Consider the following 55,437-nt stretch of genomic DNA (forward strand, 5'->3'; position numbering starts at 1 on the left):
CCCCCACCCCCCCGGCGCGGGGGGCGCCCGCGCGCGCGGCGCCCCGGGCGACAACACCCCGGCCCCCCCGCGCGTTTTGCGTATACACCCGCCACAGCGCACCCCGGTTTTGATCTTGCTTCTCACGCAACAGACGGCACAGGTTCACGAACATCCAACTGATGCCCGGATCATTGAACTGGCTGGCAATGGTCGGGTATACCGGCACGTCCTCGTCCTTCATGGCGAAGGCGACGCGGTTGCGCTTCCATTGCTTGCGTACATCGCGCAGCGCGTCTTCGGCGCCGCGCTTGTCGAACTTGTTCAGCACCACCAGCTCGGCGTAATCGAGCATGTCGATCTTTTCCAGCTGGCTGGGTGCGCCGAAGTCACTGGTCATCACGTACATCGGGAAGTCGACCAGATCGACGATCTCCGAATCACTCTGGCCGATGCCGGCGGTCTCGACGATCACCAGATCGAAGTGCAGCGACTTCAGGAAGCCAATGCAATCGCGCAGCACGGTATTGATTGCCGCATGCTGGCGACGGGTTGCCATCGAACGCATGTAGACGCGCTTGGAGCGCAGCGAGTTCATGCGGATGCGATCGCCCAGCAGCGCGCCACCGGTGCGGCGACGGGTCGGGTCGACCGAGATCACCGCGATGCGCATCTGCGGGAAACTGGCGAGGAAGCGGTTGAGCAGTTCGTCAGTGACCGAGGACTTGCCGGCGCCACCGGTGCCGGTGATGCCGATGACCGGTGTCTTGCCGGCAGCCAGCTGCCACTGCTTGCGCAGCGATCCCAATTCGGCCTCACCGTGATTGCCGTCCTCAAGCTGCGAGAGCACCCGGCCAATGCCGATCTCATCCTCGATCGAAGGCGCCTGTGCGTGCACTTCGCGGGCGGCAGCTTCGCGGGCCTTGCCAGCGCGCGCCACCACGTCCTCGATCATCTCCACCAGCCCCATCTTCATGCCGTCGTTGGGGTGGTAGATGCGCTCCACGCCATAGGCCTGCAGCTCGCGGATTTCCTCCGGGGTGATGGTGCCGCCACCACCGCCGAAGACCTTGATGTGGCCGGCGCCGCGTTCGCGCAGCATGTCGACCATGTACTTGAAGTACTCCACGTGTCCGCCCTGGTAGGACGACAGCGCGATGGCGTCGGCGTCTTCCTGCAATGCCGCGCGTACCACGTCTTCCACACTGCGGTTGTGGCCGAGGTGGATCACCTCCGCACCCTGCGCCTGGATCAGGCGGCGCATGATGTTGATGGCCGCATCGTGGCCATCGAACAGGCTGGCGGCGGTGACGAAGCGCAGCGGGGTGGTTTCAGGCTGCGCCTGCGGGAGCTGGGAGGCGGGGGTACTCATGGGCCGTGCAACATCCGGTTTCTATTGCAACCGATCATAGAACCGCCGCCCTCGCAGGTCAGGTTGCAGCGCAGCGTGACCTTTTGCGGGTTTACTCTATCGATAGGCACGCTGACCGCCGTTTCCGGCAAAGCGAGGTGCCAGCGCGGGTAGCCCTGCCTGAACATTCCCCTAGCAGGAATGGATTAGAATGGCGCATCCGCGACCCGTCATTGCCCCGACGAAGTCGCATTTTTTGTTTTCCGGCCAACCATTTGGCTACACGATCACTGACGTTGTGGCAAACACACCATCGGAGCCTGCATGTTGTTCGACACCCTCGAAACCTCCGGCCATGAGCAGGTCCTGTTCTGCCAGAACCGCGATGCCGGCCTGAAGGCCATCATTGCCATCCACAACACGACACTGGGCCCGGCTCTGGGCGGCGTGCGCATGCGCCCCTACGCCAACACCGATGACGCGCTGCGCGACGTCCTGCGCCTGAGCCGCACCATGACCTACAAGAACGCCCTGGCCGGACTGAATGTCGGTGGCGGCAAGGCGGTGATCATCGGCGACCCCAGGACCGCCAAGAGCGAGGTGCTGTTCCGTGCCTTCGGCCGTCAGGTCGAGGCCTTGGCCGGGCGCTACATCACCGCCGAGGATGTCGGCACCGACGTCAACGACATGGAAAACATCTACCTGGAGACCGGCTTCGTCACCGGTGTGCACCAGGTCCATGGCGGCTCTGGCGATCCGGCCCCGTTTACCGCCTACGGTGCGCTGCAGGCGCTGATGGCCTCGGTCAAGCGCAAGTTCGGCCATGAGGAAATCGGCAAGCTCAGCATTGCAGTGCAGGGCCTGGGCCATATCGGCATGGAGCTGGTGAAGCTGTTGCGCGAGCGCGGCGCCAAGCTTTACGTCACCGACCTGGACCCGGTGCTGGTGCAGAAGGCCGTTGCTGAATACGGCTGCGAAGCGGTCAAGCCCGACGCCATCTACGACGTTGCCGCCGATGTATTCGCGCCCTGCGCGATGGAAGGCGCCATCGACATGAGCACGCTGGAGCGGCTCAAGGCCAAGGTCATCTGCGGCACCGCCAACAACCAGCTGGCCAGCCATGCCGTGGGCGATGAGCTGTACAAGCGTGGCGTGTTGTGGGCACCGGACTATGCAGTCAATGCCGGCGGCGTGATGAATGTGTCGCTGGAGATCGACGGCTACAACCGCGAGCGCGCGATGCGCCTGATCCGCAGCATCTACCACAACCTCGGCAAGATCTTCGACCAATCCGAGCGTGACGAGGTCTCGCCGCAGCGCGCGGCCGACCGCATCGCAGAAAGCCGACTGGAAGCGATCGGCAAACTGAAGATGCCGATGGGCCGTTCGGTGCCGCGCATGAACCGCCTGCGCGGCGAGTAAGCACTGCCGCTGAAACACCGAAGGCGGGCGATCATCTCGCCCGCCTTCTGCTTTTCAGCAACCCGACACCGCTGCCAGGTCAGAACGCCTGCTGCAGGCGCAACGACACCTGTCGGTTGTCACCTCGCGGGCCGAAGCGCTGGTCATAGCCCAGCGACAGGCGCGTATTGCGGGCCAGCCATGAATCCACCGACAACCCAAACAAACCGCCCGAACGCGACGGCTGCAGGCCGGTAATCGGCGCCCAGGCGTCCACCCCGATGAAGCTGGCATCCAGGCTCAGGCCATTACCGCCCAGCGCCTGTTGCCATTCCGCATAGCCATTGAACGCCACCCGCTTCCACAGGTAGTGCCCGCGCAAGCCCGCCAAGGCCTGCACCCTGCTGCTGCTCCAATCGTCAGCACGCAGGCCGAAGCCATAGCCGCCCTGCTCGTTGAACGCACCACCGTCGATACGCGTGTAGTCCGCGCCCAGGTACGGCGTCAGCTGCGCTGCACCGTGACCCAGCCGATAACCGGCCTCGATGCTGCTGGACAGGAAGTTGCCGCTGTAACGCGCCTGCACCCCGGCGCGCTCGGAACCCAACAACAGCCCGCGATCCAACTCGCGCTGGTACTGGCCAAATCCGGCCTGGCCCAGCACATAGGCATCACCGCGCTGCCAACCGGCGTAGAGCTGCGACTGGGTCTGACGGTCACGGCTCCGGTCCTGCGCCACACCGCCGCTGGCATTGGCGCGGGTTTCGCCGAACGCGAAACCCAGCACGGCATTGCTGGACAACGCAGTTTCGCCGCCCATCATCCAGCCGCCGACGCTGTAGTCACTGCCCAGGTAACCGCCCTGCCCGCCACCACCAAGGCTGCGCATCCAGACACCGTTGACTGCCGACTGCGCACCGCCCTCGGCGAACTGGCTGGACAGCGCACGCCGGTTCATATCGATGCTGTCAAAGGTCATCGCGGTGGCAGTGGCATGGGCTTGGCCGGAGAGACTCTCCAGACTCTGGGCCAGCCCGGCAAAACCGCCGCCGACGCCCTGCACCGATGCCGCCGCTGAGCCGAACGCCGTGGCCTGCAGGACATCATCGGAATCCAGCAGTTCGAACGCCTGCTCCACCCGCTGCGCCGCCGACATCGCGCGCAAGCCAACGCTGGCGGCGCTTGCCGCCGCCGTGACGCTCACCCGGTCCAACTGCAGCCAGGCGTTGTTGGCGTCATAGCCATATTGGGTCTGCAGCAAGGTAACCCCGGTGCTGCCAGTCGCCGGGGTTGCGAACTGCCCGCTGATACCGCCACCGGCATGCAGCAGGTCCTGGCGGCGACCATCCTGTGGCACGTAGCCGGCGACCGCGCCATTTACCATCACCCCACCATCCAGGCTCGCCGTTCCTGTGACCTGCAAGGCATTGGAACCGAGCGCAACCATCAAGCGTGCGCCCGAGCGCTGCACGTAGTTGCCCTCGATCGTTGCCGAGCCTTCATTACTCAGCACGATCACGCTGGCGCCGTTGTCCACGTTGCCCACCACACGCGTGGTGCCTCCCATGAACTGAAGTGCCGCAGCCGAAGGATTGGACTGCGCATCGATGCTGACATTCGAACGGATCGAACCGCCGTCACGCAGCGCAAGCGTGCCCTGCTGGATACGGGTGGCACCGGCGTAGGTGTTGGCGGCGGACAAGCCCAATGATCCGCTGCCGGATTTCACCAGACCGCCGGCACCGCTGATCGGATTGCTCCACATCGAATTGAGCCCGAGCTGACTCACGTTGACCTTGATATCCCCCCAGTCCGCCTTGCCCGGCCCCTGCACCGCCTTGCCGACATTGAGCAGGCCATAGCCGAACACCGCATCCGGCCCAGCTTCCCCCAGATCGGTCGCAGTCCCCAGCAGCGTCTGCCGGACCAGGTCATTGTTGAAGTAAGGGAATGCCTGCCACACCAATGCTGCTGCGCCCGACACCAAGGGCGCCGCATAGGAGGTGCCGCTGCCGTAGTAATACGACAGATTGTTGGCCGTACTGTCCTGTCCAAGGAACATCGATGTCCCCGGCGCCACCAGACAGTAATTCCTGGCGACGCCGCAGGCATTGGAGTAGGAGGCCAGCGCCGTCGGTTTGGCCGTATCCAAGGCTGCCACCGCCAGCCAGCCACGTTCCAGGTCGGCCGCCGGATAACTGCCGGGATTGCCAACTTTGCTCGGCAACGCCGCCATGTCGGAAGGATTGGGCTTTGACTCGTTGCCGGTGGCGAACACCACCAGCCCATCATTGTTGTTGATGAAAGGACGGTACTCGTTGGCAATCTCGGCCGTCACGTTCGGCCGGGTCCAGTACAGGCCGCCCCAGGAGTTGTTCATGATGCGCATGCCATCGCGGATCAGGTCGGCATGTACCGAGGCCATACCCAGCGCACCGGTCACTTCGTTGCCATTGCCGGAACCATCATCGGTAGGCGATTTGTCGGCGATGATGCGCGCGGAAAGGATCTGCGCACCCGGCGCGACACCACCCGGCCATCGCCCGGTCGGCGCGCCGGCGGCCAGCTGCGCAACCGTGGTGCCATGTCCAACCACATCGTCCACCGACAGGTTGTTCTGCGCCGGGTTCAGATAGTTGTAGTTGGCCAACACGCGCCCTGCCAGCGCTGGATGGTTGCGCATCACCCCTGAGTCGATCACACCGATGCGGTAGCCAGTTCCGTCCAGGCCCATGGCGTGCGCGGCCTGCGTGTTCGTCAGTGCCAGATGCGCATCAAACGCAGGCTGGGGGGTCACAGGTGGCGTTGTAGTAGGTGGTGGCGTTACCGGAGGTGTGACCGGCGGCGGATCGGATTTCGGGCCGCTACCACTCCCACACGCTGCCAGCGCCAATGCCAATGAACTGGCCAACACGCCGCGCGGCAAATTGCTGCTCACCATTGCACTGCTCATTCCCCTGCTCCCCTTCCGATGGATGATTCGCCAATTCAGGTATTACCTGATCCCGGTAGCACTCCGGCTACCTTCTATACTGCAACGACAATCCACTGTCTGTGGGGATGTGCCGTTGGTCCAATGTGCCCGGTCCCGCATACGTTCGATAATTGCCGCAAGGTATAACCGAGATTGCTCATGTCTGACATCGTCATCGCCGCCGCCAAGCGTACCGCCATTGGCTCCTTCCTTGGCCAGTTCAACGGCGTCCCCACCCCGACCCTGGGCGCCACTGCCATCAGCGCCGCCATCGCGCAGTCCGGCATTCCCGCCGCGGATGTGTCCGAGGTCATCATGGGCTGCGTGCTGCCGGCCAACCTGGGCCAGGCACCGGCTCGCCAGGCCGCACTTGCCGCTGGCCTGCCGACCAGCGCCGGCGCCACCACGCTCAACAAGGTCTGCGGCTCCGGCATGAAAGCCATCATGCTCGGCTACGACCTGATCAAGGCCGGTTCGGCCAGCATCGTGGTTGCCGGCGGCATGGAGTCCATGTCCAACGCCCCGCACATGCTGCCCAACTCGCGTACCGGTAACCGCTACGGCAATTTCCAGGCAGTGGACCACATGGCATGGGATGGCCTGACCAACCCCTACGACGGCCAGTCCATGGGCGTGTTCGCCGAGGCCACCGTTGCCAAGTTCGGTTTCACCCGCGAAGAGCAGGACGCCTACGCCATTGAATCGGTGACCCGCGCACAGGCTGCACAGGCCAACGGCGCATTCAACGATGAAATCGTTGCGGTCACGGTTGCCACCCGCAAGGGCGACGTCGAGTTCAGCCAGGACGAGCAGCCGGGCAAGTCCGACATCAGCAAGATCCCGACCCTGCGCCCGGCCTTCAAGAAGGACGGCAGCGTCACCGCCGCCAGCTCCTCGAGCATTTCCGACGGTGCCGCCGCGCTGGTGCTGCTGTCCGCCGACGATGCCGCCGAGCGCGGCGTGCAGCCACTGGCCCGCATTGCCGCGCATGCCACCTTCTCGCAGGAACCGGAGTGGTTCACCACGGCGCCAATTGGCGCGATCAGCAAGGCCCTGGAGAAAGCCGGCTGGAACATCGCCGACGTCGACCTGTTCGAAATCAATGAAGCCTTTGCCGTGGTGGCGATGGCGCCGATCCGTGAGCTGGGCATTCCGCATGCCAAGATCAACGTCAACGGAGGTGCCTGCGCACTGGGTCATCCTATCGGTGCATCGGGTGCCCGCTTGGTGGTTACGCTGGTAAATGCATTGCGCACGCGCGGCCTCAAGCGTGGCATTGCGTCGCTTTGCATCGGCGGCGGCGAAGCAACTGCCATCGCCATTGAATTGATTTGATTGAAAAATTTCAGATAATTCAAAACCTGAATGCGGGACCGCTTGACAGTCGAAATGGGCTTGTCATCATGTTCCCGGCGCGCAATGGCGCGTTGCCTAATTTCACGACGAGGATTCACAAATGAGCATCAACAAGCTGCTGATCGCAATGACCCTGGGTCTGGCCCTGACCGCCTGCTCGAAGCAGGAGCAGGCTGCTGACGCCGCCGCTGCCGCTGACACCGCTGCAACCGAAGCCCAGGGCGCTGCTGACGCTGCTGCCACCGCTGGCGCTGCTACCGCTGACGCTGCCCAGGCTGCTGCTGACACCGCCGCCACCGCTGCTGACGCTGCTGGTCAGGCTGCTGGCGAAGCCGCTGCTGCCACCACCGACGCTGCTGCTGGCGCCGCTGCTGACGCTGCCAAGGCTGCTGAAGACGTTGCTGCACAGGCCAAGGACGCTGCTGAAGAAGCCAAGAAGTAATAACTTCTGCTTCCAAGCTAGTATCGAAAAGCCGCTGGTTCGCCAGCGGCTTTTTTTATGCCTGGGCGTACTCCGGCAATACCACGGATCACTTCGAACAAGCCCAAACGGGCCAGCGCCGCCGTGCACGCTGGGAACAACAGCCCGCCCGCAACCTGCAAGCCGTGATCAGCGCATGCGCACCTGCGCACCATTCGATCGTCGCACTGTGCCTGCGCCAATCCAGCGTTCCCTAACGGCGCGGCCGAGCCTTGACGTGATCTGAATACGCCAACCCCTAGGGTGAGCCCATTGGCCCATCCCAGGAGAGTGCAATGAAACTGTTTGTCCCCGTAATGACCGCAGGCCTGGTGCTGGCCCTGGCTGGCTGCAATGACCGTAACGCCGAGCAGGCCAAGCAGGACGCGGCAGCGGCCGCAGACCATGCCGCCGAGGCGGCCAGGAACGCAGCCGAATCCGCGGCCGGCGCAACCCGCGATGCCGCTGACCAGGCCGCAGCGGCCACCCGCAACGCCGCTGCCGAATCGCAGCAGGCATTGGACAATGCCGCCGACGCCACCGCCAAGGCGGCCGACGAAGCCTCCATCGCAGCCAAGGACGCCGCTGCCGATGCCAGCGCAGCTACCGCCGACGCGGCGCAGAAGGTTGCCGACCACGCCCACGACGCCGCCAAGCAGGCGCGCGAGAAAGCGGACGCCGCCAAGCATTGATAGACTCGCCACGCAGCTGTCATGTCGATGATGGCTGCGTGGCGCTCGCGCAGGATGCGTGATGCCACAGGGGCCGGATGCACACCATCCGGGTTGGCATGTGATCACGCGCGCGTAGGCAGCACGTGCGTATCACCTTGATCATGCAGTCAAGGACCGGATGCGGAAACACACGGGCAGTAAATTCGCGCTGATATTCTCGGCGCTGGTGTTCGTTGCCATTGGCGTCGGTGTATTCGTCGGTGCGCGCAGGTTCATCGCCGATGCACGACTCGTCGCCCACACCCACGAAGTCATCAGCAGGATTGATGAGATCCAGTCCATGGTGCTGGATGCAGAGTCGGCCGAGCGCGGCTACCTGCTGACCGGCAGCCAGGCCTACCTGCTTGACTACCAGGTAAGCGTGGAACGACTTCCACTGCTACTGAGCAGCTTGTCCAGGTCGATCCCCGACAACCCCGATCAGGCGCGCAATGCGCTCAAGCTCAACGAGCTGGTGAACCAGCGCCTGCAGCAGATCCAGCACGTCGTCGATATCTATGACGGCCAAGGCCTGGACGCCGCACGCGCGGCGATCAACCAGAATGCATTCCGCACCACCAGCGCCATCCGCCAGCAGGTGCGGACCATGGTCGAGGAGGAACACGAGCGATTGGTGGACCGTGCCGCCAGCTCGCGCCGTAGTGCTGATCTGCTGCTCGGGCTCGCCTTGGCCGGCATCCCCTTCGGCCTGGCCGTGGTCGCATCGGTATACGGCATCCTGCTGTCCGAACTGCGCCGCCGCAGCCGCGCCGAGAAGCGCGCAGCCAGCGCCAGCCAGCAGCTGGCGGGCAACCTGGAACAGATCGAACGTTCCAGCGCCGACCTGCAGACCCTGGGCCGCTATACCGGCCTGCTGCAGAGCTGCGCCAACCCGGAAGAAGCCCTGGAAATCAGCGCGCGCACGCTGGAAGCGCTGATGCCCAATGTCGCCGGTTCGGTCTATCTGCTGCGCGCTTCCAATGACCGTGTCGAGAACATCGTCAGCTGGGGCACACCCCTGGTGGAAACCAGCGCCTTCCTGCCGCCCAGTGATTGCTGGGCGATCCGGCGTGGGCAACCGCATGTCATCGATGACCTGCTGCGCGATGCCAGCTGCCCGCATATCAGCCGCCCCGAGCCCGGCCAAAGTGTTGCCACCGCCTGCATCCCGATGTCGGCACAAGGCGTACAGATTGGTTTCCTGTTCCTCTCCGGTGCTGGCCCCGGCCCGCTGCCGCGCCTGAACATCGCCGAGTCGGCGGTGGAGCAGCTGTCGCTTGCGCTGAGCAACCTGCGCCTGCGCGAGTCGCTGCGCCTGCAGTCGATCCGCGATCCACTCACCGGGCTGTACAACCGGCGCTACCTGGAAGAGTCACTGACCCGCGAGATCGCACGCTGCGGCCGGCGCGACTTCCCGCTGTCGGTGATCATGCTGGATGTGGATCATTTCAAGCAGTTCAACGATACCCACGGCCACGGCGGCGGCGATGCCTTGCTGGCGGCCATCGGCCAACTGCTGGGCTCGCGTCTGCGCGGCGAAGACATCGCCTGCCGCTATGGCGGCGAGGAGTTCACCGTGATCCTGCCTGAGTCGGACAGCAACAATGCGCTGCGCCAGGCCGAGGAACTGCGTCTTGCGCTGTCACAGATGAGCGTGCCGTTCTCCGGCAAGACGCTGCCACCGATCACCATCTCGCTGGGCGTGGCCACGTATCCGGTTGATGGTGTGGCTGGCCTCACCCTCCTGCGCAAGGCCGATGCCGCGCTCTACCGGGCCAAGCGCAGCGGCCGCAACCAGGTGCTGCGCTTCGACCCGGCACTGGATGGCGCTGGCTGATCAGACCTGCGGCAAGGCGCGCGCCAGAATGTCTGCAAACGGCGTTGCTGCCTGCAGCACGCCGTAGACACCGGCCGCACGCGGCAAGCGTGATTGCACATACAAAGCTGCCAGCGGGCTGTCCGCGCGCAGCAACGCGGCTGCCTGCAACAACACCGCGACATCGCTGACCAGCGCGCGCGCATCTGCCTGAGTTAGTTCGGCGTCCTGCAGTTGGCGCAGCGCGGCCTCAAGCGCGCGGTCATAGTCGTCGTTGCGACCGGCAACCTGCTGCAACTCGGTCAGCAAGGCCACACGCGTTTCTGGTTCGCGCTGCAAGGCACGCAGCACATCCAGGCACTGCACGTTGCCGCTGCCTTCCCAGATAGAGTTCAGCGGCGCCTGCCGGTACAGCCGCGGCAGCATCGACTCTTCCACATAGCCGGCACCGCCCAGGCATTCCTGCGCCTCGTTGACGAAGCCTGGGGCGCGCTTGCATATCCAGAATTTGCCGATCGCCGTGCCGATCCGTGCGAAGGCGGCTTCATGTGCGTCCTGCGGCGCGCCATCGACGGCGCGCGCCACGCGCATCGCCAAGGTGGTCGCAGCCTCCGATTCGATTGCAAGATCGCTCAGCACATTCGCCATCAACGGATGCTCGACCAAAAGCTTGCCGAAGCTGCGCCGGTGCCGTGCATGATGCAGCGCCTGCGCCAGGGCCATGCGCATCTGCGCGGCCGAGCCCAGCATGCAATCCAGCCGAGTCAGCATCACCATCTCGATGATGGTAGCCACGCCGCGTCCTTCTTCGCCAACGCGCCGCGCCCAGGCGCCGCAGAACTCCACCTCGCTGGAGGCGTTGGCCCAGTCGCCGAGCTTGTCCTTCAGGCGCATCAGATGGAAGTTGTTGCGCCGCCCGCAGGCCAGCCGGCGCGGCATCAGGAAACAGCTCAGCCCGCCCGGTGCCTGTGCCAGCACCATCCAGCCATCGGACATCGGCGCGGAGAAGAACCACTTGTGCCCGACCAGGCTGTATTCGCCCTCGCCCGCCAACGGCGTTGCCAGGGTGGTATTGCTGCGTACATCGGAGCCGCCCTGCTTCTCGGTCATGCCCATGCCGACGGTGATACCCGGCTTGTCGCCGATGGGCAGATCACGTGCGTCGTAGAACGGAGCGGCGGCCTTGTCGGCCCATTCCGCCAACGCAGGCTCCTGCCGCAACACCGGCACGGCGGCGTGGGTCATGGTCAACGGGCAACTGCTGCCCGCTTCGGCCTGATGGTGCAGATAGCTCAAGGCCGCACGCGCGACATGCGCGCCGGGCTGCGCCGAGCGCCAGGACAGCCCGGCAACACCACGGGTCTTCGCCGTGGCCATCAAGCGGTGATACGCCGGATGGAAATCGACGGTATCGATCCGGTTCCCTTGCGCGTCATGTGTGCGCAGCAGCGGCCGCTGACGGTTGGCATCGAAGCCGATCCGGTACAGCTCGCCACCGGCCAGCACGCCGTAGTGCTGCAATGCCCCGGCAAAGGCTTGCGCACCCTCGCGCTGCACGCTCTGCTGCAAGGCCAGATCGTCGTGCCAGAGGTCACGCTCGGCAAACGGCGGCGGCTGGTTGTCGACGACGTGGGTTTCAAACGGAGGCGGCTGCGGCAGCATGGCGGCGACTCGTGGAGGACCGCCCTTGATTCTGCCGCAAGCGCCCGTCGTCCGCGCGTTGCTCAGCGTTTCTGCGCGACCTCGGCCAGCGCAGCGATGAATTCATCCTGCAGCGCGAGCTTGCCGAACAGGCCATGCTGGGTGCCACTCAGCACACGCAGCATATGGCCACGACCGCCAGGCATGCGCCCCATCGGCTTGAACAGCAGGTCGCGGCCATTGGCGATCCAATCGTGATCGGATTGGAAGATCGGCGTCAGCCAGCGGCTCCAGAACTGGTACAGCCACACATGCGCCTTGCGCTGGTGCTGGTAACGCGCCAATGCGGCATCAATGTCCTGCTCCGCACGCAAGGCATCGCGCAGCGCCATCGCATCCATCAACGCCATGTTGACGCCCTGCCCCAGCTGCGGGCTCATCGAGTGCGCCGCGTCACCGGCCAATACCAGGCGGCCGCGGTACCAGCGCTGCATCACCGCATCGCGGTAGCTGGCACGGGCCAGCTGCGCCTGCACGCTGACTCCGGCCAGGCGCTCGCGCGCTTCCGGCCACAGCGTGGCGATCTCATCCAGCCACGGTTCCAGCCCGTCGCGCTCCCAGGCCTGGAAACCGTCGCGCGGCAGGCTCCAGAAGAAGCTCAGGCGCTGTTCGTTGTCGCCCGGTCGTGTGCCCACCGGCAGCAGGCCGATCATCTTGCGCGCGGCCACATAGCGCTGGCGCAGCTCATCGCCATGCTGCCAATCGCCGCGCGGCAACAGGCACCAGAGCGCGCCCCAGGGGTAAACGCGATCCAGCTTGGTGCCCTGCACCTGCGCACGCAGGCCGGACCCCGAACCGTCGGTGGCGATCACCAGGTCGAATGGGCCGTGCCAACGCCCGTGCTGGTCCTGTACGCGCTGCAGGGATTCATCGATGGCGCTTATATGGCTGTCCACATGCAGCGACGGGCCGGCATCCCAGGCCGCATCCAGCAGCGAGAACAGCGCCCCGCGCTGCATGCCCACGCCGCACAGCCGCGCGTCCAGCCCGGCGTAAGTCATGTCCATCACCGCGCGTCCACATGGGGTCTCGCCGTACAGGCGGCGCACCACCGCGCCGTGCTCCAGCACCTGCGGCATCAACTGCATCTGCCACAGCGCCTGCAGGCCACTGGGCTGTAGCAGGAAGCCCGCGCCTACCGGCCCAGGGGTCGCCGCCTGCTCGAAAACCTGCACCCGGTGCCCGTCGCGCGACAGCAGCACCGCCAGTGCCTGACCGGCCGTGCCATAGCCGACGATGGCGATATCCAGTGTCTTGCTCATTGCAGTCCCTCCCTGGGCCGACTGCCATTGCTAAAAAAAAACCCCGCCGAAGCGGGGTTCTTCCGCACAACCGGGTGGATCACTCGGCCGGCGTGATGTTCGAAGCCTGGGCACCCTTCGGGCCCTGGGTCACGTCATAGCTGACGCGCTGGCCTTCCTGCAGGCTGCGGAAGCCCTTGGAATTGATCGCGGAGAAGTGCGCGAAGACATCGGCGCTGCCGTCCTCCGGTGAGATGAAGCCAAATCCCTTGGCGTCGTTGAACCACTTGACGGTACCGTTCGGCATGGTGATGCGAGACCTTGTTCGATGAATGGATTGATGCACGCTGAATGAGGCGTACTGGCGGAGTATGCAAACCTTAAGCCGGGATGACAATCACCCCCGGGCCAATTCACCCACCAAAGTCGGCAAACCGGACGAAGCTGCCTCCACATTGGCCAAAACCTCGGCCATGGTGATCTCCTCGGCATCGCCGCAGCCAGCGGCCCAGTTGGCGACGATCGCCAGACAGGCGTACTCCAGCCCCAATTCGCGCGCCAGCCCGGCTTCGGGCATGCCGGTCATGCCGACCAGATCGCAGCCATCACGGCGCATCCGCGCGATCTCGGCATTGGTTTCCAGGCGCGGGCCCTGGGTGGCGCCGTAACAGCCGCCGTCCTGGATGGCCACGCCCTTGGCCTTGGCAGCCGCCAGCACCTTGGCACGGAACGACGGCGTGTAGGGGTGGCCAAAGTCCACATGCAGGACCTCGCTGCCTTCCTCTTCGCTGAGGGTGGAAATCCGACCCCAGGTGTAGTCGATCAGCTGGTCCGGGCAGGCCAGTACGCGCGGACCGAAGTCGTCGCCAATGCCGCCCACCGTGTTCAAGGCCAGCACCCGGCTTGCGCCCAGCTGCTTGAGCGCGGCCAGGTTGGCGCGGTAGTTGATCTTGTGCGGCGGAATCGAATGGCCTTCGCCATGCCGGGCCAGGAACGCCACGCGCTGGCCGTTCAACAGGCCAACCCTGACCGGGCCCGAGGGGGCGCCATAGACGGTTTCCACTTCATGGGTCTGGACATCGTCCAGCGCGGCCAGCTTGTACACGCCGGTGCCGCCAATAACGGCCAGGGCGATAGGTTCCATGCTCATTCCTGATGTTCTCGTTGGGCACGCGCAAGCCACGCCCTTGGCGTGGCCCAGCCGCGATCAGACCGAAAGCCGATGGCAAGCATCGGCCACCGGTATTACTGCTTCATTGCGTAGATGGCCGGCAGCGAACGCAGCGATTCGTTGACGTCCATGCCGAAGCCGAACACGAAGCGGTCCGGCAGGTCGATGCCGGCGTAGTCGGCCTTGACGCCCGGCAGGCAACGGTCGTGCTTCTTCACGGTCAGCACGGCAATGCGCACGTCGGTCGCGCCCTGCTCCAGGCACCATTCGCGCACACCCTGCAGGGTGAAGCCTTCGTCCAGGATGTCGTCGACCAGGATCACCCGGCGGCCGAACAGGGCCGACACCGGGCGGTGCTTCCAGACCAGCTCGCCGCCGGTCTCGCCGTGGTAGCGCGAGGCCTGCATGTAGTCGAACTGCGCGTCCTGGCCGCGCGCACCCAGCTCCAATGCCAACTGGCCGGCGAACGGCAGCGCACCGTTCATGATCGAGATGAACACCGGCACTTCGCCCTTGTAGTCACGCGCGATGGCGTCGGCGATGCCGGCGATGGCGGTGTCGATGGTGGGACGGTCGACCAGCAGGTCGGCCTGGGCCACGGCTTGTTCAAGAGTGAGTTTGGACATCAGGCGGTTCTTCCAAGGTTTTCAAACAGATGATTACGAGTATCGGCGTGGCGGGCGTCGGCCAGCAGGCCGCCCCAGCCCATCGCACCGCGGCCGATCAGGCTCAACAGGGCGGCGGTATTCAAGCTGCGGCCGGTCACGGCCTGCAGTGATTCTTCGACCAGCTCCGGGTGGCAGACCAGCACCACGTCGCAGCCGGCATCCAGGTGCGCATCAACGCGGGCCTTGACCCCACCGGCGGCGAACGAGGCCGCCATGCCGATGTCGTCAGAGAACACCACGCCACGGAAGCCCATCTGCTCACGCAGGATCTGGTTGATCCAGCGCGGCGAGTAGCCTGCCGGCTCCGGCGCCACCTGCGGGTAGATGACGTGCGCCATCATCACCGCGTCGGCGCCAGCGGCGATGCCTGCCCGGAACGGTATCAGGTCGTGGGCTTCAATCTCGACCAGGGGCCGCGGGTCCACCGCGGTGTCCACATGGGTGTCCTCACGGACCGTGCCATGGCCGGGGAAATGCTTGAGCGTGGCGGCCATGCCGACCGAGTGCATGCCGCGCACATAGGCAGCGGTCAGGGCGGCCACGACCTGCGGGTCCTCGCCAAAGGCACGGTTGCCGATGGCCAGGTTGCCATGGCCAACGTCCACCACTGGCGCGAAGCTCAGGTCCAGGCCGCTGGCGCGGATTTCACTGGCCATCAGCCAGGCGTGCTGCTCGGCCAGGGCCAGGGCGCCGTCGGGGTCGCTCGCATAGAGCTTGCCGAAGCCTTCCAGCGGCGGCAGATCGGCATAACCCTCGCGGAAGCGCTGCACGCGCCCGCCTTCCTGGTCCACGCTGATCAGCAGCGGACGTGCGGTGGCAGCGCGGATTGCCGCGGTCAGCTCCACCACCTGCGCCCGCGAGGCGAAGTTGCGCTTGAACAGCACCACCCCGGCCACGGCGTCGTGCTGCAGCCAGTCTCGCTCCTGGGCAGTCAGTTCGGTGCCGGCAACGCCGATCAAAAGCATGCTTGGACTCCAATCCACCGCAGACTGCGGCGTAGCGGAATATTGTCGCAGATGGCGCCCGCCGCGTCAGAGCCTGCGTTCAGACGCTGCAACCGTCCGGGCCGCAGGCCTGTTCATCCTGGCTGGCGGCAGCCGACGGCGCCTGTTCGGCGGCGATCTTGCGCAGCACGTCGGCAAACACTTCTGCCGGCTGTCCGCCCTGCACCGCGTACTGGCCATTGATGACGAAGGTCGGCACCGACTGGATATCCAGCGCCTGCGCCTGGCCAATACCAGCCTGGACCTGGGCCAGGCCTTCGTCAGACGCCAGCATCGCCTGCACGCGCTCGGCCGGGATGTCGCCCGCCGCGGCGGCAGCAATCAGCACCTGCGGATCGGCCAGGTTGCTGCCTTCGGCGAAGTGCGCACGGAACAGCGCCTCACCGACCTGCTCCTGCACCCCGTACTGACCGGCCAGCCACATCAGCCGGTGCGCCAGCACGGTGCTGACCTTGACCTGGCCCTTGCCGAAGTCCATCGGCAGGCCTTCGGCCTGGGCAGTGCCCTGGGTCTGCGCCAGCATCTGCCGGGTACGTTCGGCACCGCCGAATTTGGCCGCGTAGGCCTCCAGCAGCGGCACCGGGGTGGTGTCGGCATCAGGATCGAGCAGGAACGGATGCCAACGCACCTCGATATCGGGTACATCGGCCCCCAACAGCTCAAGGCCGCGCTGGAAGCGGTGCTTGCCAATCCAGCACCAGGGACAGACCACGTCAGACCAGATATCGATGCGCATGCGGGTTCCTGATAAAAGTAGTGCCGAGCCATGTTCGGCTGAAGCTTTACCGGTAATGCCTCTGCCGAGCATGGCTCGGCACTACAGGGTTTGCTTGTGAAGCCCTTGCCGAGCATGGCTCGGCACTACAGGGTTTGCTTGTGAAGCCTCTGCCGAGCATGGCTCGGCACTACAGGGTTTGCTTGTGAAGCCTCTGCCGAGCATGGTTCGGCACTACAGGGTTTGCTTGTGAAGCCCCTGCCGAGCATGGCTCGGCACTACAGGCACTTCACCACTGGGTGTACGGCTTGGATGCCAAGGCCAGATTGTAATAACGCAATTCGTCGGTGACTTCGGCACCGGCCCAGTCGGGCTTGGCGAACACCTGGTCGGCGCTCTCCAGCTCCACTTCAGCCACCACCAGTCCGGCGTTGTCGCCGAGGAACTCATCAACTTCCCACAGCAACCCGCCGTGCTGGACCAGATGCCGGCGCTTGTCGATCAGGCCGCCGACGCACAGCGCAAGCAGCTCACGCGCCTCGTTCACCGGCACCGGGTACTCGAACTCCTGGCGGGTGTGGCCGAGCTCGCGCGACTTGATGTTCAGGTAGGCCTCGTCGCCCTGGATGCGGACCCGCACCGAAGCCTTCTGCGCACCGCTGTCCATCGCCGCCGTATCGTTGATATAGCCCTGCGCCATCGGGATGACGGCGTGCGCGGCGGCCCGCCAGTCATCGCTGGTGACGAGGAACTTGCGCTCGATCTCGATACCCACCGTTTACCTCTTCTCGAAGACGGCAATGCTTTCCACGTGCGCGGTGTGCGGGAACATGTCCATCGCACCGGCGGACACCAGGGTGAAGCCCTGCTCATTGACCAGATAGCCGGCGTCGCGCGCCAGCGAGCCCGGATGGCAGCTGACGTAGACGATGCGTTTGAACTGATCCAGCGGCAACTGCTTGAGCACATCGATCGCACCCGAACGCGGCGGGTCGAGCAGCAGCTTGTCGAAGCCCTGCTTCATCCACGGCGCTTCGCTCTGATCCAGGGTCAGATCGGCGGCATGGAACTCGGCGTTGGCCAGACCGTTGCGCTCGGCGTTTTCCTTGGCGCGCGCGACCAGCCCGGCCTCGCCTTCCACGCCGACCACTTCGCGCACGCTGCGCGCCAGCGGCAGGGTGAAGTTGCCCAGGCCACAGAACAGGTCAAGCACGCGCTCGTCCGGTTGTGCATCCAACAAGGTCAGCGCATGCGCGATCATCTGCTGGTTGAGCTTGGCGTTGACCTGGATGAAATCCAGCGGGCGGAACGCGAGGTCCACATCCCACTGCGGCAGCGCGAAGGACAGCGCCACGCCCTCGGCCGGCCACAACGGGGCCACGGTGTGCAGGCCACCGGACTGCAGGTAGATCGCAAAGCCATGTTCCTGGCCGAATGCGATCCACGCCTGCTTGTCGGCATCGCTGAGCGGAGCCAAGTGGCGCACGGTGAGGGCGATGGCGGCATCACCGGCGATGAATTCGATCTGCGGGATATCGCGCTTGCCATCCAGCGTTTCGATGAAAGCGGACAGCGCGCCGACCTTGCTGCCGATCTCCGGGATCACCGTCAGGCACTGCGACAGATCGGCGACAAAGCGCGGATCCAGTTCGCGGAAGCCGACCAGCGTCTTGTCCTTCTTCTCGACGCGGCGCACCGAGAAGCGCCCCTTGCGGCGGTAGCCCCAGCTGTCACCCACCAGCGGCGGCAACACCTCGCCCGGGCTGACGTGGCCGATGCGGGTCAGGTTGTCGGTCAGCACCTGCTGCTTGGCGACAATCTGCCGCGACTCGTCCAGGTGCTGCAGTACGCAACCTGCGCACACCCCGAAATGCGGACAGCGCGGCTCGACGCGATGCGGCGAGGCCTTCAGCACTTCGACCGTCTTGGCCTCATCGAAATGACGGCTCTTGCCGGTCTGCTCGGCCATCACCGTTTCCTGCGGCAGCGCGCCGCTGATGAAGGTGACCTTGCCACCCTCGCCTTCACGGCGGGCAACGCCACGGCCGTCGTGGCTCAGGTCGAGGATGTCGGTCTGGAACGGGGTCTTGTCTATGCGGGGGGATCTGGATCGGGCCACGTGGCAACAGGCTGCGGGCAAAAGGGCGGCCATTGTCGCAGATGCTCAACGTGAACACCCCGATGACTTGCAGATCACGGTGCCATCGCTAATATGCGGGCAGTAGCTGACATGGAGGCAGCAGATGAATACGCATCACCAAGGAAACCTGCCGCGCCTGTTGTTGGTCGAGGACGACATGACCAGCCAGGGCTTCTTCCAGTTTGTGCTGGAATCGCTACCGGCCAAGGTTGATATCGCTGATTCGTGCGCCAGCGCGTTGCGTTGGGCACAGAGCGGCAGCTACGACCTGTGGCTGCTCGATGTGAACCTGCCTGACGGCAATGGCGCTGGTCTTCTGCGCAGTCTGCGTGAACGCCACCCGCACACCGCTGCACTGGCGCATACCGCAGATACCAGTCAGGAAATGCAGATGACGCTGCAACAGGCCGGCTTTCAGGAAACCCTGGTCAAGCCGATCAGTCGCGATGCGCTGCTCAAGAGCGTGCGCCGTGCGCTGACCAGGTCCACTGCAAAGGCTGACGGCGCCGTTGCCGAAGCTGCGCTGGATTGGGACGAGTCAGCCGCGATGAACGCCCTGAACGGGCAACAGGCGCACGTGCGTGCACTGCGCGAACTGTTCCTGTCCGAGTTGCCAGGCACCCGCGATGCGGTCAGTCATGCACTTGAAAAGCATGACGACAAAGCCCTGCATGCACAGCTGCACAAGCTGCAGGCCAGCTGTGGTTTTGTTGGCGCCTCGCGCCTGGCATTTGCAGTGCGCCAGCTGAATCACGACCCCGCATCGATGCAGGCACGGCAACAATTCGGCAGTGCTGTCAGCGCCTTGCTGCGCTGATCGGATGGTGTGCCGAGCCATGCTCGGCAACAGGTTTCCCCGGTAGAGCCCCTGCCGAGCATGGCTCGGCACTACAGAGGCTGGATCTTGCGTAACGCCCCTGCCGAGCATGGCTCGGCACTACAGGCTGGATTCTGCGGGCGGCCCCTGTCGAGCGTGGCCCGGCACTACGGTTGTGGACGGGCCAGTTCGCCCAGCATTTCCCAGGACTTGAGTCCGCGACCACCAAGGTGGTGCAGCAGCACTGCACGCATCTGCAGGCGCAGGCTGGCAACATCGCTGCTGTCGGGCTGGTGATCCTCGGCCAATGCCAGCAACGCACTACCGGTCGCCAGCGCGCGGCGTTCGTTGTTGCGCTCACTGAGCAGCCGCAGCGGGCCCTGCAACGGATCCAGCCGATAGCGCGCCGCCGGGTCGATGGGCTCACCGTCGGCACCACAACTCCAGTCGAAGCCAAAGCCCAATGCGTCAAGCAGATCACGTTCGAAGCGACGCAGTGACCACGCCAGCGTGTCCGGCTGATCCAGCTGCCCGCGCAGCTCACCGTAAGCCACATACAGCTCGGGCAAGGGATCCTGCCGCGGTGTCAACCGCATCACCAGTTCGTTGATATAGAACCCCGCAAGCATGGCGTGGCCGTGCAGGCGCGGCGCCACATCCTGGCTTTCGGCCCGGCGCAGCTGCGCCAGCTCGCCAGTCTGCTGTGCGTCAAAACGGATTGCCTGCAAGGGCTGCAGGGCCGCGCGTAGTGCCTGCTTCTTCGCTCCCTGCACCCCCCGCGCAAGCAGACCCAGGCGCCCATGCTCCAAGCTCAGCACCTCGACCAGCAGGCTGGTCTCGCGCCAAGGCCGGGCATGCAGCACGTAAGCGGGCTGGTCGTCGATGCGCATCTCAAGGCTGGGAGTCGGGAATGGAGAATCGGGAGTCGGAACAGCCCGCGACCGTGATCCAACCGGCCTTCGTCAGGCTCCCTGGCAGCCGGCTATCGCTACGACCTGTCGTCGCAGCATCGGTCTTCATTACACAACCTGACCTGCCTCGCGGCCAGAAAAAAGCCGGAAACCGCAAATCGCGGAAGAACCAGGCAGTTTCCATTCCCGACTCCCCCCTCCCGATTCCCGGAACAAGCCTTACTGTTCGCCGTAACCAAAGGCCTTCAGCGCGGCCTCGTCATCGGACCAGCCTTCACGCACGCGCACCCAGGTTTCCAGGAACACCTTGGCACCAAACAGACGCTCCATCTGCAGACGCGCCTTGGCGCCGATTTCCTTCAGGCGGGTGCCGCCCTTGCCGATGACAATCGCCTTCTGGCCTTCGCGCTCGACCCAGATCACCGCGCCGATGCGCAGCAGCGCACCGTCTTCAGCGAAACGCTCGATTTCGACGGTGGTGGCGTAAGGCAGTTCTTCGCCGAGCTGCCGCATCAGCTGCTCGCGGACCAGTTCGCCCGCGAGGAAACGCTGGCTGCGGTCGGTGATTTCATCTTCGCCGAACATCGGCGGGCCTTCCGGCACCAACCCGATCAGGTCACGCACCAGCGCGTCCAGACCATTGCGCTTCAGCGCCGAGATCGGATGCACGGCGGCGAATTCGCGGCCGACGGTGATCTCCTGCAGGAACGGCAGCAGCGCGCCCTTGTCCTTCAGCCGATCAACCTTGTTGACGATCAGCACCACCGGCACGCCTGCATCGCTCAGTACGTTGAACGCAAGGGTGTCTTCTTCGTCCCAGCGACCGGCTTCGATCACCAGCAGGCCAACGTCCACGCCTTCCAGCGAGGCACGCGCGGCACGGTTCATCACCCGGTTCATCGCGCGCTTCTGCTGGCGGTGCAGTCCTGGGGTGTCGACCAGCACCAGCTGCCCTTCCGGGTAGGTGGCGATGCCGAGCAGACGGTGGCGGGTGGTCTGCGGACGGTTGGAGACGATGCTGACCTTGGCGCCGACCAGGGCGTTGGTCAGGGTCGACTTGCCAACGTTGGGGCGGCCAATGACCGCGACGCTGCCACAGCGATGAGAGGAGGTGTCGTTCACTTGGAATCCAATTGCTCTATTGCGGCGGCTGCCGCCTGTTGTTCGGCCAGCCGTCGCGAAGTGCCTTCGCCTTCGGTACTTACGGCGGGGTCAGCCACGCAACAGCGCACATGGAAGTGCTTGGCGTGGTCGTCGCCGGTCTCCGATACCAGCTCGTATACCGGCAGGGTCTTCTGCCGGGCCTGCAACCATTCCTGCAGGCGTGTCTTGGGATCTTTCTCGGGCTTGCCCGCCGGCACCGCCGACAGCGAGGCCTCGAACCACGGCATTATCCGCTCGCGGCAGGCTTCAAAACCGGCGTCCAGATAAATGGCGCCAACCACGGCCTCGAAAGTGTCGGCGAGGATGGAGTCGCGGCGATGGCCACCTGACTTCATCTCACCCGGGCCCAGCGTCAGCCGGTCACCCAGCTGCAGCGTACGCGCGATCACCGCCAGCGCGCTTTCACAGACCAACGCCGAGCGGGCGCGGGTCAACGCGCCCTCGTCCGCCTTCGGCCAACGGGTGAACAATGCCTCGGCAATCAGCATGTTGACGATGCTGTCGCCGAGGAACTCCAGGCGCTCGTTATGCGGCGCACCGGCACTACGATGGGTCAGGGCCTGCTTCAGCAAACCCTGGTCCTTGAATGGATGACCGATCAGGTCACCCCGTTGGAACGTTTTATTGAGCACTGCCTGAGGTGAAATCCTGGGAATTTGTGAAATTGCCTACGATGTCCAGATTGCCGATCAGCGGCTTGCGCACCTCATAGGTCACGTTCATCCGCCAGCCACCATCGGTACGCTCGAACTTGATGTTGTCGCGCTTGACCGAGTCGGAGTAATTCATGTCCATGCGCTTGAAAAAGGCCTGGGTCGCGGTCGACGGATTGAATTCACCGGTTGACTCGTTGGCCATCGACTTCATCGCCACCTTGACCGAATAGAACTCCTGGTACATCGGGAACAGCTTCATGCCGATGTAAAGCCCGAAGCCCACTACCGCCAACACCATCAGGAACGAGGTCAGCGTCATACCTGCTTGCTTGTGCTTCATTGCGATCTCCCCAGACACGCGTTGTCCACTCACTGAATGCCCGCCCCGATGCGGGACGGCTCGAAACTACCCTTGCAGAACCAGCCTTCACAGTTCAGCCAGATCAGGAACGCCTTGCCCCGCAGATTCTCTTCCGGCAGGAAGTGGGTCTGGGTCCAGAAGCGACTGTCCTCGCTGTTGTCGCGATTGTCACCCATCACGAAGTACTGGCCTTCCGGCACCACCCAGTCACCCTGGCCGCGCGGGTCGGCGCGACCCAGCAGCTCGAGCACGGTATGGCTGCGGCCCGGCAGCTGCTCGGTCAGCAGCGAGGCACCGGTCATTTCCGAGCCAGGGCCCTTGCCGACGTACTCGCCGCGGTCTTCGTAGACCATCGGCACGCCGTTGATCGACAAGGTGTCACCGTGGAAGCCGATGCGGTCGCCCGGCAGGCCGATCACGCGCTTGATCCAGTTCTGGTCCGGCGCATGCGGCGGCTTGAACACCACCACATCACCGCGCTTGGGCTCGGCTACCGGGATGATCTTGGTATTGGTGATCGGCAGGCGGAAGCCGTAGGAGAACTTGTTGACCAGGATGAAATCGCCGATCAGCAGGTTGGGCATCATCGAGCTGGAGGGGATCTTGTACGGCTCGGCCACGAAGCTGCGCAGGATCAACACCACCGCCAGCACCGGGAAGAACGCGCGCGAGTAATCCACTACCGCCGGCTCTTCACTGTCCAGCAGGCTGGCCTTCTCGGCACGGCGCTTGCGCAGGTACAGCTTGTCCAGCAGCACCACCAGGCCCGAGCCCAGGGTCAGCACAACCAGGATGATTTCAAACCATTTCATTCAAGTTCCTTCGGAATGGAAACGGGGAATGGGGAGCAGGGAACCGCGCAGTCCAAAGCGTTTCCGCTCGGCCGTTGCGACTCCCCATTCCCTACTCTCGATTCACTGTTACTTGTCCATCTGCAGCACAGCAAGGAAGGCTTCCTGTGGGATCTCCACGCGGCCTACCTGCTTCATGCGCTTCTTGCCTTCCTTCTGCTTCTCCAACAGCTTCTTCTTACGCGAGACGTCGCCACCATAGCACTTGGCCAACACGTTCTTGCGCATGGCCTTGACCGTGGTACGGGCGATGATCTGCGCGCCGATCGCGGCCTGGATGGCCACGTCGAACATCTGCCGGGGAATCAGGTCCTTCATCTTCTCGCACAGCTCGCGGCCACGACGATCGGCGTGGCTGCGGTGGGCGATCAGCGACAGGGCGTCAACCTTGTCACCGTTGATCAGCACGTCCAGGCGCACGAACGGGCCGGCCTCGAAGCGCACGAAGTGGTACTCAAGCGAGGCGTAGCCACGGCTGACCGACTTGAGCTTGTCGAAGAAGTCCAGCACCACTTCGGCCATCGGCAGCTCATAGCTGATCTGCACCTGGCTGCCCATGTAGTTGATGCCGATCTGGCTGCCGCGCTTCTCTTCGCACAGCTTGATGATGCTGCCGATGTATTCCTCGGGGGTGAGGATGTTGGCGCGGATGATCGGCTCGCGGATTTCTTCCACCTGGTTGACCGGCGGCAGCTTGGCCGGGTTGTCCATCATCACGATGGTCCCGTCGCTCTTGAGCACCTCGTAGATCACCGTCGGTGCGGTGCTGATCAGGTCGAGGTTGTACTCGCGCTCCAGGCGCTCCTGCACGATTTCCATGTGCAGCATGCCGAGGAAGCCGCAGCGGAAGCCGAAGCCCATCGCCTCGGAGCTTTCCGGCTCGAAGCGCAGCGCGGCGTCGTTCAGGCGCAGCTTGTCGAGGGCTTCGCGCAGGTCCGGGTAGTCCTCGGCGTCGACCGGGAACAGTCCGGCGAACACGCGCGGCTGCATTTCCTGGAAGCCGGGCAGCGGCTCGGAGGCCGGATCGGCCTGCAGGGTCAGGGTGTCGCCAACCGGCGCGCCGTGCACGTCCTTGATGCTGGCGTTGATCCAGCCCACTTCACCGGCACGCAGCGCAGGCATTTCCTTACGCTTGGGGGTGAAGACGCCGACCTTGTCGACCAGATGCCAACGGCCGGTGGACATGACCTGGATCTTGTCGCCGGCCTTGATCTGGCCCTGCATCACGCGCACCAGCGAGACCACGCCCAGGTAATTGTCGAACCAGGAATCGATGATCAGCGCCTGCAACTTGTCGCTGCCACGGTCGGCCGGCGGCGGGATGCGGTGCACGATGGCCTCCAGCACCTCCTCCATGTTCAGGCCGGTCTTGGCGCTGACGGCAACCGCGTCGGAGGCGTCGATGCCGATCACCGCCTCGATCTCGGCCTTGGCACGGTCGACATCGGCGGTCGGCAGGTCGATCTTGTTCAGCACCGGCACCACTTCCAGGCCCTGTTCGATTGCCGTGTAGCAGTTGGCAACCGACTGTGCTTCCACGCCCTGGGCCGCATCGACCACCAGCAGCGCGCCTTCGCAGGCGGCCAGCGAGCGGCTGACTTCATAGGAGAAGTCGACGTGGCCAGGGGTATCGATGAAGTTCAGGAAGTAGGTCTGGCCGTTGCGGGCCGTATACGGCACCGACACCGACTGCGACTTGATCGTGATGCCACGCTCGCGCTCGATCGGGTTGTTGTCCAGGACCTGCGCTTCCATTTCGCGCGCGGTCAAGCCGCCACACAACTGGATGATGCGGTCGGCCAGGGTGGACTTACCGTGGTCAACGTGGGCAATGATGGAGAAGTTGCGGATCATCCGCATCGAATCATGTGACATAGGTGGCGGCGGCGGCGCTGCGTCGTCAGGATAACGGGCCATTATCGCATGCCGGAGCCAAGCCCCGCACAGGGTTTGGCCGGCAGCTGAACGAAAGGAGCCGCCCGAAGGCGGCTCCCGTTGCAATCACAAGGTCTGGCGGGCTTATTCGCCGGCGCGGACCGGGACGAAGGCGCTGTTGGCGCCGGCGCGGACCAGCAACATGACCACGTCACCCTTCTTGTAACCGGCCAGCTCCCGGTTCAGGGCGGCAACGCTGCCCACCGGGGCGCGCCCGACCTGCAGCACCACCATCCCCGGGGCCAGACGCGCCTCGCGGCCAGACTGACTGTTAACGCCGGTGATGCGCACGCCTTCGCCCGACTCCAGGCCGAGCTGGCGACGCTCGGCGGCGGTCAGATCGGCCACTTCCAGCCCCAGCAGGGCATTGGCGCCGGCCTGCGGCTTGGCCTCATCGCCAGCGGCAGCGGTGTTACCCGGCCGCGCCGCATCCTCGGCCAGTTCGCTCAGCGTCACGGTGATATCGCGCGGCTTGCCGTCACGCAGAATGCTCATCCGCACCTTGCTGCCGGGCGGCATCGCGCCAATCATCGGCGGCAGCTCGCTGGAGGTATTGATCTCGGTGCCATTGACCGCACGGATCACGTCACCCACCTCGATACCCGCCTTGGCCGCCGCGCTGTCGGGCACCATCTGGTTGACCAGCGCACCGCGGCTGTCAGGCAGCTTGAAGCCCTGCGCGATGTCGCTGGTCACCTCACCGACCATCACACCCAACTGGCCGCGGCTGACCTTGCCGGTCTTCTTGATCTGCTCGACCGCATTCATCGCCAGATCGATCGGGATCGCGAAGCTGATGCCCATATAGCCGCCGGAGGCGGAGAAGATCTGCGAATTGATGCCGACCACCTCACCGCGCGTATTCAGCAAGGGGCCGCCGGAGTTGCCCTGGTTGATCGCCACGTCGGTCTGGATGAAGGGCACATAGCGCTGCTCCTGGCCACCGGTATTGCGGCCCAGCGCACTGACGATGCCGGCGGTAACCGAGTGGTCCAGGCCGAACGGTGAGCCGATCGCCACCACCCACTGGCCCGGCTTGAGCGTATTGGAGTCGCCCACGCGCACGGTCGGCAGGTTGCGGCCTTCGACCTTCAGCAACGCCACGTCGTACTGGGCATCGCTGCCGACCACCTTGGCGGTGAACTCGCGGCGATCACTCAAGGTGATCTTGACCGACTCGGCACCGTCGATGACGTGGTGGTTGGTCAGCACATAGCCGTCATTGGAGATGATGAAGCCCGAACCCATGCTGCGCCCACGCGGCCCGCTATCCGGTCCTTGCTGGCCCGGCCCCGGCATCTGGAAATCCGGACCGAAGAAGCGGCGGAAGAACTCCGGCATCTGGTCCATGTCCGGGCCCTGCTGGGCAGCGCGCGGATTGCGGCGCGCGCCAATCACGGTATCGACCTTGACCACGCCCGGGCCAACCTGGTCGACCAACTGGGTGAAATCAGGCAGGCCCTGCACCAGCTGCGGCGCGGGGGCGGCACGGGTGGCGGTCGCCTGCGCCGCGGGCGCTTCCGGTGCCGGGCTCTGCGCGCAGGCCACCAATGGCAGGGTCATCGCCAGCAGGCCAAACACCTTGTTTTGGATACGTGGGGTCATCAGCTTCGAGCCTCCAATTCAGTCAAAGCGGGAAAGAACAGCCAAGCCCGGTACGCCAGCCAACAGCGCACAAACCTGGAATCCGGGGAAAACCGGTCGCCCTGAGGCGGACGACCGGCAAGCAACACTCACTGACGCGGCAACAGCCTGCGCGACTCGGCATCGTCGGCACCCTGTGCCGGCATGCGCGGTTCAAACGGGTAGAACGTCGCCCCACCCTGCTCCTGCGCAGGGAAACTGGCGTTGAGCGCCCCCTGCGACAGCGACGGCGCCACCGTCGAGCGTGGCCATGGCCGTGCATGCAACACGCCATTGCCGGTGGCAAACGGGTCCTGGCGCAGCGCCGGGGTTGCCGGCACTACCGGCGCGGAAGCAATCGCCCGTTGCGGCTCGGCCATGCGCGCGGTACCGGCCCGCGCTGCCTGCTGGGTACGGGTCGCGCTACCGCGGCGAGCGCTGGCATCCTGGCGACGGGTCACGGCTGCGGCAACCGCAGGTGCCGCCGCAACCAGACCGGCGACATTGCCGGCATCCGCTGCGGTAGGGGCCGAAGGCTGCACAGGTGCGGGAGCAACTTCCGCCGTGGTCGCGATGACCGGCGTCGGTGCATTCGTTTCAGGCAGCTGTTCGCGGGCCATGAACAAGGCCACGGCAGCCACCGAGGCAGCCAGAGCGGCACCGCCGCCCCAACGCCGCCAACCTGTCCGCGCGGCACGTTGCGGCGCACGTTGCGGCGCACGTTGTGCTGCGGTCGCGGCCACGAGCGGCCCGTTCTGCAACGCATCCGCGTCCACCGCCTGACGCACGCGCGCACTGAAATCCAGGGGCGCCGGTGCGCAGGCTTGGCCGCGCATCACGTCACCCACTACCTGCCAGCGCTCCTGGCAGGCCGAAAGCTCGCTGTCGTGCTCCAAGCGGCGCAACATGAAGCGCGCCTCATCGGCGGCCAGCTCGCCATCCACCAACGCCGACAGCTGCTGGCGGTAGTGCAATTCGAATTTGTCCGGCGCAGCACCGGCCGACACCGGGTTACGGCCTTGCGGGTTCATACGCGACTCCGTTCACGGGTAGCGCTGGGGGTATCCAGCAAGGGACGCAGCTGTGTATCGATGGCCTCGCGGGCACGGAAGATCCGCGACCGCACCGTGCCGATCGGGCATCCCATTTTCTGCGCGATATCCTCGTAACTCATGCCTTCCACCTCTCGCAACGTAATGGCTGAGCGCAGCTCTTCGGGCAACGCATCAACCGCCTTCATCACGGTCTGTTCCAGTTCCTGGCGCATCAACTCACGCTCGGGCGTGTCGTTGTCGCGCAAGCGGACCCCACTGTCGAACTGCTCGGCGTCACCGATCTCGATGTCGTCGGTGGGGGGGCGCCGGTTGTGTGCTGCCAGATAGTTTTTTGCGGTATTCACTGCGATCCGATGCAACCAGGTATAGAACTGGGCGTCGCCACGGAAATTCCCGAGCGCACGGTAAGCGCGCACGAAAGTGTCCTGGGCCACGTCCTGACATTCACTCCAGTCGGCGATGTAGCGCCCGATCAACGCGATGATCCGATGCTGGTACTTGCGTACCAACACATCGAACGCCGCGCTTTCGCCGCGCTGCACACGCCGGACCAGTTCCAGGTCCAGCTCCTGCGGTGTTTCAACCTCGGCCATAACGGGCCGCACTCCTGTCAGCCCAACCGACGTCGGGCAATATGACCGCTGTTCGCGGCAAAAGTTCAGCACCCTGTCCCAGCGGCACCGCACCAGCTTTTAACTCCCGTTCGGCTAACCTCCAGGGGCGCTGACCAGATAAGCCCAACACAATTCCAGACATTGGGATTTGACGGCAGGGAAACAACCTCTGGATCATAGCGGTCTTCTCCATACACAACCGGATGGAACGTCCCATGCTCTCAGGCTTCGACGGGCTCCGCTTCAATCATTGGCAAACCGAGCTGCGCGAGGATGGCGTGGCAGTGCTCAGCCTCGACCGCAAGGACAGCCCGGTCAATGCCATGTCGCAGGACGTGCTGCTGGAACTGGGCGACATCGTCGAGCGCCTGGCCATCGACCCGCCCAAGGGCGTGGTGGTGCGCTCGACCAAGGCAGCCGGCTTCATCGCTGGCGCCGACCTGAAGGAATTCCAGGAGTTCGACCGCCGCGGCACCGTCAATGACGCCATCCGCCGTGGCCAGAGCGTCTACCAGAAGCTGGCCGAACTGCCCTGCCCGACCGTCGCCGCGATCCACGGCCACTGCCTGGGCGGCGGCACCGAGCTGGCGCTGGCCTGCCGTTACCGCGTGGCCTCCAACGATCAATCCACCCGTATCGGCCTGCCAGAGACCCAGTTGGGCATCTTCCCGGGCTGGGGCGGCAGTGCACGCCTGCCACAGCTGGTCGGTGCGCCGGCGGCGATGGACATGATGCTGACCGGCCGCACCCTGTCGGCCTCGGCCGCGCGTGCTATCGGCCTGGTTGACAAGGTCGCCGCCCCGGCGGTGCTGGTCGATGCGGCGGTCGCCTTGCTGCAGACCGGCGTGACCCGCCCGTTCAAGCAGCGCGCGACTGCCTGGGCCACCAATACCTTCCTGGCCCGCAAGATCCTCGCCCCGCAGATGGCCAAGCAGGTCGCACGCAAGGCCAAGAAGGACCAGTACCCGGCGCCCTACGCGCTGATCAGCACCTGGGAGCGCACCGGCGGCAGCCCGATCCAGAAGCGCCTGGACGCCGAGCGCCGCGCCGTGGTCAAGCTGGCCAGCAGCCCGACCGCACGCAACCTGATCCGCATCTTCTTCCTGACCGAACGGCTCAAGGGCCTGGGCGGCAAGGACTCGGGCATCAAGCACGTGCACGTGGTCGGTGCCGGCGTGATGGGCGGCGATATTGCGGCCTGGGCGGCCTACAAGGGCTTCAACGTGACCCTGCAGGACCGCGAGCAGCGCTTTATCGACCCGGCCATGGCCCGCGCGCAGGCGCTGTTCGACAAGAAGGTGCGCGATGAGAGCAAACGCCCGGAAGTGGCTGCACGGCTGAAGGCCGATCTGGTCGGTGACGGCGTTGCCGATGCCGATCTGGTGATCGAGGCCATCATCGAGAACCCGGAAGCCAAGCGTGCGCTGTACCAGACGCTGGAGCCGAAGATGAAGGCCGATGCGCTGCTCACCACCAACACCTCCTCGATCCCGCTGGTCGAGCTGCGCGACCACATCCAGCGCCCGGCGCAGTTTGCCGGCCTGCATTACTTCAACCCGGTCGCGCAGATGCCGCTGGTGGAGATCATCCACCACGACGGCATGGCGGCAGAAACCGAGAAGCGCCTGGCCGCCTTCTGCAAGGCATTGGGCAAGTTCCCCGTGCCGGTGGCCGGCACGCCCGGCTTCCTGGTCAACCGCGTGCTGTTCCCGTACATGCTGGAAGCCGCCACCGCGTATGCCGAAGGCATCCCCGGCCCGGTGATCGACAAGGTGGCGGTCAAGTTCGGCATGCCGATGGGCCCGATCGAGCTGCTGGATACGGTTGGCCTGGACGTGGCTGCTGGCGTGGGCAAGGAGTTGGCGCCCTTCCTCGGCCTGCAGATCCCGGCCGCACTGGCGACCGTCGAGCCGAACAAGCGCGGCAAGAAGGACGGCCAGGGCATCTACAAGTGGGAGAACGGTCGCGCGGTGAAGCCGGAAGTGGCCAAGGACTACCAGCCACCGTCGGACCTGGAAGACCGCCTGATCCTGCCGCTGCTCAACGAAGCCGTGGCCTGCCTGCACGACGGCGTGGTCGCCGATGCCGACCTGCTTGATGCAGGGGTGATCTTCGGCACCGGCTTCGCCCCGTTCCGTGGCGGCCCGATCCAGCATATCCGCGCGACTGGTGTGGACGTATTGGTTGAGAAGCTGAAGACCCTGCAGGCGCGCCATGGCGACCGCTTCGCACCACGCAAGGGCTGGGACATGCCGGAGCTGCGTGAGCCGGTGGTTTGAGCTCCTGCGGGTTGGTTGTTTGAACGAAAAACGGAGCCGAAAGGCTCCGTTTTTCGTTCAATCTGTAGTGCCGAGCCATGCTCGGCAGTGGCCCTACAGAAAATGCCGAGCCCCCGATTTTTGTAGGAGCGGCGTAAGCCGCGAAGCCACAGATCAATCAGATTGCCGTGATTCCGGTGATTTCAGCAGCCTCAGCTTCGCGGCTTACGCCGCTCCTACAAAGCCGAAAATCCACCGGACGTCTAGCGATGCACATGCCCATGATGGCCTTGATCATCCGGCCCGTGCGCATGACCTTCATGATCATGGTCGTGGTCACCGCCAGCCGCCTTCTTGTCGGCGCAATCATCGCCGCAGTGATCTGCCTCAACCTGCACCGTCACATGGTCGATATCAAACCGCTCATGCAGCAGGTCCGCCAGCTGTCGACGTAGTACATCCGGCGCCTGGCCATCCTGCATCACCACGTGCACGGTCAAGGCCGGCGTGCTTGATGCCAGCGCCCATACATGCAGATCATGGATACCGGCGACACCAGCATGCCCACGTAGCGCAGCCTCGATATCCGCCAGCACCACGCCCTTGGGCACACCTTCCAGCAACACGTTGATCGCATCGCGCAGCAGCACCCAGGTGCGCGGCAGCACCCACAGGCCGATAAGCACGGCCAGGATCGGATCCACCAGGGTCCAACCGGTGAAGTGGATGATCAGGCCGCCGGCAATCACTGCCACCGAGCCAAGCATGTCACTCCACACTTCCAGGTAGGCGCCCTTGACGTTGAGGCTTTCACCGCTGCCTGCGCTGAGCAGGCGCATCGCGATCAGGTTCACCACCAAGCCGAATGCAGCCACCCACATCATGCCGGTGGAGGCGATGTCCTGCGGCTGCTGGAAGCGCTGCACGGCCTCGAACAGGATGTAGACGCCGACGCCGAACAGCAGCAGGCCATTGGCAACCGCGCCCAAAGCCTCCAACCGCGCATAACCGTAGGTTCGCTTGGCATCGGGCGGACGCCGGCTCAGGCGAACAGCGGTCAAGGCGATCATCAGGCCGATCGCATCGGTGGCCATGTGCGCGGCGTCGGACAACAGCGCCAGGCTGTTGGTCCAGAACGCGCCAATGACTTCCACTACCAGATAGGCGGTGGTCAGGCCCAACGCCCACCACAGTGGTTTCTCGTGGCGGATTTCGCTGGGCAGATGGTTGTGGTCGTGACTCATGGCTGGCTCCTCATAGCGGGGCCAGCTTAGTCAGCCAGTGGCGGCGGAGACTATTACATCGCCGCCGCCCGGTTCAGTGATCAGCGCGGGCCAAGCACCGTCTGCATGTCATCACCCTGCGGCATGCCCGAACGCATCTGCACCGTGCCATCGGCATCCTTGAACAGGATGCCCGGCGTGCCCTGGAAGCCCAGATCAAGCATCAAGGCCTCGTTGGCACGCAGCTTGGCCTGCACTGCCGCCGGCACCGTCGCCAGCGGCTTGATGCCGCCCTTGGCGAAATCACGTTCGTTCTGGATCAGCGCCTGCTCCGGCGAGGCTGCGCCCAGAATCGCAGCGGCCTTGTTGGCACTGTCCTCGCGGATCACGCCGACAAGGATCTGCCGGATCTGCACCTTGCCTGCGGCCACCCACGGCTGCGCCGCTTCCCAGAAGCGGTTGCAGTACGGGCAGTTCGGATCGCTGAAGGAATAGATGACGCGCGGCGCATCGGCCTTGCCATCGCGCACCCAATGGCTGGCTTCCACCTTGGCCCAGGCCTGTTGGCCCATCGGCCCGGACACCAGCTCCTTGAGCTTGGCGGCGCTGACATCCTCACCCTTGGCGTTGACCAGGGTACCAACCACTGCGTACTCGCCATCCTTGGACACGTACACGCCCAGCGGTCGCTGGCCGGCGACGCCGGCATAGCCGGTCAGGCCAACCGGCGTTTCGAACGTGCCCATGAACTCCACGCCCTGCGAACGCAGGGTCTTCACTACCGCCGGCTCATTGGCCGCAGCCGGCTTTGCCGCAGTAGCCGCCGGGGCAGTAGCGGTCTGTGCGCAGGCCAGCGGCGTCAGCGTCATGGCGGACAACAACAGCAACATCGAACGGGAACGCATCATCGTGTGTCTCTTTCAGGAAAGGGGTTATTGCATTTCGCGCAGGCGCGCTTCCAAGGTGGCGCGCGACAGCTCGCCCATGTGCACATTGCGCAACCGGCCATCGGCGCCAAAGAACAGCGTTGTCGGCAATGCACGAGCGCCGGTCTGCTGCATCACCTGCGACTCGGCATCCAGCAGCACGTTGCCCAACTGCATGTTCTCGGCACGCAGATAGTCGGCGACTTCGTCGCGGGTTTCGCCTTGATTGGCGAATACGAACTGCACCTGCGGATGCGCTTGCTGCGCCTGTGCCAGCACCGGCATCTCGCGCCGACACGGGCCACACCAGGTCGCCCACAAATTGATCACGGTTGGCTTGCCAGCAAAGACAGCCAGCGGCGCAGGCTTGTCCTGCATATCAACCAACACCGCATCCGGCAACGGAATGGACGAGCGCTGCACTGCAAACAACGACATGCCGCCGATTGCCCAGAACGCCGCACCCGCGGCCAGACCGAGCAACACTGGCTTGCGCAGCACGCGTTGGCGGGTCTTCCACATTGCATAGGCCGCCGCGACCAGCAGGCCCGCCCAGATCGAATAGCCACCATCGCCCAGACGAATGATGGACAGCGGCTGCGGCAGGTAGTCGCCAGCGTGCAGCGCCACGTGACCCAGGCGAGCGCCGAGCAAACCCAGCAGAAACGCATCCAGCACCACCGCACCAGCGCGGCTGCGCATTCCATCGGCAGCAGGTGCCAATGCGCGCGCGAAGAACCAGCCAATCGCCAGCGCCAACAGGGCAACCAGCGCCTTCAACGGAAACGGGCCGGCGCTGATCATTGCGCCATTCCGATAGGGGTGCCCAGCACAAGTGAACTTGAACAAACAGTGAATCCAACCATCAACACAACGTCCTCAAAAACCTGTTGTTGCTGCCGATAATAGTCGGCTGCCTCTTGGCACTTTACCGGTCGTACGCATGAACATCGTCCCCGCACCACCCCCAGACACCGACAGCAGCGCGCTCGCAGATGCCTGGAAACACAGCCTCGATGCCGCTGGCACCGATGCGAGCCAGATCCTCGCAAGCCTGGCCGACGCGCATGCCGCTGAACTGGCCGCGCATTTTTACAAGGTCATGATGAACGACGCGCGTGCCTCACGATCGATGTCACATGACCAGGTCCGGGTACGACTGCAGCCGGCCATGCAGCGTTGGGTCAGGGACCTGCTGCGCGCAACGCCCGACAACGTCGAGCAGCTGATCGCCAACCAGCGCGTCATCGGCGATGTGCATGCACGCGTGGGCATACCGGTAGACCTGGTTACCCGTGGCACCCGCGTGCTGAAGCAACGCCTGTTCCAGCTGATCGGCGCGCAGGCCGGACACGGCGAGGCTGCACATGCGGCCATTGCCAGCCTCACCGCATCGTTCGACATCGCGCTGGAGGGTATGACACTGGCCTATTCCAACGCACGGGAACGTTCCTCACGCACGGATGCCGCCTACCGGCTGTTCTCGCTGGTGCAGAACGTCAGCACCGAGCGCGAACGCCAGCGTGCATTGCTGCTGGACTGGGAGAACACCCTCCTGTACGCACTGGCGGCGCAGGGCGACCTGGGCAGTTTCCAGACCCTGGCGCGTTCGGAGTTTGGTCTCTGGTTCAACCACAAAGGCATTCCGAGTTTTGGCGAGAGCTCCGAAACCCGCCAGATCAGCGGTTTGATCCAAGACGTCGACCAGTTGCTGCAGCACACCCTGCAGCAGGACAGCGACCCTGCCGCGCGTACCGCGCAGCTGCAGGATGTGCGCTCCAAGGTCAGCCAGATCCGTACCTTGCTTGGCATGTTGTTCGAGCGCATCGGCGAACTGGATGCCGGCTGCGATGCCTTGACCAACCTGCTCAATCGCCGCTTCCTGCCCACCGTGCTGCGCCGCGAGATCGAGCTGGCGGAAAAGTCCGGGGACAGTTTTGCCGTGCTGCTGCTGGACCTGGATCACTTCAAGGCCATCAACGACGAGCACGGCCACGAAGCCGGCGACCGCGCCCTGCAACACGTCGCCGGCATCCTCAGCCAGTTCACCCGTGGCAGCGACTACGTATTCCGCTACGGCGGCGAGGAATTCGTCGTCGTGCTGGTGGCGGTGGAGGAACGCCAGGCCATGGTGATCGCCGAAGGCCTGTGCCGGCGCCTGGTCGATACGCCGGTCACCCTTGCAGATGGCCAGCTTCTGCCCATCAGCGCCAGCATCGGCGTGGCCTTGTATGACGGCCACCCGGACTACGAGCGGGTGATGGCACGCGCCGACGCCGCCATGTACCAGGCCAAGAAACAGGGCCGTAATCGCGTCGTACTGGGCAGCGATGCCTTGCCCACCGCGCCGGGCCGTAGCGCACTGCGCCGCGATTGAGGAGCAGGCAGCACCAACCGATAGCACATGCTGCCGGTGCAGCGAACGCATAGGCTGCAGGCGGGTGCAAACGGTCACCCGCCTCTGGAAGCCTGCAATGCCCATCCTCCGCGTCCTGCCCATCCTGCTGCTGTGCAATGCCCTGCCCGCCCTGGATGCCAATGCCCGCGAGGTGCCGCAGCCAGCGGCGCATGTGCAGGCCGATGGCCCCTATGTGTTCCGCGATGGCAAGCGATTGCAGGCGCAATGGGTCTGCGACGACCGGGTGGTCTCGCGAAAGGTGAGAGCAAGGCGCGATATCACCCGTGCGATCGCACCGGAGTGCGGCTATCCGCATCCACTGGATATCGCAGCGCTCGCCACGCCAGCTGCTGCAACACTACCCGCGGTGCCGCGCATCGTCGCCGTCTCCGACATCCATGGCCAGTACGACCTGCTACGCCGCTTGCTGCGTGCAAATGGCGTGATAGACAGGAACGACAACTGGGCATTGGGCCAGGACACGCTGGTCATTGCCGGCGACGTATTCGACCGAGGCCCGCAGGTCACCGAAGCCTTCTGGTTGCTCTACAGCCTGCAGCAACAGGCCGCGCAGGCTGGCGGTGCAGTGCACTTCGTGCTCGGCAACCATGAAACGATGGTGTTGTACGACGACCTGCGTTACGTCAATCCCAAGTACCTGCGCAGCGCCCAACTGCTCGGCCGCAGCTATCCGCAACTGTATGGCAGCGATTCGGTGATCGGGCAATGGTTGCGCACGCGCCAGGTGCTGCTGCGCATCGGCGATACCTTGTTCCTGCATGGCGGTGTTTCGCCCGACGCACTGCAACTCGCGCTCGATCCAGCGGCCACCAACGCCGCGTACCAGGCCTCGCTGGGCCGACCCAAGGCCGAGGTCAAGGCCGATCCAATCACCGCACCGCTGTACGACGGCAAGACCAGCCCGATCTGGTACCGCGGCTACTTCAATGGCCAGCTGGATACTCCTGGCGTGCAGACCGTGCTGGACCAGCTCGGGCTCAAGCGCATCGTGGTCGGCCACACCTCGATGCCGCACGTGAGCAGTTTCCACGGTGATCGCATCATCGCCATCGACAGCAGCATCAAGGACGGCGAGAACGGCGAACTGCTGTTCATCGAGGATGGACAACTCAGTCGTGGGCTGCTGGATGGCAGCCGGGTTCCGCTGGAAACAGGCCAGGTGGAGCGCGCAGACTGAAGCCCTTTCAGCTATCAGAAATCACGGTTTATGACATTAGGTTTCATCCTAAATTCACGTAGTCATAACCTGATTTCAACGATGGTAAATAGGCAGGTTTCACGCAGGCCTGAGGGGGCAGTCAGCGTGTCGCCACGCAAGCGATAGGTGAATCGCGGCGGGGATATGTTCCGGCCGTGAGTGACGTTTTCTTCTCCACGGAACAGGCGATGAAACCACTGACGCTGGCCACACTGTTGCCACTTGCGCTGCTGCCCGGCGCAGCAGGCGCGCAGGACTCCGTTGCCGCGCTGCGGGCGGAGATCGCGCAGGCGCAGCAGCATCTGCAAACGCTCAACGCGCGGTTGGATGCACTGGAGCAAGGACAGGCAAATCCCACCCCAAAACCTCCACCACTTCCGCCGCCTGCCGCGACCTCCCCCCTGGATACAACAGCTGCCGGCACCGGCAAAGCAATCACCGCACAGAGCATACTGCCAGCGCGTGACTCGGTCGCAGACCCTTCCACAGCTGCCTCGCGCCTGGACAACGCACCGTCACCGACCGACCCGGAACTGAAAGGATTCATCGCAATCCCGGGCACCGAGACAATGATCCGGCTTGGTGGCTACGCAAAACTCGACGCCATTGCAGACCGGCGAGCCGCCGGTGACACCGAGCAGTTCATCACCTCGTCGATTCCGGTCGACAGCCCGCACCGCGATGTCTCGCACTTCGGCATGCACGCCAAGCAGACCCGCTTCAGCTTCGAGGCACGGCGCCCCACCACACACGGCAAGCTGCGCTTCTACCTGGAGAACGACTTCTTCGGCAGCAGCGACAGCTACGAGTTCCGCCTGCGCCACGCCTACGGCCAGCTGGGCAATACCTATGCGGGCTACGGCTATTCCACCTTCATGGATGCCGACTCGCTGCCGGACACACTGGACTTTGCCGGCCCCGGCGCAGCCGGCTACCTGCTGGTGGCAGGCATCCACCACAGCTTCGCGCTGGGCAAGGGCAACAGCCTGACCGTGGCGGCTGAAAACCCCGATTCGCAGCTCGCCAACACCGGCGACAACGACAGCAAGACCGAGCACCTGCCCGACATCAGCCTGGTCGCACGCATGGAGCGTGATTGGGGCCACCTGCAGCTGGGCGCGGTGCTGCGCAGCCTTGGCTACGACGGCGATGGCCGCAGCGACCGCACCGTCGGCGGCGGCCTGCAGCTGAGTGGTTCCTACGCGGTAGCCGAGCGTGACCTGCTGCTGTTCGGCCTGATTGGCGGCAAGGGCATCAGCCGCTATACCGCCGACCTCACCGGTTCCAATCTCGATGCCGCCCTCGATATCGACGGCCGGCTCAAGGCGCTGCCACTGCGTGGCGGCTTCTTCGGCTATACCCACTACTGGTCGGACCTGTGGCGCTCCAACCTGATCTACGGGCAACTGCAGATCGACAGCGCCGATGCCTTGGCCGGCGATGCATTCCGGCGCAGCCGCTACGCGGCATTGAACCTGCTCTGGAGCCCTGCCCCGTCCTGGACCATGGGCATGGAACTGCTCTACGGCCAGCAGCAACTGCAGGACGGCCGCGATGCGGACACCCTGCGCCTGCAGGGCAGCCTGCAATACAACTTCATCAAGTAACAGGCAGCCGATGACCGCACCTCAAGTGCGGCGGGCCACCCAACGATTCACGCAATGTCCTTCCCATCGAATTACCCGGCATTGCCGGTGAGAGGAGATAGTCATGGCAGGTCAGAAGAAAATCGGGGTCGTTGGCGCGACCTTCCTGGTGGCAGGCAACATGATGGGCTCAGGCGTCTTCCTGCTGCCTTCCAGCCTGGCCAAGATCGGCACCGCCTCGATCTGGGGCTGGCTGATCACCACCGCCGGTGCACTGTTGCTGGCCTTCGTGTTCGCCAAACTCGGCAAGCTGGCACCAAAAGCAGGCGGCCCTTACGCCTATGCACGTGATTGGTTCGGCCCCTACATGGGCTTCCAGACCAATACCATCTACTGGTTCGCCAACTGGATCGGCAATGTCGCCATCCCGATCGCGGCGGTCGGCTACTTCAGCTACTTCTTCCCTGTCCTGTCCGATCCGGTGCCGCGCTGTGTCGCGGTGCTGCTGCTGGTGTGGGCACTGAGCTTCGCCAACGTGATCGGCCCGTCCTTCGTCAGCCGCGTGCAGACGGTAACCACCAGTTTCGCGCTGGTGCCTATCCTGGGCATCGCCATCTTCGGCTGGTTCTACTTCGACCCGGCCATTTTCAAGGGGGCTTACAACGTCTCCGGCCAATCCAACTTCGGCGCGGTATCCAGCGCGGCGGCCCTGACGTTGTGGGCCTTCATCGGCGTGGAATCGGCGTCGGTGACCGCTGGCGTGGTCGAGAACCCGGAGAAGAACGTTGCTCGCGCCACCCTGGCCGGCGTGTTCCTCGCGGCCATCGCCTACATTGCCAGCTCGTCGGTGATCATGGGCATGGTCCCCAACGCCGACCTGCAGGTCTCCGACGCGCCGTTCGCACTGGCCGCGGCAAACGCGGTTGGCGGCTGGGGCGGTGCGCTGGTCAGCCTGTGCGCCTTCGTTGGCGCAGCCGGCTCGCTCGGTGGCTGGATCCTGTTGACCGCGCAGAGTGCGAAGGCCGCCTCGGACGATGGACTGTTCCCCAGCATTTTCAGCAAGACCAACAAGGACGAAGTACCGGTAAAGGGTGTACTCATTGTTGCCATCCTGATGACATTGGCGGTACTGGTCACTTCCACCTCGGCAACCGCATCCGCGCAGTTCGACGTGATCACCTCGGCCGCGGTGGTGCTGACCCTGCTGCCCTACATCTATTCCTGCGTGGCCTGCTACTTCGTGGTGGAACGCTCGCATACGCTGGCCCATACCGGCGCCTTCTGGGTGTTGACCAGCATCACCGTCGTCTACTGCCTGTGGGCCATCTATGGCTCGTCCGGCAGCATCGTGCAGTACGCCTTCCTGTTCGTACTGTTCATCACCGTGTTCTATCCGTTCTTCAGCGATGAGCGCCGCAAGCAGCGCCTGGCCAAATTCACTCCGAATGGCACCGCCCGTCCCAGCACGAACTGATCCCCCGCTCGGTAGATAGGAAAACATCATGTACTTCAAATCACTGGACTACCCGATCGTCATCATCGATGCCGATTACGAATCGCCACGTATCGCCGGCATCCTCATCCGCGCCCTGGCCGAGGAACTGCGCAAGAGCGACCAGCGTGTGCTCACGGGCCTGAACCTGGATGACGCCCGCGCCGGTGCACGCACCTACGTGGCTGCGTCGGCGGTATTGATCTCCATCGACGGCACCGAGGACGATGACGACCAGTTCCAGCGCCTGCTCGCCTTCCTGCGTGAGCAGCGCCAGCGTCGTGCCGACCTGCCGGTATTCCTCTACGGCGAACGTCGCACCATCGAGAAAATACCGAGCAAGCTGCTCAAGTTCGTGCACAGCTACATCTTCCTGTTCGAGGACACCAAGAGCTTCATCGCCCGGCAGGTGATGCGTGCTGCCGACGACTACATGGCAAAACTGCTGCCACCGTTCTTCAAGGCGTTGATCCACCATTCGGCACAGTCCAACTACTCCTGGCATACGCCCGGTCATGCCGGCGGCGTAGCCTTCACCAAGTCGCCGGTAGGCCGTGCATTGCATCAGTTCTATGGCGAGAACACCTTGCGCAGCGATCTGTCGATCTCGGTGCCGGAGCTGGGCTCCCTGCTCGACCACACCGGCCCGATCCGTGACGCCGAAGCCGAGGCTGCGCGCAACTTCGGCGCCGACCACACCTTCTTCGTCACCAATGGCACCTCCACTGCCAACAAGATCGTCTGGCATGGCACGGTGGCGCGTGGCGACATCGTGTTCGTCGACCGCAACTGTCACAAGTCGCTGTTGCACTCGCTGATCATGACCGGCGGCATTCCGGTGTACTTCACTCCCAGTCGCAATGCCCACGGCATCATCGGGCCGATCAGTCTTGACCAGTTCTCTGGAGAAGCACTGCAGAAGATGATCCAGGCCAATCCCTTGGCCAGCAAGGCGGCCAAGCCCGGTGCCAAGCCGCGTATCGCGGTGGTCACCAACTCCACGTATGACGGGCTCTGCTACAACGCCGAGAAGATCGCCGACAACCTCGGCACAGCGGTGGACTTCCTGCACTTCGATGAAGCCTGGTACGCCTATGCCGCGTTCCATCCCTTCTATGAGAACCACTACGGCATGGCCAAGGGCAAGCCGCGTGAGCAGGATGCGATCATCTTCACCACCCACTCCACGCACAAGCTGCTGGCGGCGTTCTCGCAGGCATCGATGATCCATGTGCGTAACGCGGCGACGCGGGAACTGGATGCGGAGCGCTTCAACGAATCCTTCATGATGCACACCTCCACCAGTCCGCATTACGGCATCATCGCCTCCTGCGATGTGGCGTCGAAGATGATGGAAGGTGACGCCGGCAAGTCGCTGGTGCAGGAAATGCACAATGAAGCCGTCGCCTTCCGCCGCGCGATGCTGCATGTCAGCGAGGACCTGGGCCGCGATGACTGGTGGTTCAAGGTCTGGCAGCCAGATGGCGTGGAGCGCACCCTGGCCAAGGGCAACAGCAGCAAGCCGATGGCCACCTCGCGCCCGGATTGGTATCTGCGCCCGGATGCGCGCTGGCACGGTTTCGACAACCTCGCCGACGACTATGTGCTGATCGATCCGATCAAGGTCACCCTGTTGACACCCGGGCTGTCGATGGACGGCGAGATGGGCAAGCTGGGCGTTCCGGCAGCGGTGCTTAGCAAGTTCCTGTGGTCACGCGGCATCACCGTGGAGAAGACCAACCTGTACTCGGTGTTGTTCCTGTTCTCGATGGGCATCACCAAGGGCAAATGGAGCACTCTGGTCACCGAGCTGCTGGCGTTCAAGGACCTGTACGACGCCAATGCACCGCTGAGCCAGTCACTGCCCAGCCTGCTGGAAGACAATGCCGCCGCTTACGCTGGCTGGGGTCTGCGCGACCTGTGCACAGCCTTGCACGAGTTCAACCGTGAGTTCCGGGTGGCCGAGGTGATGCGCGAGATGTACGTTGAGCTGCCGGAGCCGGTCATCACGCCAGCCGAAGCTTATAACCATCTGGTGCGTGGCGAGATCGAACGGGTGGACATCGACCAGCTCAGCGGCCGCGTCGCTGGCACCATGCTGGTGCCCTACCCGCCGGGCATCCCGACCATCATGCCGGGCGAACGTTTTGGCGCCAGCGATGAACCGATCATCCAGTCGCTGCGCATCGCCCGCGAACAGAACGCCCGCTTCCCCGGGTTTGAATCGGATGTGCATGGGTTGATCATCGACAACAGCGGGGAGAAGCCGAGTTATCGGGTGGAGGTTTTGAAGGTTTGAGCGCGCAGTAAGCGCAGTCGCCCGCGGTCCCTTCTCCCGCACGCGGGAGAAGGTGCCCCGCAGGGGCGGATGAGGGGAGTCTTTGGCTTTTTTGCTTCCTGCACTTTGGCCTTGGCTTTGGCTCCACTCAGATCAAAATCTGCTCCACGTGCTTTCAAAGCGCCCTCACCCCAACCCCTCTCCCGTAAACGGGAGAGGGGCTTTCAAAGCCTAGCTCCTCTTACATGGCTACCGGGCCGCCGACCAATCAGATGACCAGCACCCGCCAGGAACAACGCGTACTGAAACTCTCCATCGCGGCGACCATCCTGGTCGCTGCGATCGGATTCTTTGGCGGCATGCTCGCGCGCTCACAAGCGATCCTGTTCGATGGCATCTACAGCCTCGTGGATGTGGCGCTGACACTGGTCGCACTTGCGGTGCTGCGCTTGATGGCCCGCGAACAGAGCCCACGCTTCCAATACGGGTTCTGGCACCTGGAGCCCATGGTCGAAGCATTGGGCGGTGCAATCCTCAGCCTGGCCTGCATCTATGCATTGGCCAATGCGGTGATCGGCTTCAGCGACGGCGGCCACGAAACCCGTGTGGGACCCGGCCTGCTCTGGGCCGGCCTGCTGGCGGTGGTGGATCTGGCGATGGCGGTGTGGATTGGCCGTCACGCGCGGCGACTGCAATCCGGCTTGCTGCGCCTGGACGCACGCGCCTGGCTGCTGACCGGATTGATGAGCCTTGCCGTGGTGCTGTCCTTCGCCATCGCCCTGGCACTGCGCGGTGGTGCGCATGAACACTGGATTCCCTACCTCGACCCTTTGGTGCTCGCCTGTATCGCCTTGGCGACGCTACCGGTACCCCTGCTTGGAGCATGGAAAGCCGCACGCGAAGTCCTGCAGGTAGCGCCAAGCGAACTGGACCAACTCGTGCAACAGGTGATGCAGGCGTTCGTCGCCAAGCACCAGTTCGAAGGTTTCACCAGCCACGTCGCCAAGATCGGGCGCATGCAGTTCGTCGAGATCCATATCCTGACCAGACCCGACACCCAGCTCGGCAGCATCGGTGATGTCGACCGCCTGCGCGATGAGATCGCATCGCAGCTGAATTCACGCTCGGGGCGCTTCTGGCTGACCATCGACTTCACTTCCGACCCGGCCTGGACATGAGCTCCCCCACCCCGAAGAAGATGGGCCTGACCATGGCGACCATGCTGGTTGCCGGCAACATGATCGGCACCGGTGTATTCCTGCTACCGGCCAATCTGGCCACCGTCGGCAGCATCTCCTCGGTGGGCTGGCTGATCGCCACCGCTGGCGCCATCGCGCTGGGATTGGTGTTCGCCCGCCTGTCACAACTCGATCCGCAGCCCGGCGGCCCTTACGCCTACGCGCGCGACGCCTTCGGCAACTACATCGGCTTCGTCAGCAACTACGCCTATTGGTTCGGCAACTGGATCGGCAACGTCGCCATCGCCCTGGTGGTGACCGGCTACCTGAGCCATCTCTGGCCCTGGCTGCAGGATGTCTATCCGCGTCTGGGCTTCACCCTGGCGGTGATCTGGCTGCTGAGCCTGGCCAACGCACGCGGCGCCCGCTGGGTCGGCGCGCTGGAGACCGGGACCTTGCTGCTGGCATTGATCCCGATACTGGGCATCGCCATCTTTGGCTGGTGGTGGTTCGATCCGGCACTATTCAGTGCCGGCTGGAACGTCAGCGGCATGGAAGACAGCGCCGCCATCTCACGCAGCGCGTCCATCGCGCTATGGGCCTTCATGGGTGTGGAGAGCGCGGCGGTATCGGCCGATGTCATCGACAACCCCAAGCGCAATATTCCGCTCGCCACCCTGCTCGGGCTGGCGCTGGCCGCTGTGATCTACATCAGCTGCTCGCTGGTGATCATGGGCATGGTGCCGATGGCGCAGCTGCGCGATTCCTCCGCGCCGTTCGCCGATGTCGCGGAGTTGATGATCGGCCCCTGGGGCGTTTTGGTTATCGCACTGTGCGCGATCCTCAAATCGGCTGGCGCACTTGGCGGCTGGATGCTGCTGGTCGGGCAATCGGCCAAGGCGGCAGCCGAGGACGGTCTGTTCCCGAAGGTGTTCTGCAAGCTCAACAAACACGGCATGCCCGGCACCGGCTTGATGATCGTTGCTGTGCTGATGAGCGCACTGCTGCTGGTGACGTCTTCACCCACCCTCGCCCGCCAGTTCGACCAGCTAACCAATATCGCGGTGCTGCTGACCATCATTCCCTACCTGTTCTCCGCTGGCGCGCTGGTCTGCAGCACGCTGGAACGCGGCGAGCAGGGCTGGATGCGCGCCGCCTGCCTGTTCACCGCCGCCGCGGCGGTTGCCTACTGCCTGTACGCACTGCTTGGTGCCGATGCCGAGCTGCTGGCGTATGCCACAGTAGCGATACTGTTCAGTGCCGCACTGTATCCCTTCTTCCGACAGCGGATGCTGGAAAGCAGCAAAGAGCGCAAAACCGGCCGTGCATAGCACGTGGCGTCGATACCGCGAATACGACGGCGAAGTAGCCTTCATTGCCAGGCTGGAGCACCAGAAGCTGACTATGCGCAGGAGCGACAAACAACAGATTCGCCCCTGGCCCACAGGGTCATGGTCCGGTTGTGCCGGCAATACCGCGATATCCGTTTGCCACCTAAGCAACCCGGCTGACATGGCGTTACTGCACGCTCGTTGCTGATGCTTGGATTGCCACCAGCACCGGCACCCACGATCCGCAGCCAGTGCTGCAGATGGATCCATGCCTCCGTGAATTGCATCGACCGCTGAGCACCCGGACGCCTCGCGCAAGGCAACAGCCTCTGCGCGCCACATATCCGCTGCCCACCACGTGATCCCTGGCGACATCCGCCCCGTTCACCTCGATTCGCGCTGACGCAGATCCCCTCCCAGACATGCAGAGCGCACTGTACCCATCGCAGTCGCAGTATCCGTTCCTTCCTGCATCCAGCCGCTCGCTTTTCATTCGAAAAATTTGCGCAACAGAGCATCGCCGGCGCAGAAAACAACCCTGTAATCCTTATCGGGAAAAACACAAACCATGCACATGTGCATCGTTGCCATTGATGAAAATCAATCAGCTATCCCGCTCAATAACAAACGCAACTTTTCGCTGAAATGTTCCGAATCGCGCATCTCGCAGCAAACTATTGACGCCAACATTACCGAGTGAACATCGTCGCTCCCGCAACGCGTGACAAGCATTGATCAACGTGCGTGGAGTCATCCCGGAAATGGAACGCAAGGCAGCATCAACACCCCAACCAGCATTCATCGGCAAGCCGCTTGCTGCTGATTGCTCGTGGAGACCGCTCGACAGCACAGAACAGGTCGTCCAACGCTTGGCAGACTGCTGGCCTGGACCTCATACGCAATTTCCGGATGCAGTCAGCCACTCCATCCTGCGCACAAGGTCGGCAAGCGCGTCGCTGAAACATCCAACTGCCAAGGCAAGCATCCCCCAGCTGCAACGCTTGCAGCGAACAACGCCGACAGCAAGCAGACGCGACAACAGCTACGCCAACGTGTAGCAGCTTCCTTCCTCACAGCTAGTCGCGCGCTTGCCACGGCCATTGCGTCGTACCGGGAGACGGCGCAACAACGCCGTGCAGACCCACCTTGAATCGCCGTGCTGACCACGTCCCGGTTGGATTCATCGACTGCGGCAAACGTCGGCAAGCAGGGCACCAGCGCGAACAGACCCACGCACAAACCCACCGGACCCACCGGTTCCTTGCCTCACCATCGGAGAGAAATGCATGAGGAAATCCACCACCCACCAACACCGGAATTCCGGAAGCGGGCTGCGTTGTACCCACCTGTCATTGGCCCTGCTTTCTGCACTGGCAGCAGCACAACCTGCACTGGCCGAAGATCCCGCTGGCGCCGCAGAAACCACTACCAAGGACCTGGACACGGTGACGGTGCGTTCCACCCACCAGGCCAAACCGCTGCAGCGCACCCCCATTTCGGTCAGCGTTGTTACCGCCGAGCAACTTGACCGCACCAACCTGAGCAACATCTCCGACCTGCAGTATCTGGCCCCCGGCGTGTCGTTCTCAGCCACCGCAGGCACCGCCAACAGCGGCGGCTTCCAGGTCCGCGGCATCGGTACACAAGCCTTCAGCGTGGCCTCCGAGCAGACCGTTGGTACCGTGGTCGATGACGTGGTGATTGGTATTCCCCGCGATCCCGGCGTAGCAGGCTTCAGCGACATCGAGCACATCGAGGTGCTGCGCGGCCCGCAGGGCACCTTGTTCGGCAAGAACGCATCCGCCGGCGTGGTCAACATCAGCACCCGCAATCCGGAGATCGGCACCACCGGCGGTTCGGTCTCATTATCGCTGGGTGAGCGCAACGAACATGTCGCACGCGCAACCGGCAACCTGGCCATCTCCGACACGTCGGCACTACGGCTTTCCGCGTACTACAAGGACCAGGACGGCGCCATCTCCAATGCCTTCCACGACTGGAACATCGGCGACCAGACCGGACGCGGTGTTCGCGGAAAGTGGCTGTGGAAGCCAACCGAACAACTCGACATCCTGGTGGCGGCAGAACGCCAGACCCTGTTCAACCGCGCCCTGGGTGTGCTCTACAGTCTGGGTAGGGACGAAGACTACAACGCCAGCCTCGCGGGCTTCCAGAACATCGGCGGCAACAGCTTCACCAGCCAGGCCGACTCGGACGGCTTCTCCTTCCAGGGCGTAACCGGCTTTTCAACGAAGGCCGACCTGCGGCTTGCCAACGGTGCTCAGTTGACGTCCATCACCGCCTATCGCGGCTCAACCGTCAACCAGGTGCACGACATCGACCAGACACCGGCGGACTTCCTCAACAAGAACATAACCACGATCCGCGCGCATCAGATCAGCCAGGAGTTCCGCCTGGCCGGCACCGCGCACGACGAGCGACTGGACTATGTCCTGGGCGCCTATTACGCAAACGTTGACAGCACCTATGAGTACTACGGCTATGGCGGATTCGATTACGACCTTGTGCCGCCCAGCGAGTATTTCTCACTCACCGGGCCCAGGCAGCATATCCACGCCGACACCAAGAGCCACGCGCTCTACGCCAATGTTGGCTACAAACTGAGTGATCGTTGGTCGGCCAGTGGCGGATTGCGCTATACGCACGACAAGGTGGTTGCCTCCATGACCCCAATCGAGATGCCTACCGCGGAAGGAAAGCCGGTTGTCTATTTGGGCAACGTGTTTCCATCGCAGGCCGAAATCAGCAAGGAAAACGTGTCCGGCAAGGTCGCACTGCAGTTCCAGCAGAACGCCAACTTGATGTGGTACGCCAACGTCGCGACCGGCTACAAGGGCCCCACCATCGACCCGACCTCCAACCGCTCAAACCAGATCCAACCGGAGAAATCCACGGCCTACGAACTCGGTGCAAAAACTCAGTTCTTCGACCGCAGCTTGACCGTCAACGTCAGCCTGTACAAGGCCGACTACAAGGATTTCCAGGCACAGGTCTACGTTCCGGAAACCCTGGGCTTTGCCATGTCAAACGCGGGCGAAATGCGCACCAAGGGCGCGGAACTTGAAGTCAGCTGGCGCCCCACCGCGGACTTCTCGTTGATCGCCACCGGCGCGGTCACCGATGCCGATTACCGCGACTACTTCACCACTTGCGAGGCCAACCGGGACGCACCTTGTCACCTCATCGATGGCGTGCTGCAAGCCGACTTGACCGGATTCACGCCACCGTATGTCTCCAAATACAGCTATTCCCTCAATGGCAACTACTATCATGCCCTCGGCAACGGCCTGGCCGTCAATGCCAATGCCGGCTGGAGCTACAAGAGCAGTTTCTACAACAGCGCTGCCCAGTCCTCCACCAGAACCCGGGGTTATGGCGTGGCCAATGTCTCCATCGGCATCGGTGCCGAGGATGGCCAATGGGAAGTATCGCTGTACGCGCGCAACCTGCTGGACAAGCATTACCGCAGCTTCATCGACTACGGCCCACTCATCAACAACGGTGGAGTGATGCAATACCTTTCACCGGACAGCTTCCGTACGGCCGGGGTATCGCTGACCTGGAATTTCTAGGCACCGACTGACACATCGATGGCCCCAGTGCAGGCGCCCTCCTCTCGTTGCCGGACGCAGGATGCTGCCGAACAACGCGCCTCCACCACAACGTTGCAGCCGGCCTCGGCCAGCCAGGTAAACGCATGCCGACCGGAGGATCACCATCCTGTCGGCACTGCCCCCCAACCCGCACAGCGGTCAAGCATTCAGGAAAGCCGGGCACATCCCCTCCGCCAGCACACGCTGGCAGCCGCTTCGCCACAACCCGCGTCGCGGTTATCGCTTTCCAAAGCCTCGGCCTCGTCCATCCCCGACACTGCGCCTACAATAGCGGCCCTATGCCGCCGCCCGGCAAATTGAAGTGGATTGCGCGTGACCGAGAAAAAGCCCGAACACACCCCGTTGATGAAGCAGTTCTTCGCAGCCAAGTCCGAGTACCCGGACCTGCTGCTGTTCTTCCGGATGGGCGATTTCTACGAACTGTTCTATGACGACGCGCGCAAGGCCGCGCGCCTGCTCGACATCACCCTGACCCAGCGTGGCAGCTCCGGCGGCGCGCCGATCCCGATGGCCGGCGTGCCGGTGCATGCCTTTGAAGGCTACCTGGCGCGGCTGGTGGCGGTTGGCGAATCGGTGGCGATCTGCGAGCAGATCGGCGACCCGGCGTTGGCCAAGGGCCTGGTCGAGCGCAAGGTGGTCCGCGTGGTCACCCCTGGCACGGTCACCGACGAGGCCCTGCTGGACGAACGCCGCGACACCTTGCTGATGGCGCTGTCGCGCAGCAAGGCCGGTTACGGCCTGGCCTGGGCCGATCTTGCCGGCGGCCGCTTCCTGGTCAATGAAGTCGACACCGATGACGCGCTCGAGGCCGAGCTGGCCCGGCTGGAACCGGCCGAGCTGCTGGTGCCCGATGAAGAAAACTGGCCGGAGTTCCTGCGCCATCGCAATGGCGTGCGCCGCCGCGCGCCGTGGCTGTTCGATGCCGACAGCGGCCGCCGCCACTTGCTGAACTTCTTCAAACTGCATGATCTCAGTGGCTTTGGCATCGACGACAAGCCGCGCGCCACCGGTGCCGCGGGCGCCCTGCTCGGCTATGTCGAGGAAACCCAGAAACAGCGCCTGCCGCACCTGACTTCCATTTCGATGGAGAACGCCGGCGAAGCGATCGCGATGAACGCCGCCACCCGCCGTCATCTGGAACTGGATACGCGCGTTGACGGCGACACCCGCAACACCTTGCTCGGTGTGCTCGACAGCACCGTCTCGCCGATGGGCGGACGACTGCTGCGCCGCTGGCTGCATCGCCCGCTGCGCCTGCGCAACGTGCTGCAGCAACGCCACCACGCAGTTGCCACGCTGATTGATCGCGGCAGCGACGCCGACCTGCGCGACAGCTTCCGCGCGCTTGGCGATATCGAGCGCATCCTGACCCGCATGGCGTTGCGCTCGGCGCGCCCGCGCGACTTTTCCACCCTGCGCGATGGCCTGGGCCTGTTGCCGGCCATCAATGCACAGCTGGACACGCTGGATTCACCGCGCCTGCAACAGCTGCGCGCCGAGCTGGGCTCGCACGATGAAAGCGCGCAGCTGCTTGCCAGCGCCATCGCTGAGCAGCCACCGCTGAAGCTGTCCGATGGCGGCGTGATCGCCGAAGGCTACGATGCCGAGCTCGACGAACTGCGCCGCCTGTCCACCCACGCCGACCAGTTCCTGATCGACCTGGAAGCACGCGAGCGCCAGGCCAGTGGCATCGCCACCTTGAAGGTCGGCTACAACCGCGTGCATGGCTATTACATCGAAATCAGCAAGGGCCAGTCCGACAAGGCGCCGGTGCATTACACCCGCCGCCAGACCCTGACCAATGCCGAGCGCTACATCACCGAGGAGTTGAAGAACTTCGAGGACAAGGTGCTGTCTGCACGTGAGCGCTCACTCAGCCGCGAAAAACTGCTGTATGAAGGCCTGCTCGATATCGTCGGCCAGCATCTGGAACCGCTGAAGCGCTGCGCCGGCGCCTTGAGCGAACTGGACGTACTTGCTGCGTTCGCCGAACGCGCCCAGGCACTGGACTGGGCGCAGCCGGAACTGCAGGAAGACGCCTGCCTGCGCATCGAACGTGGCCGTCACCCGGTGGTGGAAGCGGTGCGTGATACGCCGTTCGAGCCCAACAACCTGGACCTGCACCCGGACCGCCGCATGCTGGTCATCACCGGCCCGAACATGGGCGGTAAGTCGACCTATATGCGGCAGAACGCTTTGATCGTGCTGCTCGCCCATATCGGCAGCTTCGTGCCGGCCAGCCGCGCGGTGATCGGCCCGATCGACCGCATCCTGACCCGCATCGGTGCCGGTGACGACCTGGCCAAGGGCCAGTCCACCTTCATGGTGGAAATGGCCGAGACCAGCTACATCCTGCACCACGCCACCGAGCACTCGCTGGTGCTGATGGATGAGATCGGCCGTGGCACCTCGACTTACGACGGCCTTGCCCTGGCCGACGCGGTCGCGCGCCATCTGGCCTACCAGAACCGTTGCTACACGCTGTTTGCCACCCACTACTTCGAGCTGACCGCCTTGGCCGATGAGAGCCACGAAGGTGGCAACAGCGGCATCGCCAACGTGCACCTGGACGCGGTCGAACACGGCGACACGCTGGTGTTCATGCATGCAGTGAAGGACGGCCCGGCCAACCGCAGCTTTGGTCTGCAGGTCGCGGCCTTGGCCGGCCTGCCCAAGTCCACGGTCGCGCAGGCACGCCGTCGTCTGGCGGAGCTGGAACAGCGTGGCGGCGAGACCCAGAGCGCGGCGATGGCGCCACAGGCATTGGATGCGCCGCAGCAGTTTGGTTTGTTTGCCGCGCCGAGCTCAGCCGCCCTGGATGCGCTGCAGGCAATTGATCCGGACGAACTGACGCCGAAGCAGGCGCTGGAAGCGCTGTACCGAGTGAAGTCGTTGATCTGAGCGGGTCGCAGGCCACCCGCCTGAAGCCCCTCTCCCGTTGGGAGAGGGGTTGGGGAGAGGGTTGGCGGAGTCACGATTGGCAGCCGGCGATATACCCTCAAGAGCGCGAGCTCACCCTGCCTTAAAGCACAGCACAGGATTCCGGTGGGCGAATATCATCGCCCTTCCATTGCCCCCAGCTTCGCGGCTTATGCCGCTCCCACAAGTGGGAGCAAGGCATCATCCAGTTGTCCCGCCCGCACCGACGCCGGCCGTTGCAGGTGCTCAGCGCAGTAGTCGGTGAACGCCGGCTTGGCCTCAAGCTCACCCACGCGGATGTAGTAGCTCAGGAACGACGCCATATACAGGTCGGCGACGGTGAAGCTGTCCCCCACCAGATAGCGCTTGCCGGCAACCGCTGTTTCCAGCGTATGCAGCAGATCCTCGGCGGTACCGTAGCCAGCCTCCATCGGCGGTGCCAGGCCACCATGACGACGATCGGTGACGAAGGCTTCCAGCGGCCCGGCCGCAAACAATACCCAGCGGTAGCATTCGCCGCGCTCGGCGCTGCCGACTGGCGGCAGCAAGGCCTTCGCTGGTGCAAGATCGGCCAGGTGCAGGCAGATCGCGGCGTTCTCGGTGATTGCCGTTGTCCCCTGCACCAAGGCGGGCACCTTGCCCATTGGATTGATTGCCAGATACTGCGCCGACTTCATGCTGGTGCCGTACTCCAGCATCACCGCGTCGTAGCGCAGACCGGTTTCTTCCAGCATCCAACGGGTAATGCGGCCGCGCGAATGTGGATGGCTGTAGAAGGTAAGCGTATCGGTCATGTCAGGCACCTGCGTTGTAAGGAGCCGACAGTGTGCGCAGGGGCTACTGACAGCAGCTGTCAGTAGTGACGCATCATGTATCCGTCATGCATTGCGCACGCCAACGCTTCAACAACTGATGACGTTGCGCTGGATAGCGCTGCGCGGTGTCTTCCAGTGCCAGCAAACGGTCGGCACGAAAGTGGCGGAAATCACCACGCATTTCGCACCACGCGGCCAGCATGCGCACATCGGCCATGAAGGCCATCGCGAACGGCCAGATCATGCGCTCGCTGACCCTGCCCTCGACGTCGCGGTACTGGATGCGCACGGCATTGCCGTCGCGGATGGCACGGCGCAAGGCCGGCAGCCACGGCTCCGGTGGCACCGCGTGCCAGTGCGGTGCGAACAGCCCGCTGGTTTCGACCTGCAGGCGCAGCGTTTCGGGCAGTACGCCAATGACACGCTGCAATGCAGTGTCGGCCGCAGCCGCCAGCTCCGGGTCGCCATGTGAGGCTACCCAGCGCGCGCCCAGCAATACCGCTTCGAGTTCCTCGGCGGAGAACATCATCGGTGGCAACAGGAAGCCCGGCCGCAACTGGTAGCCGATGCCCGGATCACCGGCGATATCGGCGCCCTGCGCGCGCAAGGCATCGATGTCCCGGTACACGGTGCGCAGGCTCACCTCCAGGCGCTGCGCCAGTTCGGCACCGCGCACCGGCGTGCGGCGCCGCCGCAATTCATCCAGCAGGTGCAGCAATCGGGCAGCGCGTTGGCTCATTGGGGGTTCCGGCACAGGCAGCTGCCCAGCATAACGGCTGACGGCCAGCGCATTGAGCCTGCGGCATCAACAGAGCGCATTTATCCCGGCTAGCTGAGCAATAGGTAAGCCCTATCAGAGCAAGCAGTTCATTTGATTATTCATTTAACACGTCGGTGGTTACAGTCGGTGCAAGAACTACCCCAACGCCAGCAGGAGCCAGCCATGAGCAATGACACCAAGCCGACCTGTCCGTACCACAGCGCCCCCTCCCCCGAGCAGGCCGCGCAGTCGCAGCGTGACACCAGCACCACGCCCAAGCAGCAGCATGGCGACGCACCGGTAACGCCGATGACCACCGCCTTCGGCGCGCCGGTGGTGGACAACCAGAACAGCAAGACCGCAGGCCCGCGCGGCCCGTTGCTGATGGAAGATGTATGGCTGCTGGAAAAGCTCGCCAACCTCAACCGCGAGATCATTCCCGAGCGCCGCATGCATGCCAAGGGTTCGGGCGCATTCGGCACCTTCACCGTCACCCATGACATCAGCAAGTACACCCGCGCCAAGCTCTTCTCGGCGGTGGGCAAGCAGACCGAGATGTTCGCCCGCTTCACCACCGTGGCCGGTGAGCGCGGCGCAGCCGATGCCGAGCGCGACATCCGTGGCTTCGCACTGAAGTTCTACACCGAGGAAGGCAACTGGGACCTGGTCGGCAACAACACGCCGGTGTTCTTCCTGCGCGACCCGCGCAAGTTCGGCGACCTCAACAAGGCGGTCAAGCGCGACCCGCACACCAACCTGCGCAGCGCCCGCAACAACTGGGACTTCTGGACCCTGCTGCCGGAAGCGCTGATGCAGGTCACCGTGGTGATGAGCGACCGTGGCATCCCGCGCAGCTTCCGCCACATGAATGGCTTCGGTTCGCACACCTACAGCTTCACCAATGAGGGCGGCGAGCGCTTCTGGGTGAAGTTCCACTTCGTCACCCAGCAGGGCGTGCAGGCGCTGACCGATGCGCAGGCCGAAATGCTGGTCGGCAAGGACCGCGAAAGCCATGGCCGTGACCTGTTCCAGGCGATCGAGCGTGGCGAGTTCCCGAAGTGGAAGCTGTTCGTGCAGGTCATGCCGGAGCTGGAAGCCGAGACCTACCGCATCCATCCGTTCGACCTGACCAAAGTCTGGCCGAAGAGCGATTACCCGCTGATCGAAGTCGGCGAGTTCGAACTCAACCGCAACCCGGTCAACTGGTACCAGGATGTGGAGCAGTCGGCATTCGCACCGAGCAACCTGGTACCGGGTATTGGTCCGTCGCCGGACAAGATGTTGCAGGCACGCCTGTTCGCTTACACCGATGCGCAGCGTTACCGGCTGGGCGTCAACCACCACCAGATCCCGGTCAACGCCGCCCGCTGCCCGGTCTTCAGCAACCACCGCGATGGCGCCATGCGTGTGGATGGCAACTACGGCGGCCTGCCGCATTACGAGCCCAACAGCTACGGCCAATGGCAGGAGCAGCCGCAGTATCGCGAGCCGGCACTGAAGATCCGTGGCGATGCCGACTTCTGGAACTTCCGCGAAGACGACAACGACTACTTCAGCCAGCCCGGTGCCCTGTTCCGCAGCTACAACGCCGCACAGCAGCAGCGTCTGTTCGAGAACACCGCACGCGCCCTGGGTGATGCACCGGACTTCATCAAGCAGCGCCACATCGACAACTGCAACAAGGCCGACCCGGCCTACGGCGCAGGCATCGCCGCCGCCCTGCAGAAGCTGGCTGCGGCAGCCGCTCCGGCCGACCCGTTCGCACCGCCGCCGCATCCGGGCAGCGATTTCCCGACCGCCACCCCAGGCGCCGAGGACATCGAGCTGTAAGCCCAGCCCGCTGGTCCAAGGATGAAACAGCACCGCCCGCCCTGCGCGCGCGGTGCTGTTTTTGCCCACAAACCAACACGTCGTTGGCCCCTTCACTTACCCGCCCTTGCGGGGGTTACCATGCCGCTGGACAACCCACCCTTCAAGGATTCCCCGATGAGCCTGACCGACGATCTCCTCTCCCAACTGCAGGGCGCGCCGCTGCAACAGGTTTCGCAGCAGTTGGGCATCGACAGCCAGCAGGCCTCGGGCGCGATCAGTGCCGCGCTGCCGTTGCTGATGGGCGCACTGGGCAACAACGCGGCCAAGCCGCAGGGCGCAGAAGCCCTGTTCGGCGCCCTGCAGAACAACCACAGCGGCCTGGACATCGGCAGCGTGCTGGGCGCAGTGATGGGCGGCGGCAACAGCCCGGCAGCCAACGGCGCTGGCATCCTCGGCCACATCTTCGGCGGCAGCCAGGACCGTGCAGAGACCGGCCTGGCCCAGGCCACCGGGCTGAGCCCGAGCAGCTCCAGCCAACTGCTGAAGATCCTCGCCCCGATCGTGATGGCCTTCATTGCCCAGCGCATGAGCAGCGGCGGCCAGGCCAGCGCTGGTGGGCTGGCGCAGATCCTGGGCCAGGAGAAGCAGCAGGTGACGCAGGCAGGCGGTATCGGCGGCGGCCTGCTGGGCAGCGTGCTGGACCAGGACGGCGACGGCCAGTTCGGCGTCAGCGACCTGATCAGGCTGGGTAGCGGCCTGCTCGGTAGCGGCAAGCGCTGAGCCGGTTGAGGTAGACCAAAGACGCCACCGCAAGGTGGCGTCTTTGTTTCCTGTAGTGCCGAGCCATGCGCGGCAGGGGCTTTACCGAAGAAGCCAACCCTGTAGTGCCGAGCCATGCTCGGCATTGGGTATTACCAGCAAAGCCTCTGC

Annotated in this window: 43 protein-coding genes; 18 read left to right on the plus strand and 25 right to left on the minus strand. The window is 64.2% G+C overall.

Annotation, left to right across the window (positions count from 1 at the left end; all coding sequences use genetic code 11):
* Positions 1–1,351, minus strand: a 1,351-nt coding sequence (locus AC1VWL_RS08665; protein ID WP_482986403.1) for a cobalamin-dependent protein, incomplete at its 3' end; no start/stop codon positions are given.
* Positions 1,352–1,654: 303 nt separating this feature from the next.
* On the opposite strand from AC1VWL_RS08665, the gene AC1VWL_RS08670 reads away from it, so the two are divergent.
* Positions 1,655–2,752 carry a Glu/Leu/Phe/Val dehydrogenase dimerization domain-containing protein gene (locus tag AC1VWL_RS08670; protein WP_296250902.1) on the plus strand — a complete coding sequence of 366 codons (1,098 nt, stop codon included), beginning with the start codon at positions 1,655–1,657 and terminating at the stop codon, positions 2,750–2,752.
* Between the two features lie 79 nt (positions 2,753–2,831).
* Here the strand turns inward: AC1VWL_RS08670 and AC1VWL_RS08675 are convergent, their stop codons facing one another.
* Complete coding sequence (locus AC1VWL_RS08675) at positions 2,832–5,672, minus strand: S8 family serine peptidase (RefSeq protein ID WP_482986404.1); 2,841 nt, start codon at positions 5,670–5,672, stop codon at positions 2,832–2,834.
* Between the two features lie 192 nt (positions 5,673–5,864).
* On the opposite strand from AC1VWL_RS08675, the gene AC1VWL_RS08680 reads away from it, so the two are divergent.
* The 4 genes from AC1VWL_RS08680 to AC1VWL_RS08695 all read left to right on the plus strand — a co-directional run bounded on the left by AC1VWL_RS08680 (position 5,865) and on the right by AC1VWL_RS08695 (position 10,071).
* Positions 5,865–7,040, plus strand: coding sequence for a thiolase family protein (locus tag AC1VWL_RS08680; RefSeq protein ID WP_482986405.1), 1,176 nt, complete (start codon positions 5,865–5,867; stop codon positions 7,038–7,040).
* Positions 7,041–7,161: 121 nt separating this feature from the next.
* A complete protein-coding gene (locus tag AC1VWL_RS08685; RefSeq protein ID WP_282272266.1) occupies positions 7,162–7,503 on the plus strand; it encodes a hypothetical protein in 342 nt (113 codons plus the stop codon).
* A gap of 314 nt (positions 7,504–7,817) precedes the next feature.
* Positions 7,818–8,213 carry a hypothetical protein gene (locus tag AC1VWL_RS08690; protein WP_482986406.1) on the plus strand — a complete coding sequence of 132 codons (396 nt, stop codon included), beginning with the start codon at positions 7,818–7,820 and terminating at the stop codon, positions 8,211–8,213.
* 160 nt (positions 8,214–8,373) lie between these two features.
* Positions 8,374–10,071, plus strand: coding sequence for a diguanylate cyclase (locus AC1VWL_RS08695; RefSeq protein WP_482986407.1), 1,698 nt, complete (start codon positions 8,374–8,376; stop codon positions 10,069–10,071).
* On the opposite strand, the gene AC1VWL_RS08700 is transcribed toward AC1VWL_RS08695, so the two are convergent.
* The 9 genes from AC1VWL_RS08700 to rlmD form a co-directional block, all read right to left on the minus strand.
* Positions 10,072–11,712 (minus strand): acyl-CoA dehydrogenase family protein, encoded by a 1,641-nt coding sequence (locus AC1VWL_RS08700; RefSeq protein ID WP_482986408.1) that lies wholly within the window; start codon positions 11,710–11,712, stop codon positions 10,072–10,074. It abuts the gene before it with no gap.
* Positions 11,713–11,774: 62 nt separating this feature from the next.
* The gene (locus tag AC1VWL_RS08705) at positions 11,775–13,013 is read right to left on the minus strand and encodes an FAD-dependent oxidoreductase (RefSeq protein WP_482986409.1); all 1,239 of its coding nucleotides are present in this window, start codon (positions 13,011–13,013) and stop codon (positions 11,775–11,777) included.
* A 79-nt stretch (positions 13,014–13,092) separates the two neighbouring features.
* Positions 13,093–13,299, minus strand: coding sequence for a transcription antiterminator/RNA stability regulator CspE (cspE, locus tag AC1VWL_RS08710; protein ID WP_057506519.1), 207 nt, complete (start codon positions 13,297–13,299; stop codon positions 13,093–13,095).
* A gap of 90 nt (positions 13,300–13,389) precedes the next feature.
* Positions 13,390–14,136: an S-methyl-5'-thioinosine phosphorylase gene (locus tag AC1VWL_RS08715; RefSeq protein WP_282269621.1), complete on the minus strand. Its 747-nt coding sequence runs from the start codon at positions 14,134–14,136 to the stop codon at positions 13,390–13,392.
* Positions 14,137–14,237: 101 nt separating this feature from the next.
* Complete coding sequence (locus AC1VWL_RS08720) at positions 14,238–14,789, minus strand: hypoxanthine-guanine phosphoribosyltransferase (protein WP_481517624.1); 552 nt, start codon at positions 14,787–14,789, stop codon at positions 14,238–14,240.
* The gene (gene nagZ, locus AC1VWL_RS08725; RefSeq protein WP_481615364.1) at positions 14,789–15,796 is read right to left on the minus strand and encodes a beta-N-acetylhexosaminidase; all 1,008 of its coding nucleotides are present in this window, start codon (positions 15,794–15,796) and stop codon (positions 14,789–14,791) included. Before nagZ ends, AC1VWL_RS08720 begins: the two co-directional genes overlap by 1 nt.
* Before the next feature lie 79 nt (positions 15,797–15,875).
* Positions 15,876–16,571 (minus strand): DsbA family oxidoreductase, encoded by a 696-nt coding sequence (locus AC1VWL_RS08730; RefSeq protein ID WP_482986410.1) that lies wholly within the window; start codon positions 16,569–16,571, stop codon positions 15,876–15,878.
* A gap of 268 nt (positions 16,572–16,839) precedes the next feature.
* Positions 16,840–17,325: a CYTH domain-containing protein gene (locus AC1VWL_RS08735; protein WP_482986411.1), complete on the minus strand. Its 486-nt coding sequence runs from the start codon at positions 17,323–17,325 to the stop codon at positions 16,840–16,842.
* 3 nt (positions 17,326–17,328) lie between these two features.
* Positions 17,329–18,669, minus strand: a complete 1,341-nt coding sequence (rlmD, locus tag AC1VWL_RS08740) for a 23S rRNA (uracil(1939)-C(5))-methyltransferase RlmD (protein ID WP_481614496.1) — start codon at positions 18,667–18,669, stop codon at positions 17,329–17,331.
* 124 nt (positions 18,670–18,793) lie between these two features.
* Between rlmD and AC1VWL_RS08745 the strand changes: the two genes are divergently transcribed.
* The gene (locus AC1VWL_RS08745) at positions 18,794–19,507 is read left to right on the plus strand and encodes an Hpt domain-containing response regulator (RefSeq protein WP_482986412.1); all 714 of its coding nucleotides are present in this window, start codon (positions 18,794–18,796) and stop codon (positions 19,505–19,507) included.
* Between the two features lie 167 nt (positions 19,508–19,674).
* Here AC1VWL_RS08745 and recO read toward each other — a convergent pair whose 3' ends face one another.
* From recO to rpoE, 9 genes are all read right to left on the minus strand, one after another.
* The gene (gene recO / locus AC1VWL_RS08750) at positions 19,675–20,397 is read right to left on the minus strand and encodes a DNA repair protein RecO (RefSeq protein ID WP_482986413.1); all 723 of its coding nucleotides are present in this window, start codon (positions 20,395–20,397) and stop codon (positions 19,675–19,677) included.
* Positions 20,398–20,637: 240 nt separating this feature from the next.
* On the minus strand, positions 20,638–21,540 hold the full coding sequence (gene era, locus AC1VWL_RS08755; RefSeq protein ID WP_282269633.1) for a GTPase Era: 903 nt from the start codon (positions 21,538–21,540) through the stop codon (positions 20,638–20,640).
* Positions 21,537–22,214 carry a ribonuclease III gene (gene rnc, locus AC1VWL_RS08760; RefSeq protein WP_481508336.1) on the minus strand — a complete coding sequence of 226 codons (678 nt, stop codon included), beginning with the start codon at positions 22,212–22,214 and terminating at the stop codon, positions 21,537–21,539. Before rnc ends, era begins: the two co-directional genes overlap by 4 nt.
* Positions 22,204–22,578 carry a DUF4845 domain-containing protein gene (locus AC1VWL_RS08765; protein ID WP_481545165.1) on the minus strand — a complete coding sequence of 125 codons (375 nt, stop codon included), beginning with the start codon at positions 22,576–22,578 and terminating at the stop codon, positions 22,204–22,206. The genes rnc and AC1VWL_RS08765 overlap by 11 nt, the downstream gene beginning before the upstream one ends.
* A 29-nt stretch (positions 22,579–22,607) precedes the next feature.
* The gene (gene lepB / locus AC1VWL_RS08770; protein WP_282269639.1) at positions 22,608–23,411 is read right to left on the minus strand and encodes a signal peptidase I; all 804 of its coding nucleotides are present in this window, start codon (positions 23,409–23,411) and stop codon (positions 22,608–22,610) included.
* A gap of 108 nt (positions 23,412–23,519) precedes the next feature.
* Positions 23,520–25,310 (minus strand): translation elongation factor 4, encoded by a 1,791-nt coding sequence (gene lepA / locus AC1VWL_RS08775; RefSeq protein ID WP_482986429.1) that lies wholly within the window; start codon positions 25,308–25,310, stop codon positions 23,520–23,522.
* Positions 25,311–25,469: 159 nt separating this feature from the next.
* Complete coding sequence (locus tag AC1VWL_RS08780) at positions 25,470–26,990, minus strand: DegQ family serine endoprotease (protein ID WP_482986414.1); 1,521 nt, start codon at positions 26,988–26,990, stop codon at positions 25,470–25,472.
* A 128-nt stretch (positions 26,991–27,118) separates the two neighbouring features.
* Positions 27,119–28,039, minus strand: coding sequence for a sigma-E factor negative regulatory protein (locus tag AC1VWL_RS08785; protein WP_482986415.1), 921 nt, complete (start codon positions 28,037–28,039; stop codon positions 27,119–27,121).
* The gene (rpoE, locus tag AC1VWL_RS08790; RefSeq protein ID WP_296250849.1) at positions 28,036–28,656 is read right to left on the minus strand and encodes an RNA polymerase sigma factor RpoE; all 621 of its coding nucleotides are present in this window, start codon (positions 28,654–28,656) and stop codon (positions 28,036–28,038) included. The genes AC1VWL_RS08785 and rpoE overlap by 4 nt, the downstream gene beginning before the upstream one ends.
* A gap of 236 nt (positions 28,657–28,892) precedes the next feature.
* On the opposite strand from rpoE, the gene AC1VWL_RS08795 reads away from it, so the two are divergent.
* Positions 28,893–30,956: a 3-hydroxyacyl-CoA dehydrogenase NAD-binding domain-containing protein gene (locus tag AC1VWL_RS08795; protein WP_482986416.1), complete on the plus strand. Its 2,064-nt coding sequence runs from the start codon at positions 28,893–28,895 to the stop codon at positions 30,954–30,956.
* A 242-nt stretch (positions 30,957–31,198) separates the two neighbouring features.
* Here AC1VWL_RS08795 and AC1VWL_RS08800 read toward each other — a convergent pair whose 3' ends face one another.
* From AC1VWL_RS08800 to AC1VWL_RS08810, 3 genes are all read right to left on the minus strand, one after another.
* Entirely contained in the window at positions 31,199–32,179 is a 981-nt protein-coding gene (locus AC1VWL_RS08800; protein WP_482986417.1) for a cation diffusion facilitator family transporter, read from the minus strand.
* Between the two features lie 80 nt (positions 32,180–32,259).
* Positions 32,260–33,066, minus strand: a complete 807-nt coding sequence (gene dsbG / locus AC1VWL_RS08805) for a thiol:disulfide interchange protein DsbG (protein WP_481507609.1) — start codon at positions 33,064–33,066, stop codon at positions 32,260–32,262.
* A 24-nt stretch (positions 33,067–33,090) separates the two neighbouring features.
* A complete protein-coding gene (locus AC1VWL_RS08810) occupies positions 33,091–33,888 on the minus strand; it encodes a TlpA family protein disulfide reductase (protein WP_482986418.1) in 798 nt (265 codons plus the stop codon).
* A gap of 139 nt (positions 33,889–34,027) precedes the next feature.
* Here AC1VWL_RS08810 and AC1VWL_RS08815 point away from each other — a divergent pair, with 139 nt between their 5' ends.
* The 9 genes from AC1VWL_RS08815 to mutS all read left to right on the plus strand — a co-directional run bounded on the left by AC1VWL_RS08815 (position 34,028) and on the right by mutS (position 51,102).
* The gene (locus AC1VWL_RS08815) at positions 34,028–35,461 is read left to right on the plus strand and encodes a GGDEF domain-containing protein (RefSeq protein ID WP_482986419.1); all 1,434 of its coding nucleotides are present in this window, start codon (positions 34,028–34,030) and stop codon (positions 35,459–35,461) included.
* Positions 35,462–35,558: 97 nt separating this feature from the next.
* Positions 35,559–36,680 carry a metallophosphoesterase gene (locus AC1VWL_RS08820; protein ID WP_482986420.1) on the plus strand — a complete coding sequence of 374 codons (1,122 nt, stop codon included), beginning with the start codon at positions 35,559–35,561 and terminating at the stop codon, positions 36,678–36,680.
* 209 nt (positions 36,681–36,889) lie between these two features.
* Positions 36,890–38,308 (plus strand): DcaP family trimeric outer membrane transporter, encoded by a 1,419-nt coding sequence (locus AC1VWL_RS08825; RefSeq protein WP_482986421.1) that lies wholly within the window; start codon positions 36,890–36,892, stop codon positions 38,306–38,308.
* A 103-nt stretch (positions 38,309–38,411) separates the two neighbouring features.
* On the plus strand, positions 38,412–39,761 hold the full coding sequence (gene adiC, locus AC1VWL_RS08830) for an arginine/agmatine antiporter (protein WP_482986422.1): 1,350 nt from the start codon (positions 38,412–38,414) through the stop codon (positions 39,759–39,761).
* Between the two features lie 28 nt (positions 39,762–39,789).
* Positions 39,790–42,078, plus strand: coding sequence for an Orn/Lys/Arg family decarboxylase (locus tag AC1VWL_RS08835; protein WP_482986423.1), 2,289 nt, complete (start codon positions 39,790–39,792; stop codon positions 42,076–42,078).
* Between the two features lie 251 nt (positions 42,079–42,329).
* Positions 42,330–43,235 carry a cation diffusion facilitator family transporter gene (locus AC1VWL_RS08840; RefSeq protein ID WP_482986424.1) on the plus strand — a complete coding sequence of 302 codons (906 nt, stop codon included), beginning with the start codon at positions 42,330–42,332 and terminating at the stop codon, positions 43,233–43,235.
* Positions 43,232–44,566: an amino acid permease gene (locus AC1VWL_RS08845; protein WP_482986425.1), complete on the plus strand. Its 1,335-nt coding sequence runs from the start codon at positions 43,232–43,234 to the stop codon at positions 44,564–44,566. The genes AC1VWL_RS08840 and AC1VWL_RS08845 overlap by 4 nt, the downstream gene beginning before the upstream one ends.
* Before the next feature lie 1,286 nt (positions 44,567–45,852).
* Positions 45,853–48,159 (plus strand): TonB-dependent receptor, encoded by a 2,307-nt coding sequence (locus AC1VWL_RS08850; RefSeq protein ID WP_482986426.1) that lies wholly within the window; start codon positions 45,853–45,855, stop codon positions 48,157–48,159.
* Between the two features lie 387 nt (positions 48,160–48,546).
* Positions 48,547–51,102, plus strand: a complete 2,556-nt coding sequence (gene mutS / locus AC1VWL_RS08855) for a DNA mismatch repair protein MutS (RefSeq protein WP_482986430.1) — start codon at positions 48,547–48,549, stop codon at positions 51,100–51,102.
* A gap of 188 nt (positions 51,103–51,290) precedes the next feature.
* Here the strand turns inward: mutS and AC1VWL_RS08860 are convergent, their stop codons facing one another.
* On the minus strand, positions 51,291–51,914 hold the full coding sequence (locus AC1VWL_RS08860) for a glutathione S-transferase family protein (RefSeq protein WP_482986427.1): 624 nt from the start codon (positions 51,912–51,914) through the stop codon (positions 51,291–51,293).
* A 73-nt stretch (positions 51,915–51,987) separates the two neighbouring features.
* On the minus strand, positions 51,988–52,674 hold the full coding sequence (locus tag AC1VWL_RS08865) for a helix-turn-helix transcriptional regulator (protein ID WP_481545149.1): 687 nt from the start codon (positions 52,672–52,674) through the stop codon (positions 51,988–51,990).
* A gap of 204 nt (positions 52,675–52,878) precedes the next feature.
* Between AC1VWL_RS08865 and AC1VWL_RS08870 the strand changes: the two genes are divergently transcribed.
* Complete coding sequence (locus tag AC1VWL_RS08870; RefSeq protein WP_482986428.1) at positions 52,879–54,525, plus strand: catalase; 1,647 nt, start codon at positions 52,879–52,881, stop codon at positions 54,523–54,525.
* Between the two features lie 156 nt (positions 54,526–54,681).
* Entirely contained in the window at positions 54,682–55,287 is a 606-nt protein-coding gene (locus tag AC1VWL_RS08875; protein WP_481615747.1) for a DUF937 domain-containing protein, read from the plus strand.
* Positions 55,288–55,437 lie beyond the last annotated feature (150 nt).

The organism is Stenotrophomonas sp. STEN063, from assembly GCF_056854515.1.

Excerpts from the sequence above, each read along its gene's own strand:
- AC1VWL_RS08670 (WP_296250902.1), top strand. The coding sequence starts at position 1,655 with ATGTTGTTCGACACCCTCGAAACCTCCGGCCATGAGCAGGTCCTGTTC.
- AC1VWL_RS08675 (WP_482986404.1), bottom strand. The coding sequence starts at position 5,672 with ATGGTGAGCAGCAATTTGCCGCGCGGCGTGTTGGCCAGTTCATTGGCA.
- AC1VWL_RS08680 (WP_482986405.1), top strand. The coding sequence starts at position 5,865 with ATGTCTGACATCGTCATCGCCGCCGCCAAGCGTACCGCCATTGGCTCC.
- AC1VWL_RS08685 (WP_282272266.1), top strand. The coding sequence starts at position 7,162 with ATGAGCATCAACAAGCTGCTGATCGCAATGACCCTGGGTCTGGCCCTG.
- AC1VWL_RS08690 (WP_482986406.1), top strand. The coding sequence starts at position 7,818 with ATGAAACTGTTTGTCCCCGTAATGACCGCAGGCCTGGTGCTGGCCCTG.
- AC1VWL_RS08695 (WP_482986407.1), top strand. The coding sequence starts at position 8,374 with ATGCGGAAACACACGGGCAGTAAATTCGCGCTGATATTCTCGGCGCTG.
- AC1VWL_RS08700 (WP_482986408.1), bottom strand. The coding sequence starts at position 11,712 with ATGCTGCCGCAGCCGCCTCCGTTTGAAACCCACGTCGTCGACAACCAG.
- AC1VWL_RS08705 (WP_482986409.1), bottom strand. The coding sequence starts at position 13,013 with ATGAGCAAGACACTGGATATCGCCATCGTCGGCTATGGCACGGCCGGT.
- cspE (WP_057506519.1), bottom strand. The coding sequence starts at position 13,299 with ATGCCGAACGGTACCGTCAAGTGGTTCAACGACGCCAAGGGATTTGGC.
- AC1VWL_RS08715 (WP_282269621.1), bottom strand. The coding sequence starts at position 14,136 with ATGGAACCTATCGCCCTGGCCGTTATTGGCGGCACCGGCGTGTACAAG.
- AC1VWL_RS08720 (WP_481517624.1), bottom strand. The coding sequence starts at position 14,789 with ATGTCCAAACTCACTCTTGAACAAGCCGTGGCCCAGGCCGACCTGCTG.
- nagZ (WP_481615364.1), bottom strand. The coding sequence starts at position 15,796 with ATGCTTTTGATCGGCGTTGCCGGCACCGAACTGACTGCCCAGGAGCGA.
- AC1VWL_RS08730 (WP_482986410.1), bottom strand. The coding sequence starts at position 16,571 with ATGCGCATCGATATCTGGTCTGACGTGGTCTGTCCCTGGTGCTGGATT.
- AC1VWL_RS08745 (WP_482986412.1), top strand. The coding sequence starts at position 18,794 with ATGAATACGCATCACCAAGGAAACCTGCCGCGCCTGTTGTTGGTCGAG.
- recO (WP_482986413.1), bottom strand. The coding sequence starts at position 20,397 with ATGCGCATCGACGACCAGCCCGCTTACGTGCTGCATGCCCGGCCTTGG.
- AC1VWL_RS08765 (WP_481545165.1), bottom strand. The coding sequence starts at position 22,578 with ATGAAGCACAAGCAAGCAGGTATGACGCTGACCTCGTTCCTGATGGTG.
- lepB (WP_282269639.1), bottom strand. The coding sequence starts at position 23,411 with ATGAAATGGTTTGAAATCATCCTGGTTGTGCTGACCCTGGGCTCGGGC.
- lepA (WP_482986429.1), bottom strand. The coding sequence starts at position 25,310 with ATGCGGATGATCCGCAACTTCTCCATCATTGCCCACGTTGACCACGGT.
- AC1VWL_RS08780 (WP_482986414.1), bottom strand. The coding sequence starts at position 26,990 with ATGACCCCACGTATCCAAAACAAGGTGTTTGGCCTGCTGGCGATGACC.
- AC1VWL_RS08785 (WP_482986415.1), bottom strand. The coding sequence starts at position 28,039 with ATGAACCCGCAAGGCCGTAACCCGGTGTCGGCCGGTGCTGCGCCGGAC.
- rpoE (WP_296250849.1), bottom strand. The coding sequence starts at position 28,656 with ATGGCCGAGGTTGAAACACCGCAGGAGCTGGACCTGGAACTGGTCCGG.
- AC1VWL_RS08795 (WP_482986416.1), top strand. The coding sequence starts at position 28,893 with ATGCTCTCAGGCTTCGACGGGCTCCGCTTCAATCATTGGCAAACCGAG.
- AC1VWL_RS08800 (WP_482986417.1), bottom strand. The coding sequence starts at position 32,179 with ATGAGTCACGACCACAACCATCTGCCCAGCGAAATCCGCCACGAGAAA.
- dsbG (WP_481507609.1), bottom strand. The coding sequence starts at position 33,066 with ATGATGCGTTCCCGTTCGATGTTGCTGTTGTTGTCCGCCATGACGCTG.
- AC1VWL_RS08810 (WP_482986418.1), bottom strand. The coding sequence starts at position 33,888 with ATGATCAGCGCCGGCCCGTTTCCGTTGAAGGCGCTGGTTGCCCTGTTG.
- AC1VWL_RS08815 (WP_482986419.1), top strand. The coding sequence starts at position 34,028 with ATGAACATCGTCCCCGCACCACCCCCAGACACCGACAGCAGCGCGCTC.
- AC1VWL_RS08820 (WP_482986420.1), top strand. The coding sequence starts at position 35,559 with ATGCCCATCCTCCGCGTCCTGCCCATCCTGCTGCTGTGCAATGCCCTG.
- AC1VWL_RS08825 (WP_482986421.1), top strand. The coding sequence starts at position 36,890 with ATGAAACCACTGACGCTGGCCACACTGTTGCCACTTGCGCTGCTGCCC.
- adiC (WP_482986422.1), top strand. The coding sequence starts at position 38,412 with ATGGCAGGTCAGAAGAAAATCGGGGTCGTTGGCGCGACCTTCCTGGTG.
- AC1VWL_RS08835 (WP_482986423.1), top strand. The coding sequence starts at position 39,790 with ATGTACTTCAAATCACTGGACTACCCGATCGTCATCATCGATGCCGAT.
- AC1VWL_RS08840 (WP_482986424.1), top strand. The coding sequence starts at position 42,330 with ATGACCAGCACCCGCCAGGAACAACGCGTACTGAAACTCTCCATCGCG.
- AC1VWL_RS08845 (WP_482986425.1), top strand. The coding sequence starts at position 43,232 with ATGAGCTCCCCCACCCCGAAGAAGATGGGCCTGACCATGGCGACCATG.
- AC1VWL_RS08850 (WP_482986426.1), top strand. The coding sequence starts at position 45,853 with ATGAGGAAATCCACCACCCACCAACACCGGAATTCCGGAAGCGGGCTG.
- mutS (WP_482986430.1), top strand. The coding sequence starts at position 48,547 with ATGAAGCAGTTCTTCGCAGCCAAGTCCGAGTACCCGGACCTGCTGCTG.
- AC1VWL_RS08860 (WP_482986427.1), bottom strand. The coding sequence starts at position 51,914 with ATGACCGATACGCTTACCTTCTACAGCCATCCACATTCGCGCGGCCGC.
- AC1VWL_RS08865 (WP_481545149.1), bottom strand. The coding sequence starts at position 52,674 with ATGAGCCAACGCGCTGCCCGATTGCTGCACCTGCTGGATGAATTGCGG.
- AC1VWL_RS08870 (WP_482986428.1), top strand. The coding sequence starts at position 52,879 with ATGAGCAATGACACCAAGCCGACCTGTCCGTACCACAGCGCCCCCTCC.
- AC1VWL_RS08875 (WP_481615747.1), top strand. The coding sequence starts at position 54,682 with ATGAGCCTGACCGACGATCTCCTCTCCCAACTGCAGGGCGCGCCGCTG.